Source organism: Azospira sp. MPR-E4 (assembly GCF_058809645.1).
The window spans coordinates 92,776-150,071 of sequence record NZ_JBXAST010000002.1; the positions used below are offsets into that span (position 1 = coordinate 92,776).

The 57,296-nt window shown below is 59.2% G+C and carries 50 protein-coding genes and 1 pseudogene (2 of these 51 only partly in view); 38 read left to right on the plus strand and 13 right to left on the minus strand.

Translation table 11 applies throughout. The features are described 5' to 3' along the window. The 7 genes from AC1RTA_RS01225 to AC1RTA_RS01255 all read left to right on the plus strand — a co-directional run. Positions 1–435 carry the 3' portion of a biotin--[acetyl-CoA-carboxylase] ligase gene (locus AC1RTA_RS01225; RefSeq protein WP_287874421.1) on the plus strand. Its footprint begins 369 nt before the window's first position, so the window shows 435 of its 804 coding nt (coding positions 370–804); its start codon lies beyond the left edge, outside the window; the stop codon is at positions 433–435. Continuing rightward, a complete protein-coding gene (locus tag AC1RTA_RS01230) occupies positions 432–1,190 on the plus strand; it encodes a type III pantothenate kinase (protein WP_492783765.1) in 759 nt (252 codons plus the stop codon). The genes AC1RTA_RS01225 and AC1RTA_RS01230 overlap by 4 nt, the downstream gene beginning before the upstream one ends. A 108-nt stretch (positions 1,191–1,298) precedes the next feature. Continuing rightward, a complete protein-coding gene (locus AC1RTA_RS01235) occupies positions 1,299–2,663 on the plus strand; it encodes a TrpB-like pyridoxal phosphate-dependent enzyme (RefSeq protein ID WP_492783766.1) in 1,365 nt (454 codons plus the stop codon). Positions 2,664–2,694: 31 nt separating this feature from the next. Further along, the gene (locus AC1RTA_RS01240) at positions 2,695–3,540 is read left to right on the plus strand and encodes an SPOR domain-containing protein (protein WP_492783767.1); all 846 of its coding nucleotides are present in this window, start codon (positions 2,695–2,697) and stop codon (positions 3,538–3,540) included. A 1-nt stretch (position 3,541) separates the two neighbouring features. Then, the gene (gene coaE / locus AC1RTA_RS01245; protein WP_492783768.1) at positions 3,542–4,159 is read left to right on the plus strand and encodes a dephospho-CoA kinase; all 618 of its coding nucleotides are present in this window, start codon (positions 3,542–3,544) and stop codon (positions 4,157–4,159) included. A gap of 146 nt (positions 4,160–4,305) precedes the next feature. Then, complete coding sequence (gene zapD / locus AC1RTA_RS01250) at positions 4,306–5,058, plus strand: cell division protein ZapD (protein WP_014236160.1); 753 nt, start codon at positions 4,306–4,308, stop codon at positions 5,056–5,058. Positions 5,059–5,273: 215 nt separating this feature from the next. Further along, positions 5,274–5,483: a DNA gyrase inhibitor YacG gene (locus tag AC1RTA_RS01255; protein WP_130459465.1), complete on the plus strand. Its 210-nt coding sequence runs from the start codon at positions 5,274–5,276 to the stop codon at positions 5,481–5,483. A 3-nt stretch (positions 5,484–5,486) separates the two neighbouring features. Here AC1RTA_RS01255 and AC1RTA_RS01260 read toward each other — a convergent pair whose 3' ends face one another. Together AC1RTA_RS01260 and AC1RTA_RS01265 are read right to left on the minus strand one after the other, a co-directional pair. After that, positions 5,487–6,434 (minus strand): Nudix family hydrolase, encoded by a 948-nt coding sequence (locus AC1RTA_RS01260; RefSeq protein ID WP_492783769.1) that lies wholly within the window; start codon positions 6,432–6,434, stop codon positions 5,487–5,489. Next, entirely contained in the window at positions 6,431–7,354 is a 924-nt protein-coding gene (locus tag AC1RTA_RS01265; protein WP_492783770.1) for an ATP-binding protein, read from the minus strand. Before AC1RTA_RS01265 ends, AC1RTA_RS01260 begins: the two co-directional genes overlap by 4 nt. Positions 7,355–7,399: 45 nt before the next feature. Between AC1RTA_RS01265 and mltA the strand changes: the two genes are divergently transcribed. Together mltA and AC1RTA_RS01275 are read left to right on the plus strand one after the other, a co-directional pair. Further along, positions 7,400–8,653 carry a murein transglycosylase A gene (gene mltA / locus AC1RTA_RS01270; protein WP_492783771.1) on the plus strand — a complete coding sequence of 418 codons (1,254 nt, stop codon included), beginning with the start codon at positions 7,400–7,402 and terminating at the stop codon, positions 8,651–8,653. A 182-nt stretch (positions 8,654–8,835) separates the two neighbouring features. Further along, on the plus strand, positions 8,836–10,041 hold the full coding sequence (locus AC1RTA_RS01275) for an ammonium transporter (RefSeq protein ID WP_492783772.1): 1,206 nt from the start codon (positions 8,836–8,838) through the stop codon (positions 10,039–10,041). 441 nt (positions 10,042–10,482) lie between these two features. Here AC1RTA_RS01275 and AC1RTA_RS01280 read toward each other — a convergent pair whose 3' ends face one another. The 3 genes from AC1RTA_RS01280 to AC1RTA_RS01290 all read right to left on the minus strand — a co-directional run bounded on the left by AC1RTA_RS01280 (position 10,483) and on the right by AC1RTA_RS01290 (position 14,549). Then, positions 10,483–11,739 carry a type II restriction enzyme NmeDI-related protein gene (locus AC1RTA_RS01280; protein WP_014236166.1) on the minus strand — a complete coding sequence of 419 codons (1,257 nt, stop codon included), beginning with the start codon at positions 11,737–11,739 and terminating at the stop codon, positions 10,483–10,485. Between the two features lie 142 nt (positions 11,740–11,881). Continuing rightward, positions 11,882–12,385 (minus strand): Cu(I)-responsive transcriptional regulator, encoded by a 504-nt coding sequence (cueR, locus tag AC1RTA_RS01285; RefSeq protein ID WP_492783773.1) that lies wholly within the window; start codon positions 12,383–12,385, stop codon positions 11,882–11,884. After that, positions 12,330–14,549: a heavy metal translocating P-type ATPase gene (locus AC1RTA_RS01290; protein WP_492783774.1), complete on the minus strand. Its 2,220-nt coding sequence runs from the start codon at positions 14,547–14,549 to the stop codon at positions 12,330–12,332. The genes cueR and AC1RTA_RS01290 overlap by 56 nt, the downstream gene beginning before the upstream one ends. Positions 14,550–14,726: 177 nt before the next feature. Between AC1RTA_RS01290 and AC1RTA_RS01295 the strand changes: the two genes are divergently transcribed. Next, entirely contained in the window at positions 14,727–14,936 is a 210-nt protein-coding gene (locus AC1RTA_RS01295) for a heavy-metal-associated domain-containing protein (protein WP_014236169.1), read from the plus strand. Between the two features lie 15 nt (positions 14,937–14,951). On the opposite strand, the gene AC1RTA_RS01300 is transcribed toward AC1RTA_RS01295, so the two are convergent. Beyond that, positions 14,952–16,319, minus strand: coding sequence for a heavy metal sensor histidine kinase (locus tag AC1RTA_RS01300; RefSeq protein ID WP_492783775.1), 1,368 nt, complete (start codon positions 16,317–16,319; stop codon positions 14,952–14,954). Beyond that, a complete protein-coding gene (locus tag AC1RTA_RS01305; protein WP_014236171.1) occupies positions 16,316–16,993 on the minus strand; it encodes a heavy metal response regulator transcription factor in 678 nt (225 codons plus the stop codon). The genes AC1RTA_RS01300 and AC1RTA_RS01305 overlap by 4 nt, the downstream gene beginning before the upstream one ends. 218 nt (positions 16,994–17,211) lie before the next feature. On the opposite strand from AC1RTA_RS01305, the gene AC1RTA_RS01310 reads away from it, so the two are divergent. The 13 genes from AC1RTA_RS01310 (at position 17,212) to flgB (ending at position 30,686) form a co-directional block, all read left to right on the plus strand. Further along, positions 17,212–17,766, plus strand: coding sequence for a c-type cytochrome (locus AC1RTA_RS01310; protein ID WP_235609702.1), 555 nt, complete (start codon positions 17,212–17,214; stop codon positions 17,764–17,766). An 84-nt stretch (positions 17,767–17,850) separates the two neighbouring features. Beyond that, positions 17,851–18,297: a DUF411 domain-containing protein gene (locus AC1RTA_RS01315; protein WP_109040444.1), complete on the plus strand. Its 447-nt coding sequence runs from the start codon at positions 17,851–17,853 to the stop codon at positions 18,295–18,297. 21 nt (positions 18,298–18,318) lie between these two features. Further along, the gene (locus tag AC1RTA_RS01320; protein WP_014236174.1) at positions 18,319–18,660 is read left to right on the plus strand and encodes a copper-binding protein; all 342 of its coding nucleotides are present in this window, start codon (positions 18,319–18,321) and stop codon (positions 18,658–18,660) included. Between the two features lie 52 nt (positions 18,661–18,712). Further along, complete coding sequence (locus tag AC1RTA_RS01325) at positions 18,713–19,984, plus strand: TolC family protein (protein WP_014236175.1); 1,272 nt, start codon at positions 18,713–18,715, stop codon at positions 19,982–19,984. After that, positions 19,981–21,567: an efflux RND transporter periplasmic adaptor subunit gene (locus tag AC1RTA_RS01330; RefSeq protein ID WP_014236176.1), complete on the plus strand. Its 1,587-nt coding sequence runs from the start codon at positions 19,981–19,983 to the stop codon at positions 21,565–21,567. The genes AC1RTA_RS01325 and AC1RTA_RS01330 overlap by 4 nt, the downstream gene beginning before the upstream one ends. A 24-nt stretch (positions 21,568–21,591) precedes the next feature. Further along, positions 21,592–24,726, plus strand: a complete 3,135-nt coding sequence (locus AC1RTA_RS01335; RefSeq protein ID WP_014236177.1) for an efflux RND transporter permease subunit — start codon at positions 21,592–21,594, stop codon at positions 24,724–24,726. A gap of 19 nt (positions 24,727–24,745) precedes the next feature. Further along, a complete protein-coding gene (locus AC1RTA_RS01340; protein WP_014236178.1) occupies positions 24,746–25,147 on the plus strand; it encodes a hypothetical protein in 402 nt (133 codons plus the stop codon). Positions 25,148–25,213: 66 nt separating this feature from the next. Beyond that, positions 25,214–27,496: a heavy metal translocating P-type ATPase gene (locus AC1RTA_RS01345; RefSeq protein ID WP_109040442.1), complete on the plus strand. Its 2,283-nt coding sequence runs from the start codon at positions 25,214–25,216 to the stop codon at positions 27,494–27,496. 104 nt (positions 27,497–27,600) lie between these two features. Beyond that, entirely contained in the window at positions 27,601–27,855 is a 255-nt protein-coding gene (locus tag AC1RTA_RS01350; protein WP_014236180.1) for a hypothetical protein, read from the plus strand. Between the two features lie 742 nt (positions 27,856–28,597). Further along, a complete protein-coding gene (locus AC1RTA_RS01355; protein WP_109040441.1) occupies positions 28,598–28,864 on the plus strand; it encodes a DUF2933 domain-containing protein in 267 nt (88 codons plus the stop codon). Then, positions 28,861–29,517: a methyltransferase family protein gene (locus tag AC1RTA_RS01360; RefSeq protein ID WP_152089871.1), complete on the plus strand. Its 657-nt coding sequence runs from the start codon at positions 28,861–28,863 to the stop codon at positions 29,515–29,517. The genes AC1RTA_RS01355 and AC1RTA_RS01360 overlap by 4 nt, the downstream gene beginning before the upstream one ends. A gap of 146 nt (positions 29,518–29,663) precedes the next feature. After that, positions 29,664–29,981 carry a hypothetical protein gene (locus tag AC1RTA_RS01365; protein WP_133247277.1) on the plus strand — a complete coding sequence of 106 codons (318 nt, stop codon included), beginning with the start codon at positions 29,664–29,666 and terminating at the stop codon, positions 29,979–29,981. Positions 29,982–30,170: 189 nt separating this feature from the next. Beyond that, on the plus strand, positions 30,171–30,686 hold the full coding sequence (flgB, locus tag AC1RTA_RS01370) for a flagellar basal body rod protein FlgB (protein ID WP_232058775.1): 516 nt from the start codon (positions 30,171–30,173) through the stop codon (positions 30,684–30,686). Between the two features lie 147 nt (positions 30,687–30,833). Here flgB and copK read toward each other — a convergent pair whose 3' ends face one another. Both copK and AC1RTA_RS01380 read right to left on the minus strand, forming a co-directional pair. Beyond that, positions 30,834–31,112: a periplasmic Cu(I)/Cu(II)-binding protein CopK gene (copK, locus tag AC1RTA_RS01375; RefSeq protein WP_014236184.1), complete on the minus strand. Its 279-nt coding sequence runs from the start codon at positions 31,110–31,112 to the stop codon at positions 30,834–30,836. Between the two features lie 104 nt (positions 31,113–31,216). Next, positions 31,217–31,609 (minus strand): CzcE family metal-binding protein, encoded by a 393-nt coding sequence (locus AC1RTA_RS01380; RefSeq protein WP_492783776.1) that lies wholly within the window; start codon positions 31,607–31,609, stop codon positions 31,217–31,219. A 284-nt stretch (positions 31,610–31,893) separates the two neighbouring features. Here AC1RTA_RS01380 and AC1RTA_RS01385 point away from each other — a divergent pair, with 284 nt between their 5' ends. After that, complete coding sequence (locus AC1RTA_RS01385) at positions 31,894–32,715, plus strand: three-Cys-motif partner protein TcmP (RefSeq protein WP_014236186.1); 822 nt, start codon at positions 31,894–31,896, stop codon at positions 32,713–32,715. On the opposite strand, the gene AC1RTA_RS01390 is transcribed toward AC1RTA_RS01385, so the two are convergent. Then, positions 32,712–33,461, minus strand: coding sequence for a phage Gp37/Gp68 family protein (locus tag AC1RTA_RS01390; RefSeq protein WP_014236187.1), 750 nt, complete (start codon positions 33,459–33,461; stop codon positions 32,712–32,714). The two genes, AC1RTA_RS01385 and AC1RTA_RS01390, sit on opposite strands and share 4 nt — an antisense overlap. A gap of 50 nt (positions 33,462–33,511) precedes the next feature. Beyond that, positions 33,512–33,805 (minus strand): helix-turn-helix domain-containing protein, encoded by a 294-nt coding sequence (locus tag AC1RTA_RS01395; protein WP_043797791.1) that lies wholly within the window; start codon positions 33,803–33,805, stop codon positions 33,512–33,514. Positions 33,806–34,073: 268 nt separating this feature from the next. On the opposite strand from AC1RTA_RS01395, the gene AC1RTA_RS01400 reads away from it, so the two are divergent. From AC1RTA_RS01400 to AC1RTA_RS01430, 7 genes and pseudogenes are all read left to right on the plus strand, one after another. After that, positions 34,074–35,123 (plus strand): TnsA endonuclease N-terminal domain-containing protein, encoded by a 1,050-nt coding sequence (locus AC1RTA_RS01400; RefSeq protein ID WP_014236188.1) that lies wholly within the window; start codon positions 34,074–34,076, stop codon positions 35,121–35,123. Positions 35,124–35,452: 329 nt separating this feature from the next. Then, on the plus strand, positions 35,453–37,492 hold the full coding sequence (locus AC1RTA_RS01405; protein ID WP_157870588.1) for a TnsB C-terminal domain-containing protein: 2,040 nt from the start codon (positions 35,453–35,455) through the stop codon (positions 37,490–37,492). Positions 37,493–37,495: 3 nt separating this feature from the next. Then, complete coding sequence (locus tag AC1RTA_RS01410; RefSeq protein WP_014236190.1) at positions 37,496–38,995, plus strand: ATP-binding protein; 1,500 nt, start codon at positions 37,496–37,498, stop codon at positions 38,993–38,995. A 25-nt stretch (positions 38,996–39,020) separates the two neighbouring features. Further along, a pseudogene (locus AC1RTA_RS01415) lies at positions 39,021–39,509 on the plus strand (TniQ family protein); the annotation flags it as partial. A gap of 204 nt (positions 39,510–39,713) precedes the next feature. Then, positions 39,714–40,793, plus strand: a complete 1,080-nt coding sequence (locus AC1RTA_RS01420) for a hypothetical protein (protein WP_416244311.1) — start codon at positions 39,714–39,716, stop codon at positions 40,791–40,793. A gap of 24 nt (positions 40,794–40,817) precedes the next feature. After that, complete coding sequence (locus AC1RTA_RS01425; RefSeq protein ID WP_492783777.1) at positions 40,818–42,299, plus strand: TnsD family Tn7-like transposition protein; 1,482 nt, start codon at positions 40,818–40,820, stop codon at positions 42,297–42,299. Between the two features lie 355 nt (positions 42,300–42,654). Next, on the plus strand, positions 42,655–44,796 hold the full coding sequence (locus AC1RTA_RS01430) for a methyl-accepting chemotaxis protein (protein WP_492783778.1): 2,142 nt from the start codon (positions 42,655–42,657) through the stop codon (positions 44,794–44,796). Positions 44,797–44,864: 68 nt separating this feature from the next. Here AC1RTA_RS01430 and AC1RTA_RS01435 read toward each other — a convergent pair whose 3' ends face one another. Both AC1RTA_RS01435 and AC1RTA_RS01440 read right to left on the minus strand, forming a co-directional pair. Beyond that, positions 44,865–45,578 (minus strand): DsbC family protein, encoded by a 714-nt coding sequence (locus AC1RTA_RS01435; protein WP_492783779.1) that lies wholly within the window; start codon positions 45,576–45,578, stop codon positions 44,865–44,867. 22 nt (positions 45,579–45,600) lie between these two features. Next, complete coding sequence (locus AC1RTA_RS01440; RefSeq protein ID WP_492783780.1) at positions 45,601–46,758, minus strand: UbiH/UbiF family hydroxylase; 1,158 nt, start codon at positions 46,756–46,758, stop codon at positions 45,601–45,603. 115 nt (positions 46,759–46,873) lie between these two features. Here AC1RTA_RS01440 and AC1RTA_RS01445 point away from each other — a divergent pair, with 115 nt between their 5' ends. The 7 genes from AC1RTA_RS01445 to glmU all read left to right on the plus strand — a co-directional run. After that, positions 46,874–47,218 (plus strand): hypothetical protein, encoded by a 345-nt coding sequence (locus AC1RTA_RS01445; RefSeq protein ID WP_492783781.1) that lies wholly within the window; start codon positions 46,874–46,876, stop codon positions 47,216–47,218. Continuing rightward, positions 47,215–47,787, plus strand: a complete 573-nt coding sequence (locus tag AC1RTA_RS01450; protein ID WP_014236197.1) for a shikimate kinase — start codon at positions 47,215–47,217, stop codon at positions 47,785–47,787. Before AC1RTA_RS01445 ends, AC1RTA_RS01450 begins: the two co-directional genes overlap by 4 nt. Next, positions 47,784–48,878 carry a 3-dehydroquinate synthase gene (gene aroB, locus AC1RTA_RS01455; RefSeq protein WP_492783782.1) on the plus strand — a complete coding sequence of 365 codons (1,095 nt, stop codon included), beginning with the start codon at positions 47,784–47,786 and terminating at the stop codon, positions 48,876–48,878. The genes AC1RTA_RS01450 and aroB overlap by 4 nt, the downstream gene beginning before the upstream one ends. Positions 48,879–49,143: 265 nt before the next feature. Continuing rightward, complete coding sequence (locus tag AC1RTA_RS01460; protein WP_492783783.1) at positions 49,144–53,841, plus strand: glutamate synthase-related protein; 4,698 nt, start codon at positions 49,144–49,146, stop codon at positions 53,839–53,841. Next, complete coding sequence (locus tag AC1RTA_RS01465) at positions 53,842–55,308, plus strand: glutamate synthase subunit beta (RefSeq protein WP_014236200.1); 1,467 nt, start codon at positions 53,842–53,844, stop codon at positions 55,306–55,308. Between the two features lie 132 nt (positions 55,309–55,440). Then, positions 55,441–56,130, plus strand: a complete 690-nt coding sequence (locus AC1RTA_RS01470; protein ID WP_492783784.1) for a YEATS-associated helix-containing protein — start codon at positions 55,441–55,443, stop codon at positions 56,128–56,130. Between the two features lie 57 nt (positions 56,131–56,187). After that, positions 56,188–57,296: the 5' portion of a bifunctional UDP-N-acetylglucosamine diphosphorylase/glucosamine-1-phosphate N-acetyltransferase GlmU gene (gene glmU, locus AC1RTA_RS01475; RefSeq protein WP_492783785.1), read on the plus strand. Its footprint extends 250 nt past the window's final position; only the first 1,109 of its 1,359 coding nucleotides appear in the window; the start codon lies at positions 56,188–56,190; its stop codon lies off the right edge, out of view.

A 57,296-nucleotide genomic window follows, 5' to 3' on the forward strand; every position in this document is an offset into this window, starting at 1 on the left:
CCGGTGCCGGGCGGCCTCGGCAAGCTGGCCGGCATCCTGGTGGAACTGTCGTCCAGCCGCAGCGGCACCGAGGCCATCATCGGCATCGGTATTAATTTGCGGGCACCGGCGGTGAGTGCGCCCGGCGGTCTGGCCCCGGCCGGTCTGGCGACGCTGATGGGCGCGGTGCCGGAGCGCCACGACCTGCTGGCGGCCCTGCTGCGGGAGCTGGTGGCGGTGCTGGACCGCTTCAGCCGCGGCGGCTTTGCCGCCCTCGCCGACGACTGGCAGCAGCGCCATGCCTGGCAGGACTGTCCGGTGCATTTGCTGGAAGAAGGCAAGGTGGTGGCTTCCGGCCTGTGCCGCGGTGCCGACGGCGACGGCGCCCTGCTGCTGGAGGGCCCGGACGGCGTGCTGCGCCACCTGGCCGGCGACCTTTCCCTGAGGCCCCTATGATCCTGCTGCTCGATGCCGGCAACACCCGTCTCAAGTGGGGCCTGCGCCAGGCCGGCGCCTGGCGTGCCCGGGGCGCCCTGGAACGGGAGCGCATCGGCGACCTGCCCCACGCCCTGCGCCAGGCCCTGCCGGCGGGGCAGGGCCTGCAGCGCATCCTCTTTTGCAACGTGGCCGGACCGGAAGTGGCGGCAGCCGTGGCCCAGGCCCTGGTGCCCCTGTCCCCCGGGCTGGAGAATTTTCTGGCGACGCCGGAAGCTGCCGGGGTGCGCAACGGCTACGCCCGCCCGGCCCAGCTGGGAGCGGATCGCTGGGCCGCCCTGGTGGGCGCCTGGAACCAGGAGCGACGGCCCTGCCTGGTGGTCAATGCGGGTACCGCCCTGACCATCGATGTGCTGCTGGAAGACCCGGAACGACCCGGTCACGGCTATTTCGCCGGCGGCTGCATCCTGCCCGGCTTCGACCTGATGCGGGGCGCCCTCAACCGCCACACGGCCCAGCTGCCCCTGGCCGAGGGGGATTTTGCCGAGCTGCCGCGCAGCACCGATGCGGCCATCGTCAGCGGCTGCCTGCATGCCCAGGCCGGCGCCGTGGAGCGGCTCTACCGGCAGCTGCCGCCCGACTCCCCCTGCCTGCTTTCCGGCGGCGGCGCCGCCCAGCTGGACGAATGCCTGGACCCGGCCCTGCCGGTGCGCCGGGTGGATTACCTGGTGCTGGAAGGACTGGCCCGGGTCGCCGATCTGCCGGCCGTCGCCTGACGGCCGCTGCGGCGGCCCCGCCCGGCCGGAAAGCCGGGGCGGGGCCGCGTTATACTTCGCCTGCCGGCCTTGCTGCCGGCCAGAACCGTTAAAAGACAAAGGGAGATCATGGAGAACACCCGCATCCTGCTCGAGCAGAACGAGATTCCGACCCACTGGTACAACATCGTGGCCGACCTGAAGACCCCGCCGGCCCCGCCCCTGGGTCCGGACGGCCAACCGGCGACGCCGGAGCAGATGGGCGTCATCTTCCCCGGCGCCATCCTCGAACAGGAAATGTCGGACCAGCGCTGGATTCCCATTCCCCAGGAAGTGCGCGAAATCTACCGCCTGTGGCGCCCCGCGCCCCTGGTCCGGGCCGTGCGCCTGGAGCAGGCCCTGGGCACCACCGCCAAGATCTACTACAAGTACGAAGGCGTCTCCCCGGCCGGCTCCCACAAGCCCAACTCCGCCGTGCCCCAGGCCTTCTACAACAAGCAGGCCGGCATCAAGCGCCTGACCACCGAAACCGGCGCCGGCCAGTGGGGTTCCTCCATCTCCTTCGCCGGCCAGATGTTCGGCCTGCCGGTGCGGGTGTACATGGTCAAGGTCAGCTACGACCAGAAGCCCTACCGCCGCCTGATGATGCAGACCTGGGGTGCCGAAGTCTTCGCCAGCCCCTCCGAGCTGACCCAGACCGGCCGTGTCGCCCTGGCGGAGAATCCTGACAACCAGGGCTCCCTGGGCCTGGCCATCTCCGAAGCGGTGGAAGAGGCCGCCTCCCGCCCCGACACCAACTACACCCTGGGCTCCGTGCTCAACCACGTGCTGCTGCACCAGACCATCGTCGGCCTGGAAGCGAAGAAGCAGTTCGACAAGATCGGCGAATACCCGGACGTGGTCATCGGGCCCTGTGGCGGCGGCTCCTCCTTCGGCGGCATCGCCTTCCCCTTCCTGGCCGACAAGGCCGCCGGCGACAAGCGGGCGGAAAACCTGCGCTGCCTGGCGGTGGAACCCACCTCCTGCCCGACCCTGACCAAGGGCGCCTACGCCTACGACTTCGGCGACGCCTCCGGCTTCACCCCCTTGATGAAGATGTACACCCTGGGTCACGACTTCATGCCCCCCGGCATCCACGCCGGCGGCCTGCGTTACCACGGCGCCTCGCCCCTGGTTTCCCAGGTGGTGCATGAGGGCCTGGTGGAGCCGGTGGCCGTCTCCCAGCTGGCCACTTTCGAGGCTGGTGTGCAGTTTGCCCGGGCCGAGGGCATCATCCCCGCCCCCGAATCCTGCCACGCCATCCGCGCCGCCATCGACGAGGCCCTGAAGGCCAAGGTGACCGGCGAGCCCAAGGTGATCCTGTTCAACCTCACCGGCCACGGCCACTTCGACATGTCCTCCTACGAGCGCTTCTTCAGCGGCAAGCTGGAGGACTACGACTACCCGGCCGAGGCGGTCGCCCGTTCCCTGGAACACCTGCCCAAGGTGGGCTGAGGCCAGCCGGCCTTTTCCGGAGATTTCCGTCATGCGCGTCCTGGTCTTCCTGTTGGTTCTGGCCAATCTGCTGTTCTTCGTCTTCGCCCGGGGCTACCTGGGCGGCGGCGACAACCCGGATGGGGAGCGGCTGCACCAGCAGCTGCAGCCGGAGCGCATCGTCATCGTCAGCAAGGGCGAGCCGGCGGCGGAGGCAGCTGAGAAGCCGGCCGCCGAGGCCCCTGCCCCCGTAGCCAAGGAGGACGCGCCTGCCAGCCAGGGGGTGGTGGAGACGCCCGTCCCTTCTGCCTCCCAGGCGACCGACAAGAAGGCGGACGAAAAGAAGGGCGACGAGAAAAAGCCGGAGGAAAAGAAGCCGGAAGAGAAAAAGGCCGAGGACAAGAAAGCCGAGGAGAAGAAGGCCCAGGCCTGCCTGGCCTGGCCCGACCTGCCGGCGGCCGAGGCCGACGCCCTGGTGGCCTTGGCCAAGAAGCGCTACCCGAGTCTGACTCTTTCCCGCAGCGTGGTCTCCGCCGAAGGCGGCAGCCACTGGGTGTATATCCCGCCCCTGGCGAGCAAGGCCGACGCCGAGCGCAAGGCCGGCGAACTGAAGAAGCTGGGGGTCACCGAGTTCTTCATCGTTACCGAAGCCGGCGCCAACCAGTACGCCATTTCCCTCGGCATCTTCTCCAGCGAGCAGGGTGCCAAGGACCAGCTGGACAGCCTCAAGGCCAAGGGCGTGCGTTCGGCCAAGGTGGGGCTGCGGGGCGGCAAGACCACCGCCGTGCATGTGGAAGCCCGGGGCGACCCGACCCAGATCCAGGGCCTCAAGGATTCGGGCACCGCCATCACCGCCACGCCCTCCGCCTGCGAGGCCAAGGCGGCGAAGAAGCCCTGAAATGCCCTACGTCGTTGGGCTGACCGGCGGAATCGGCAGCGGCAAGAGCACCGTGGCCGACCTCTTCGTCGCCCGGGGCGCCGCCCTGGTGGATACGGATGCCATCGCCCACGAACTGACCGGACCCCATGGCGCCGCCATGGCGGCTATCGCCGAGGCCTTCGGGCCGGCGGTGGTGGACGCCCGGGGCGCCCTGGACCGGGCCGCCATGCGCCGCCAGGTCTTTGCCGACGCCACGGCGCGCCAGCGCCTGGAAGCCATTCTCCATCCCCTGATCCGCGCCGAGAGCGATCACCGCTGCCAGGCGGCCCGGGCGCCCTACGTCATCCTGGCGGTGCCCCTGCTGGTGGAATCGGGCAGCTACCGCGAACGGGTGCAGCGGGTGCTGGTGGTGGATTGCCCCGAGGCGGTCCAGGTGGCCCGGGTGATGGCCCGCAACGGCCTGGGCGAGGCCGAGGTGCAGGCCATCCTGGCGGCCCAGGCCAGCCGCCAGCAGCGCCTGGCGGTGGCCGACGACGTGGTGGATAACGGCGGCGATGCGGCCGCCCTGGTCCCCCAGGTGGAGCGCCTGCACCGCCAGTATCTGGCGGCCGCTTCCGGAATTCATGCACCAACTTGATGCATATTATTCAAATTTATGCCCAAAGGCTTATTAGTGTTGAGGTTTATGGCTGAATGGTTCAGAATCCTCGCACTTTGACGACATAATGCCCGCCGTAAGCGCACTTACCGGACCCTGACTGGCAAACCCTGGCGAAACCTGGCGTGATCACCTACGAATATCCCTTCAATGAGCGCATCCGCACCCTGCTGCGGCTGGAGGATTTGTTCGACAAGGCCGCCTACTATCTCCAGGCCGAAGGCCACCTGGAACACCATGTCGTCCTGCTGACCCTGTTCGAAATCCTGGAAGTTTCCCGGGCCGACCTGAAAATGGACCTGATCCAGGAACTCGAGCGTCAGCGCCAGACCCTGCTGGCCTTCCGCAACAACCCCGACATTTCCGAAGAGGCCCTTTCCGGCGCCCTCTACGAGATCGAGCAGGCCTCCGCCGCCCTGCTGGCCATGACCGGCAAGATCGGTCAGCACCTGCGCGACAACGAGTGGCTGATGAGCATCAAGAGCCGGGCCGCCATTCCCGGCGGCGTCTGCGAATTCGACCTGCCCTCGTACCATTTCTGGCAGCACCACCCGGCCGAGCAGCGCCGGGCCGCCCTCATGGGCTGGCTCAAGCCTCTGCTGCCCCTGCGCGACGGCCTCACCATCGTGCTGCGCCTGCTGCGCTCCTCCGGCCGGCCCAAGGCCCAGGTGGCGCCCTCCGGCGGTTTCCAGCTCATGCTCGGCGGCAGCAATGCCCAGATGGTGCGGGTCACCCTGCGGGACGGCGACCCCGCCATTCCCGAAATCAGCGCCAACAAATACGCCCTGAACATCCGCTTCACCTGCCCGGACGGCGACCTCAAGCCCCGGGCCTGCGACCGCGAGGTCGCCTTCGACATGACCTTCTGCAACCTCTGAGCGTCATTGGGGCGGCCGCTCGCGCTGCTTCGCCTTCCATCCCGCAGCTGAATGTTCTTTTCCCGTTCCGGACTCGTGGCTTTCACGTCTGCGCCTGGGAAGACTGCGGCGGTCTGGAAATTCTGCTTTAATGCGGCCCGTGGCGCTGCGGGATTGCTCCTGCCGCCGCCGTACCTTTTCCCTTTCGCCCATTCCGTCCCTGGCTGCCATCGCCCATGAGCGCTCCCCGTAAAGTCCGTTGCCCCCAGTGCGGCGGCGACTCCCTCTGGTCCCCCGACAATCCCTATCGTCCCTTCTGCTCCAAGCGCTGCAAGCTGATCGACCTGGGCGCCTGGGCTTCCGAGTCCTACCGGGTGCCGGTGCAGGAAGAGGCCGGCCCGGGGGAAGACGGGGCCGTTGCCGACAGCCCCTTCCCCAAGGCCTGAGGCCTACCAGCCGCGCATCAGGGCGATGCCCTGGGCGCCGTGGCGGCGGGCCGTTTCCAGTTCGGTCGTGGTCATGCCTCCCAGGGCGTAGACCGGCTGGGCGCAGTCGAACACCCACTCGGCGAAAACGTCCCAGCCCAGCCCGGCCTGCTCCGGATGGCTGGGGGTGGGCCGGACCGGGCCGAGGACGCTGAAATCCAATTCCAGACGGTCGGCCAGGGCCAGTTCCTGGGGGGAGTGGCAGGAGGCGGCCACCAGGGGGAAATCGGGGCGGGACGTGAGGGTCTGCAGGCGGACGGCGGGCAGGTGGAGGCCGTCGGCGCCGAGGCGGCGGGCGAGAAGGTCGCTGGCCTCGTCCGGCGCGTTGAGCAGGACCCGGGCACCGTGGGCGTGGGCCAGGGCCACCACCCGGGCGACGAAATCGGCGCGTACGGCAGGGGGTAGCTGCTTGTCCCGGACCTGCACCAGCTTCAGCCCCCCGGCCAGGGCCCGCTCCAGACGTGCCATTTCAGCCTCCACTCCCCGCTCCTCGGCCTGGGTCAAGGCGTACAGGGGGGGCAGGGCCAGGGCTCGCAGAATGGGGCCGTTGGCCGGCAGGATGGGCTCAACGCCAGCATCCATGCCGATCCTGGCCCAGGCAAAGGCGGAGTGCTCGATCGGGGCGATCTCCCCCTCCCAGGCGGTGACGCGGAAGAACTTGAGGCGCACCGTGGCGTGGGGATAGACGAAGCGGCGGGAAATCCAGGGCGTGGCGTCGGTGACGGTGATGCCCAGCTCCTCCTGCAGTTCCCGGTCCAGGGCCTGGCGGTGGCTCTCGCCGGCTTCCACCTTGCCGCCGGGAAACTCCCAGTAGCCGGCGTAGACCTTGCCCTCGGGGCGGCAGGCGAGGAGAAATTCCTGGCCGCCATTGCGTTCAATGACGGCCGCCGATACTTCCACCTCCTTGCTCATTTGCCACCCTTCGGCGCATGGCTGCCGGCGTAGTCCCGGGCGAACTGCCAGGCCACCCGGCCGCTGCGGGAGCCGCGCTGCAGGGCCCAGTTGAGGGCATCCCGCTCCCAGCTCTCGCGCGCCGCCGCGGCGCAGCCGAAGTGGGCCAGCCAGTGGGCGGTGATGTTGAGGTAGTCGTCCTGGCTGAAGGGGTAGAAGGAAATCCACAGGCCGAAGCGTTCGGAGAGGGAGATCTTTTCCTCGATGGCCTCCCCCGGGTGGATTTCGTCGCCCACCTTGCTCGTCTCCAGGTTCTCCGCGTGGTACTCGGGCATCAGGTGGCGGCGGTTGGAGGTGGCGTAGATCAGCACGTTGTCCGGGACGCTGGTGACGGAGCCGTCCAGCACCGACTTCAGGGCCTTGTAGCCGTCCTCGCCGGCCTCGAAGGAGAGGTCGTCGCTGAAGATGATGAAATGCTCGGGGCGGCCTGCCACCAGGTCCACGATGTCCGGCAGGTCCACCAGGTCCGACTTGTCCACCTCGATCAGGCGCAGGCCCTTCTTGGCGTATTCGTTGAGCAGGGCCTTCACCAGGGAGGACTTGCCGCAGCCCCGGGTGCCGGTCAGCAGCACGTTGTTGGCCGGGCGGCCGGCGAGGAACTGGCGGGTGTTGGCGACGATGCGCTGCTTCTGGTCGTCGATGTCCTGCAGGTCCTTGAGGCGGATCGGATGGGGCTGGGCCACGGCCTGCAGGAAGCCGCGGCCGTTCTTGCGCCGCCAGCGGTAGGCCGGGGCTTTCCAGTCGGGCTGGGGCAGGGCTTCGGGCAGCAGGGGCTCGAGGCGGGCGAGCAGGGCTTCGGCCGTGTCGAGGAAGCGCACCAGGCGTTCCAGGGGATCGGCCACGGCGGCTGCCGTACGGGGCGTCTTGGCAGGTGAGGGCATGGGGCTACCGGTATACTGGGGAAAAGTCCGGACCTTAGCCCAATCATGCCCATAAGCCAAATGCCCCGCCGCCTGCTCCTGCTTGCCGCCAGCCTGGCCCTCCTGGCCGGCTGCGCCACGGCGCCCCGGCCGGCGGCCACCACCGCCGGTGCCTGCCCGGCCTGTCCCGTCTGCCCGGCACCCGGCGCTGCCCCGGTGTGTCCGCCCGCCGGCGCCCAGTTGCCGCCGCCCCCCGCCGCCAAGCCCCTGCAGCCGGCCCGCTGGGAAGACCTGCCCGGCTGGGGCGAGGACGACCTGGGCGCTGCCTGGCCGGCCTTCCTGCAGTCCTGCAAGGGCCTAGTGGGCAAGAAGGAATGGCCCCTGTGGCGTCCCGCCTGCGATGAAGCCCAGACCCTGGGGAGCAAGCCGGACAACGGCAGCCTGCGGCGCTTCTTCGAATCCCGCTTCCAGCCCTATCTGCTGACCAATCCGGAAGGCACCGTCGAAGGCATGATCACCGGCTATTACGAGCCCCTGCTCAAAGGCAGCCGCAAGCCCACCGGTCCCGGCCGCTATGCCGTGCTGGGGGTGCCGGACGACCTGCTCACCATCGACCTCTCCGAGTTGTATCCGGACCTCAAGAACTACCGCCTGCGGGGCCGCCTGCTGGGCAACAAGGTGGTGCCCTACTGGTCCCGGGCCGAGCTGATGGCCAGGGAGGACAGCCTCAAGGCCCGCACCCTGCTGTGGGTGGACGATCCCATCGAGCTGTTCTTCCTGCAGATCCAGGGCTCCGGTCGGGTCCGGCTGCCCGACGGCAGCATCGTCCGCCTCGGTTACGCCGACCAGAACGGCCACCCCTACCAGTCCATCGGCCGGGTGCTGATCGAGCGAGGCGAGCTGAAGCCGGAGCAGGCTTCCATGCAGGGCATCCAGGCCTGGGCCCGGGCCAATCCGGCGAAGGTCAACGACCTGCTCAACGCCAATCCCAGCTACGTCTTCTTCCGGGAGCTGGACCTGCCCGCCAGCGAAGGCCCCATCGGCGCCCTGGGCGTACCCCTGACGCCGGAGCGCAGCATCGCCATCGATCCCCGCAGCACGCCCCTGGGGGCACCGGTGTTCCTGGCGGCGAGCCATCCCAACAGCAGCAAGCCCCTGCGCCGCCTGGTGCTGGCCCAGGACACGGGCGGCGCCATCAAGGGTGTGGTGCGGGCCGACTACTTCTGGGGCTACGGCGCCGAGGCCGGTGCCCTGGCCGGGCGGATGAAGCAGACGGGGCAGATGTGGGTGCTGCTGCCACCCGGTCTGGGACCCCGCTAAGGGGCCGGACGGCGGGCGCCCCGGCACGGTGCAAAATGCACCAATAGGCAGCATGTCCGGTGCAATACGCACAATGCCGGTGCGTGCCTGCTGGGCGCCTATGGCTAAGGTAATGATTTAACAGTGCTAAGCCCCTGGAACGGGGCTTGCTTTTGTGGTGCCAACTTTTTGCTGGAGGCACCATGGAAGCTTACAAGTCCGCCTCGGACACCCTTTTCGTTCTCTTGGGCGCCATTATGGTGCTCGCCATGCACGCCGGTTTTGCCTTCCTCGAACTGGGCACCGTGCGCCGCAAGAATCAGGTCAATGCCCTGGTGAAGATCCTTTCCGACTTCGCCGTGTCCACCCTGGCCTACTTCTTCGTCGGCTACGGCATCGCCTACGGCGTGCATTTCTTCCAGGGCGCCCAGGCGCTGATGCAGAACAGCGGCCACGACCTGACCAAGTTCTTCTTCCTGCTCACTTTCGCCGCCGCCATCCCGGCCATCATCTCCGGCGGCATCGCCGAGCGGGCCCGCTTCAATCCCCAGCTGGCCGCCACCTTCTGCCTGGTGGGCTTCGTCTATCCCTTCTTCGAGGGCATCGCCTGGAACCACGCCTACGGCATCCAGGAATGGCTGCTGGCCACCTTCGGCGCCGAGTTCCACGATTTTGCCGGCTCCGTGGTGGTGCATGCCATGGGCGGCTGGATCGCCCTGCCCGCCGTGCTCCTGCTCGGTGCCCGCCGTGGCCGCTACCACAAGGATGGCGGCATCGCCGGCGCCCATCCGCCGTCCTCCATTCCCTTCCTGGCCCTGGGCGCCTGGATCCTTATCGTCGGCTGGTTCGGCTTCAACGTCATGAGCGCCCAGAGCCTGGACAAGATTTCCGGCCTGGTGGCCCTCAACTCCCTCATGGCCATGGTGGGCGGCACCCTGGCGGCCCTGGTGCTGGGCAAGAACGACCCGGGCTTCGTGCATAACGGCCCCCTGGCCGGCCTGGTGGCTGTCTGCGCCGGCTCCGACCTGATGCACCCCCTTGGTGCCCTGGTCACCGGCGGCGTTGCCGGTGCTCTTTTCGTGGTCATGTTCACCCTGACCCAGAACCGCTGGAAGATCGACGACGTGCTCGGCGTCTGGCCCCTGCACGGCCTGTGCGGCGCCTGGGGCGGCATCGCTGCCGGCATCTTCGGGCTGGAGGCCCTGGGCGGCGCCGGTGGCGTTTCCTTCCTGTCCCAGCTGCTCATGACCGGCCTGGCCATCGTTATTGCCCTGGTGGGCGGCGGCCTGGTCTATGGCGTCATCAAGCAGCTGGTGGGCATCCGCCTGGACCAGGAGGATGAATACAACGGCGCCGACCTTTCCATCCACAAGATCACCGCCTCCGCCGAGCGGGAAACCCTCTGGTAATTCACGCTTTCTGTTTCCGGACAATAGTTTCTTGAAATGAAATGGAGAATCTTGAAACTAAATAAAAACAAGGAGATAGCCGTTTTGCTGCAAAAATGAGCTGATGGTAGTAAATAAAGTCGGCCGGACAACAATGGAAAAGAGGCCCCGCAATTGCGTGGCCTCTTTTTCATTTGGTTGCCATAGCTCAATCGATATCGCCCCGAGTGAAAGGCTTCAATGTGGCTACTATGGTTGCGTTACTTCACTAGCTCCGGCTGCTTTATGTGTGATGAGTGCATTATTGCTTCGATGATGTGGCTACAAAGCCGGAAGGGGTCATGTGGCAGTTATGTCGAGAGATCGTTCGCTTACTGGCACGTATGCCCGATGACCACGATGTGGAATGTTGGGGGCTAGACTGCACTTGGTCAGGCGTATCCGGATTCCCCACTGGACGGCTCAAACGCAACAGCGGCAGGCCAACTTGTCTAGGATATGATGGTTATCGCCAAGTTTGCAGAGGGACTCAAAATGCCGATCGAGCTCTTCAAAAAGGATGTATCCCAAGGAAAACTCATCAGGTCGCTGGAACATCGGGCGTTTCAGTTGATCAACAATCTCCCGCTCGCGGGCCGCTGGCGCCACTAGATAAAGATGTTCCTCCTTTCCCGGAATGGAAAGGGCCATATCGGTGAGGCGCAATATTCCGGAATAGATGGAGGTACTTTTTTCAACCTCAAAGGCGGCGGCAATCTGCGCCTTCCCCTTGTACAGCCAAAGGACATCGATCAGTTCCGCCGTAGCGTGCACCTCCGGAGACAATCCCAAGTCTGGAAGGTGCTCTAGGCAGTGGAATCCCAGCGGGCGGCCTTGGTATTGCGCACTACGGTCATTGCGTGCGACCAAGACGTCATATCCCAGGGTACGCCCTAGTTCAGAAAGTTGGTGCTGAACCTTGGTGTGCAGCCGTTCCTCCACAACATCCTGTTCAACCTGTGCGTGCCGTTTGCGGCGACTTTTCTCCAGTTTTTCCTGCTCCGCAGCCAAAGTCTGCTGGCCATTAGAATCGGGGGCCAAGCGTCCTACCCCGATCTCAAACAACATGCCACTGAACGCGCCAAGATCCTTGGAAAGTGTTCCAAGCGTCGAATTGGCTTCGATGATCGTCTCGCGCATTTCCAGGTAGCTGTCCCAAGACCCTAACTTCTTCTTGGCCTGAAAGAGGGCATTGAAACCGTTGAGCATCGCCGTATTAAATGGCGGAAACAGTGTGGGATGAAGAAAGTAGAGGATATTGGCGACCGCTGGCCCCAGGCCCTTGATGCTGCGGCCGGCAAGCTTCAAAACTTCCCTTTCCAGAATCCGGATGTCGGCGGTTTCCAGGCAGGCGAAGAGAAATTCCCCGAACGCCCCCTTATTTTCATCGTTCTCGTAGATATCCGGGATGCGAAGCTTAGGCTTCCAATAGAAGGGATGGGCCGCCCCTTCAAACACCTGCTTTTGCTCAGCAATACAGCTCAGCACAAATTCCAGCGATGATCCTTTGAAGTCGTTGGGGAAACGCTTCTGCTTGATGTCTTCGACAACCGTACCAACACCGCGCCGGATGCTTCGAAACGCTTTGAGGCGATCTTCACTACTAACAAACCAAGTGTTGTAAACAGACTCGGGGTCAGCCTTATAGGCTTGCGCTATGGGCAGGAGAAGTTGCTTCATGACGAAGCATTATGAAAGGGCGGAATTACTTTTGCTAGTACAAAAGGCAATCAGAACGCCTCATTCCCCTAATTACCTAGGCGTAGTTCCATGCATTTGACCAATTCCTTGGCTCAGCGCATTTCCCTCAATCGTTCTGAAGCTACGGCGATAGACTAAGACCCGTCATGGAAAGATGGTTACTATCGCCAGCCAGTTCTTCCAGGATGGGGCAATCGGGCCGGTGATTTCCTTGGCAACAACTGACTAGATGCTGGAGCGCCTTTTTCATTGCAAGAAGCTCTTGGAGCTTATTTTCGAGCTCGTCTAGATGCTCCTTGGCCAGGGCTTTTACCTCGCGGCTGGTACGGTCTCGGTTCTGCCAAAGACTTAGCAAATTCCGAATTTCATCAATGGAGAATCCGAGATCTCGAGATCGACGAATAAACTGCAGGGTCCGGATGTCAGCTAATCCGTATTGGCGGTAGCCCGCCGCAGTCCTACTGGCCGGTGGCAACAACCCTACACTCTCATAATGACGAATCATCTTGGTCGAGATGCCGGTGGCCTTTGCTACCTCTCCAATATTCATTTTAGCTCCCTGGCTAGATTCAATCAGGATGTCTGATATCACTGGCGCTACGCCAGCGGCGAAGTAATAGCGCATTCATTACTACGCTAACACTACTGAATGCCATCGCTGCCCCTGCAACAACAGGACTTAGCATTCCGGCAGCTGCGAGGGGAATACCGAGGATGTTGTAAGCAAAAGCCCAAAAAAGACCCTGTTTGATTTTTCCGTAAGTGCGGCGAGAAACATCGAGAGAATCGGCAACCAGGCGGGGGTCTCCTCGCATTAAGGTGATTCCGGCTGCCAGCATCGCCACATCGGTCCCAGTGGACATGCTGAGCCCAACATCAGCGGCGACCAAACTGGGAGCATCGTTCAGTCCATCTCCAACCATTGCCACAACGTATCCACGGTCACGGAGGTCCTGAATGATTGAGGCCTTATCCTCTGGCAACAATCCAGCCCAGACTTCATCAATACCCAGATTCTCGGCAACGGCGTTGGCGCTTCCCTGATTATCCCCAGTCAACATCACTGTTTTGATGCCTAGCTTATGCAAGTTGGCCACCGCTTGGTAAGAAGCACCTTTCACAGCATCACCAAAAGCTAGAAGGCCCAATGTCTCTGTTTCATTTCCGCGGCTACGAAGTAGCCAGGAGATAGTTCGCCCTTGCTTTTCAAGGGCAGCCGCACGTTCCAGTAGTCGAGCGGGGGCTGTTCCAGACTCCAACATTAGTCGGGTGCTACCCAGCATCAGGATTTCCCCACCAACTACTCCTTGCACTCCACGTCCAGGAAGGGCTTTGGCATTCACCGTGTCGGGTACTGCTAGTCGTTGTGATTTGGCCATTTCCAGGACAGCATGGGCCAAGGGGTGGTCACTGGTCTTTTGCAGCGCAGCCGACAACTGAAGGATGTTGTTCTTGTCCATGCCTTCAACAGCCTCGACAGCGACCAGCATTGGCTTTCCCTCCGTCAATGTTCCCGTCTTATCAAAAGCAACGGCTGTCACCGAGTGGGCAATTTCGAGTGCTTCAGCGTCTTTGATCAGGATGCCATGTCGGGCCGCCACACCGGTACCCGCCATTATTGAGGTAGGGGTGGCAAGGCCAAGGGCGCATGGACAGGCAATCACTAAGACTGTTACCGCATTGATCAATGCGACCTCCCAGTCCGCCAGGAGTAGCACCCAAACGATAAATGTCAGTATGGCGATGGAAAGGACTACTGGTACGAAGACAGCGCTGATTCGATCAACGATACGCTGAATCGGAGCTTTGGCTGCTTGCGCAGATTCCACCATCCGGATGATGCGGGCTAGAGTGGTTTCTGTACCGATGGCGATGGTTCGCAGAACCATTAATCCTTCACCATTCACCGATCCGCCTGTCACCTGATCACCAGGAGCCTTCGCGATAGGGAGGCTTTCTCCGGTAATCAGAGCTTCATCGACGTGGCTTTGTCCATTGATGACAGTCCCATCCACTGGGATCCGCTCTCCTGGCCGTACCACCACCTTGTCTCCGATTGCAACTTGCTGGACAGGAATAGAGACTTCCTGCCCTTCTATCAGGACGCGCGCCACCGTTGGGCGAAGTGCGTTAAGGGACCTTATAGCGTCGGTAGTTTGTCGCTTGGCTCGTGCTTCCAGCCATTTCCCCAGAAGCACCAAAGTGATGACAGCCGCAGATGCCTCAAAATAAAGATGGGGCATTCTGGTATCTGCATTTCTCCAAAGCAGATACACCGATAAGCCATAGGCAGCAGAAGTTCCCAGGGCCACCAATAGGTCCATATTGCCGGCACGGGCCCGAACTGCCTTCCACCCGGCCCGGTAAAACCGTAAGCCCAGCCAGAACTGAACGGGGGTTGCCAAGGCAAGTTGCCACCAGCCATCCAACATCCATTCCTTCCCCAGGAGCTCAAGCAGCATCGGTGCAAGTAGCGGAAGTGTAAGGACGATACTAACTGCGACCGGCCACCATTCCGGAAAACGTCGCTTCACAGCGGGAACTTCTCCAGCTGTCTCGGGGCTGGCGGCATACCCGGCTTTCCCAATGGCTGCGGCAAGCGTGGCAAACGATACGTCGGGCAACGTGATCACCGTCGCCTTTTCAGAGGCCAAATTTATTGAAGCCTCTTGCACTCCAGGCACCTTTAAAAGGGCTTTCTCCACCCGGGCGACACAGGAGGCACAACTCATCCCGTCGACTAAAAGGGTGTGGTTCGTAGTGCGAATAGTTGAAGTAAAGGCAGACATGGAACTCTCCAGAAGCGTTATAGCGCCTATGCTGAAGATTCCCATGGTGGGAAGGTCAACGGTTCAAACTAAAAAAATCGACTTCATCCAAATAGCGACATCACGGAGTTGACCTTCCCCCTGTAGGAAGGAAGAAAGTGGTCAGGGTAACTTCCCAAAAAATGAAAGGAGAAAACCGTGATTACCTTCAAAGTTGATGACATGACCTGTGGCCATTGCGTCAGCAAGCTCACCCAGGCGCTTCGGGATCTGGACAAACATGCCAAGATCACAATCACTCTGGAACAGCATCTGATATCTATTGAATCAGTAAGCGTTAGTGTTGAAGAGGTGGAAGGTGCAATTTCTGAAGCTGGCTATATGCCCCTCAGGGTCGAGAATGCTTAAGTAGTGGCAGGCTGCTTACTGCTGAATAGATGGCAGCCGTAGTTCAAAGGTTGTCAATCCATCCTCAGAGCGCACCGTCGCATTGCCTCCGTGGGCGCGCAGGATAGATCGCGTAATAGCGAGGCCTAAGCCCGCTCCTTCGGAGTCCCGTTGCCTTGACGGATCGGCCCGATAAAAGCGGTCAAATAATCGAGGAAGATGCTCCGGAGAGATAGTTTGGCCTGTATTGCTAATGCTGATAGTTGCCATTCCATCGACGTTTGTTAGCAACACGGCAATGACGCCACTCCTAGGGGTGTGTCGGAAAGCATTGGATAGCAAGTTGCCAATAGCTCGCCGGAGCATCAACCTATCACCTGCTACGGAAGCCTCTCCTTTGATGGATAGGGTTACGCCCCTTTCATCCGCCAGAGCTTCATAAAACTCCAGTAAGTCATCGGTTTCCTCACGCAAGTTCAGCGGCCCAAGTTCCGGCACAACTAGATCGTTTTCAGCTTTAGCCAGAAACAACATATCTGCGATGGTTCGGGAAAGCCGCTCGAATTCTTCGGAGTTCGATACCAATACCTCTCGATATTCCTCGGCAGTGCGAGTTTTCGATAGTGTGACTTGTGTCTGGGTAAGGAGGTTACTAACTGGTGTGCGCAACTCGTGTGCAAGGTCAGAGGAAAATTCGGAGAGTCGACGGAAGGACGCCTCAAGGCGACCGAGCATTTCATTTAGCGTCCTAGCTACTTCCGCAAGTTCGATGGGGAAGTCTTCTGCAGTCAGCCGGCGGTCTAAGTGGTCGGCCGTAATCCCCGCAGTATCGCGGCATATTTCCCGTAAGGGGGAAAGCCCCCCTCTGGCAGCCAGCCAGCCGAATAGACCACTAGCTATCGCGGCCAAGGCGACTAAGCCCCAGAACGTCTTATTGAAAGAGTGCATGAAATGTTCATGGACTTGCAATTCAGTGGAGACTGCAACGACGGCACCTCCGGTAACAGTGTTGGATATGCCTCGGAAAAGCAGCCCATCTTCATTTCGCCAGAGCTTAGGGTGAGTTCTAAGGTCAGTGCCTGGCACCTTCATGATCGATGGGAAATCAACACTGCCATGGGAATAAATCGGCTTGCCGGAAGCATCCCAAATAGCTACTGCCAGTCCGTGATGCCCAACCAGTGCTGCGTCCAGTCGGTCACTCAAGGCACTCTGACTGTGTTCCGATAGAGCATGGCTGACGAGCTCGAACTTCCCCACCAAAAGTTCTGTGTCCATTTCTTCAAAGTGGCGCTCAACCAGAGCACCTACCGCTAGCCCAAGTGTTGTCAGCACCAGGGCGGAAACAACAGTAAAAAGCAGTGTTAGCCGAAGCGTTATAGACTTCTTGCCTAAGGGCTTCATTCCCCATCCTCCAGCACATACCCCATGCCTCGTGCTGTCCGGATCAGCTTTAGCTCGAATCCGTCGTCCACTTTGGACCGCAAGCGACGAATGGCGACCTCAATAATATTGGTGTCGCTGTCGAAATTCATATCCCAGACCTGGGATGCGATGAGGGATCGGGGCAGCACCTCGCCACGTCGGCGTAGCAAAAGTTCCAGTAAGGAAAATTCCTTGGATGTCAGGTCGATCTTTCTCCCTCCACGAGTGACCCGACGCCGGCGAAGATCCAGTTCCAGATCTGCAATTCGCAAAACATCATCCTCGCGGGCCTTTGTACCACGGCGCAAAAGCGTTCTAACTCTTGCGAGCAGTTCTGCAAAAGCGAAGGGTTTTACGAGGTAATCATCCGCCCCCAGTTCTAGGCCTTTGACCCGGTCATCCACCGAGTCGCGAGCAGTAAGGAAAAGTACGGGGATTTCCTTGCCGGCCTTACGGATTCCTTGCAATACCTGCCATCCATCAATACCGGGAAGCATTACGTCGAGAATGGCCAAGTCATAGGCTTCAGTTAGGGCCAGATGTAGTCCATCGAACCCATCCCGAGCTAGGTCCACTACAAACCCGGCTTCTGAGAGCCCCTTATGCAGATAGTCACCTGTTTTGGGTTCGTCTTCTACGACCAGTATCTTCACATCACTCTCCTGAAGGTCGAATAGGTGCATTGTGAGGCTGAAATCACCCAGAAAGCATCCGCATTACATAAATGTAATGTTGATGTCAGTCCCTCGTTATGCGGCATCTACCAGAATCCTGGTTACTCCTAAATAACCGCATTCCAATGCAAAAGCCCTTTCTTACCGTCGTAGGCGTAGCTGCAGTATTTGTAAGCGTGGTCGGAGCATCCATCAGCATGGGGTTTCCCTCCTTTGCCGCGGATGAGCCCCATTCTGAGTTAGTGACATCTCTCATCACTTATGCAAGAGAGCGTTCCATAAGCCGAGAGGTTAAAGGAGTAGATGTTCCTGCGGATCTAGGCTCTCCTGAACGAGTCCGCCGTGGTGCGGGGAATTACGAGGCCATGTGCGTCGACTGCCATCTATCCCCCAGTGCTGGAAATAGCGAAATCCGCCAAGGGCTATATCCCACTCCGCCCAATCTATCGGTAGTGCGAGAAAACGCCCATGACCCGAGTTCTGACGCCCGGGACTTCTGGATCATCAAACATGGCATCAAGGCCTCCGGCATGCCTGCCTGGGCAAAAGGAGGGATGGATGATGCAGCTATTTGGGATTTGGTTGCTTTCCTGAATGTCCTCCCCACGCAATCTACCGATAGTTACCAGCAACTGGTGAGTGCCAGCAACGGCCATTCTCATTCTGGAATTCCGGATGCCCATGGTGCCAGTGGTGGTCCCAGCCACCATTCGGTAGATGAACACAGTCCAGGCCACGTACATAGCCATTGATTACAAAAATGTAATCCGCGAGTCAGCCAACTGTAGGGGACGAGTCCTCAAACTGGGGACTTACAACGCAGGAGCTAGACAGTTATGACCCTACAAATGACATTTCGGCAGTTGCTAATGGTCGCCGCTGTGGCGGCTTCCGGTGCTGCTTACGCGCAAACCTCTACTCATGTCGAAGTCTTCAAGAGTCCTTACTGCGGTTGCTGCAAGGAGTGGGTTGAACACATGCGTAAGGCAGGATTCGATGTAACAACCCAGAATGTGACCGACGTTCCTGCTGCACGCAAGGCAACCGGAATGCCCGAAAAGTTTGGGTCCTGTCATACCGCCAAAGTTGGCGGCTATGCCATTGAGGGCCATGTTCCTGCTGCAGATGTTCAGCGCCTTCTTAAAGAAAAGCCCAAAGCCATCGGCCTTGCTGTCCCCGGGATGCCCCAAGGCTCTCCGGGTATGGAGACTAATCACCCGCAGCCGTATGACACCCTACTCGTCATGCCTGACGGTAGCTACAAGGTTTTTGCCAAGCACTGAGTTCATAATTAGGAGATTGACATGAAAAAGATGATTGTTCCGTTTGTTGCCGTTGCTCTGCTGGGGCCCGCTATTGGTATGGCAGCATCTGGCCATGATGATCATGGCAGCCACGGTGGAATGCACATGGAAGCCACTCAATCTGCCCTGATTGATGGCATCGTCAAAAAGGTGGATAAGGCAGGTGGAAAACTGACGGTATCGCATGGTGCTTTGCCGAATGGAATGCCTCCTATGACTATGGCGTTCCTGGTCAAAGATGCATCTTGGCTTGGCAAGGTGAAGGAAGGGCAGAAAATCCGCTTTGCCTCAGAAAACATTGATGGTGCGATGACCATCGTTCGCCTGGAGCCTCAAAACTAGGTGACTCTAGTTTGAGCGCGGTGTAATCGGAAACTTCCACGAGGGTCCAAACATGAAATCAATAAAAACCTCGCGCAACATCCTGTGCGCCGCGCTTATTGCAGCCTGGAGCATAAGTGCCGGAGCCCAGGTTCAACCGGGCAGCACGGTGGAGAGCCTTCTCTCGATTGCTCGGGAGAACAATCCTGAATTTGCCAGCATGCGCTACGAAGCCGATGCCGCAGCAGAGCGGATAGTTCCGGCAGGCGCCTTGCCCGACCCCCGGCTGCGTACCGAGTTGATGGATATCACAAAGGGGGGGGCTCAGAGCCCAACGCTTGCCCCCAACCGTGTTGGTACGGCTCGTTATACCCTGATGCAGGATGTTCCGTGGTTCGGCAAACGCGATCTCAAACGTGAAATTGCAGAACTAGAGGCTGCTGGGGCCAAAGGGCGTGCTTACGGGGTCTGGAGCGAGGTTTCTGCCAAAATCAAGACGACCTATGCCCAACTGTACTATCTAGCTCGCAATGAAACCCTGACCCAAGAAATATTGGATCTTATGGTTCGCTTGGAGCGCATAGCTCGAGTTCGCTACGCAAACGGATTGGCTGCCCAGCAGGATGTTATTCGTGCTCAGGTTGAGCAAACTGCAATGCGCAATGAACTCATTGCCCTGGAAACTGAGCATCACCACCTTACTACCCGGATGAATGCTCTGCTCGGACGGCCGGCATCGGCGTCCCTGGCATCTCCCGAAATCCTGCGCCCTTTGCCTCCGCCGGCCAAATTGGATTACGCCAGTCTAGTAGAGCGGGCCGAGGCCAAGAACCCGATGCTCTCGGCTGAAGGGCATCGCATCAAAGCCGCCGAGAAGAGCCGAGATCTGGCTTACAAAAATCGATATCCCGATTTCACCCTGGGTCTTGTTCCCAACCAGATGGGAAATGATGTGAAGCAATGGGATTTGATGTTCGAAATCAATATCCCATTACAACAAGCCAGCCGCCGTGCCCAGGAGCGTGAGGCAGAAGCAATGGTTTCGGCTAGTCGTGCCCGACGCGAAGCAACTGCTAACCAACTGCTCTCGGATCTTTCTGAGAGTTTGGCAGCGCTGGAGGCTGCGGTACGGACGGAGCGTTTGTCGACAGACAACCTACTGCCACAGGCTGAATTGACATTTAAGGCCGCCCTCGCTGGTTATGAGACTGGCAAGGTGGATTTCACCACGTTGCTGGATGCCCAGCGCCAAATCAGACAGGCCAAACTCAACCAGATTAAGTCCCGTGCCGAGGCTCAAGTACGTCTGGCTGAGGTAGAACGTATTCTCGGAGAAGAACTATGAACAAGGGAGTCATTTCAGTTGCCGTAGTTGCTGTTCTGGCTGCAGGTGGTGGGTATTGGGCAGGACAGAATAGTGGAAATGCTCCCCATGCCCACGACACCGTGGCTAGCCCCACTGACTCTGGGAAGGCAGAGCGGAAGATTCTCTATTACCGCAATCCGATGGGTTTGCCGGATACCTCCCAGGTACCAAAAAAGGATCCCATGGGGATGGACTACATCCCGGTATATGAGGGGGAGCAGGACGACGAGCCGGCTTCAGCAAACCAGATCAAGATCAGCACGGAAAAGATTCAGAAGCTGGGTGTTCGAACCGAAGCGGCGACCCTTGAGAGTCTTGATAAGGTGGTTCGGGCTGCTGGCAGAATCGAACCCGATGAACGCCGCACTTACGCTATTTCTCCAAAATATGAAGGCTATGTCGAACGCCTCTATGTGAATGCGACCGGACAGGCGGTTGGCAAGGGACAACCACTGTTTGAGGTCTATAGCCCTGAACTGGTCTCGGCACAGCGGGAGTACGCAATTGCTTCCCAAGGGCTAGAGAGCATGAAATCTGCTGATGACGCTGCCCAGTCTGGCATGCGTCAGTTAGCCGACTCCAGTCTGACTCGCTTGCGAAATTGGGATATTTCTGAGGAACAAGTCAAATCCTTGACCAAATCTGGCGATGCCAAACGTACGCTGATTTTTCGTTCTCCTGTTAATGGCATTGTGGCTGAAAAGAAGGCGGTTCAGGGAATGCGCTTTGCTCCAGGGGATGTGCTCTACCAAATTACTGATTTGGGCACCGTCTGGGTGATTGCTGATGTCTTTGAGCAAGATATTGGATGGGTGAAGTCCGGTGCCAAAGCGAAAGTAAAAATCAACGCTTACCCTGAAAAGACCTTCGAAGGGACCGTTTCCTATGTGTATCCGACCTTGAAGGCAGATACACGGACCATTCCGGTTCGGCTCGAACTCCCCAACCCTGGCAATCTGCTGAAGCCCGGCATGTTTGCCCAGGTAGAACTCCCCACTATTGCCAAGGGTGCTGTAGTCACTATCCCGAACTCGGCCGTAATTGATAGTGGTACCCGGCAAATTGTTCTGATCCAGGCGAAGGAAGGTCGATTTGAGCCGCGTGACGTAAAGCTTGGTGCCCGGAGTGAGAACCGGGTGGAGGTAATCGAAGGAGTTCGGGAGGGTGAGCAGGTTGTTGTTGCAGCCAACTTCCTCATTGATGCGGAAAGTAACCTCAAGGCTGTAGTCGGTGGATTCGGTCATTCCGGCCATGGCAGCTCCTCTCCTGGTGCAGGCCAAGATAAGCCTGTAGGCGTTGGCTACAAGGCAGAGGGCAAGGTTGAAGACCTTGATGCTAAAGCAGGGACCGTGATGCTTGCCCACGGGGCAATCCCGAGCCTGAAGTGGCCTGCCATGACGATGGAGTTCAAGGTGGCCAATCAATCTCTGCTCAAAGACCTCAAACCTGGGACCCCCATCAAATTTGAGTTTGTGGAGCGCAGTCCGGGAGAATGGGTTGTAACCACCATTAGCCCCGTTGCCGCTGTCCCAGTCCAGGCCAATCCTCACGCTGGTCACTGAGAAAAATAAAAGGAGCCCAGCGCGATGTTGGCAAAAATCATTGAATGGTCAGGGCGGAATCGCTTCCTGGTCTTGTTAGCCACGCTATTCATCATTGTTGCCGGTGTCGTTGCTGTCGTACGGACACCGCTTGATGCCCTGCCTGACCTGTCGGATGTACAGGTTATTGTCTATACCGAGTATCCCGGGCAGGCTCCCCAGGTGGTGGAGGATCAGGTTACCTATCCGCTAACTTCGGCAATGCTCTCTGTACCGAAGTCCAAGGTGGTTAGAGGCTTCTCGTTCTTTGGCGCCTCCTTTGTTTACATCATCTTTGAGGACGGAACGGATATCTACTGGGCCCGGTCCAGGGTCCTGGAATATCTCAACTTTGCCGCCGGCCGGATGCCCAAGGGTGTTACGCCCCAAATTGGTCCGGATGCCACCGGTGTTGGTTGGGTTTATCAGTATGCCGTCTTGGCAAAGAACAAGACCCTGGCAGAACTCCGTACCCTGCAGGACTGGTACCTGCGCTACCAGCTGACCAAAGCGCATGGTGTGGCTGAGGTTGCCTCCATCGGAGGCTTTGTCCAGACCTACCAAGTTACCGTAGATCCGGTAAAGCTACGGTCTTACGGCATCCCCCTGTCCAAAGTCTCCCAGGTTATTCGGGATTCCAATCGCGATGTGGGGGGGCGTGTCGTTGAGATGGCTGAAACCGAATACATGGTCCGCGGCAAAGGATATCTCCGTGGCACCGCAGACATTGAGAATCTGGTTGTTAAGGCCCAAGGCGGAACCCCCGTCATGATTCGGGACATTGCCCGAGTCGAATTGGCGCCCGATGAGCGTCGCGGGTTGACCGAGCTGAATGGAGAGGGAGAGGTTGTCTCCGGCATTGCAATGGCTCGTTATGGCCAGAATGCCCTAGAGGTCATCCATAACCTCAAGGAGAAGATCGGCGAGATTTCCTCCGGTCTTCCTGAGGGGGTAACCATTGAGACGGTCTATGACCGCTCCGAACTCATTCATCGGGCGATTGACACGCTAAAGCATACCCTGGCGGAAGAAAGCGTCATCGTGGCTCTGGTGTGTGTTGTGTTTCTACTGCACCTACGTAGCGCCCTGGTGGCAATTCTGATGCTGCCTGTAGGCGTCCTGATTTCCTTCATCTCCATGCGTTTGTTAGGGATGAACTCCAACCTCATGAGTCTTGGGGGGATTGCCATCGCCATTGGGGCGATGATTGATGCCGCCATCGTCATGATTGAGAACGCTCATAAGCACATTGAGCGGCTGCCCGAAAATCACAGCCATTCTGAGCGGGTGGAAGCAATGATTGCCGCTTGCAAGGAGGTGGGGCCGGCGTTGTTCTTCTCGCTGTTGATCATCACTGTCTCCTTCCTCCCTGTATTCACGCTGGAGGCCCAGGAAGGACGGCTGTTTTCCCCGCTTGCCTATACCAAAACCTTCTCCATGGCCGGTGCTGCTCTCCTGTCGGTCACGTTAGTTCCGGTCCTGATGATGCTGTTTATCCGCGGCAAGATCATGCCGGAAGCTAAAAACCCGGTGAATCGATTCCTCATCTGGGGATACCGGCCGATTATTGCGTGGGTGATGCGTCGGAAGACTGCCACCATCATCGCTGCGATTGTGGCGATGCTGATCTCAATCTATCCCGCTTCCAAATTGGGCTCAGAGTTCATGCCCACACTGAACGAAGGGACCTTGCTCTACATGCCGGCTTCCCTGCCAGGGATGTCCATTACTAAGGCGGCAGAGCTTCTCCAAACCCAGAACAAAATCATTAAGAGTTTCCCGGAAGTTGCCTCGGTCTACGGCAAGGCTGGTCGCGCCAATACCGCGACTGATCCGGCGCCGACAGAGATGTTTGAGACCGTAATCAACCTTAAGCCGGAGTCTGAATGGCGCCAGGGCATGACAACTGACAAGCTCATAGCCGAAATGGACAAGGCTCTGCAGTTCCCTGGTGTATCTAATGCCTGGACGATGCCGATCAAGGCTCGGATCGACATGCTCTCTACGGGGATCCGTACGCCCATCGGCATCAAGGTCTTTGGTAAAGATTTGAGTGAGATGGAGAGCCTTGCCCGAGAAATCGAAACTGTTGTGAAAGAAGTTCCCGGGACAACCTCGGCCTTTGCGGAACGAATCACTGGCGGCTATTACCTAAACATCGAGCCCGACCGTACCCAGCTTGCCCGGTATGGGCTGGCTGTTGGGGAATTGCAGGATGTGATTGGCCAAGCCTTGGGCGGTGAAATGGTCACCACTACCGTTGAAGGACGGGAGCGCTTCGGTGTGACTGTTCGCTATCCCCGGGAGTTGCGTTCCGATCCGCAGCAAATTGCCCAGCAGGTACTCGTGCCAACTGCGGATGGAGCCATGATTCCGCTTGGGCAACTGGCCAAGGTCCAAGTAGCCAAGGGAACGCCAGGTATCCGAACAGAAAACGCACTGCTTTCCGCTTACATATTTGTGGATATCCGTGATCGGGACATCGGTGGTTATGTTGCAGATGCCAAGAAGGCCGTTGCTGAAAAGGTGAAGTTCCCTCCCGGCTATTACGCCACCTGGAGCGGCCAATTTGAATCCATGGAACGGGCTATCGAGAAGATGAAGGTTGTGGTGCCTGTCACCCTGCTCATCATCTTCCTGTTGCTCTACCTCAATTTCAAACGTCTGACCGAAACGCTCATTGTGATGCTGTCAGTCCCGTTTGCCCTGGTGGGAGGGGTCTGGCTCATGTGGCTGCTGGGCTACAACCTGTCGGTTGCAGTGGCGGTTGGCTTTATCGCACTGGCCGGCGTGGCTGCGGAGACCGGGGTAGTCATGTTGATCTACCTCGACCATGCCTGGGAAGAACTCAAGACCAAGCGTCGGGCATCTGGCCAGGAGCCCAGCCTGGGCGACTTGTACGAAGCGATTATGGAGGGTGCAGTAGAGCGAGTCCGTCCGAAGATGATGACCGTGGTGGCCATCATGGCGGGCCTCCTGCCCATCATGTGGGGTACCGGTACCGGCTCGGAAGTCATGAGCCGTATTGCAGCCCCCATGGTTGGTGGAATGATTTCCTCGACAATCCTCACTCTGGCAGTGATTCCCGCGATCTACGCCCTGATTAAGCAGTGGCGGTTGAAGAATGGGAAAGAGAGTTAAGCGCATTAGGAGAAATATCATGAGAACCAGGATATCCCTTCCGATCCTCTGTCTGTGTCTGGGATTGTCGTCTGCAGCCTTTGCCAATGACGAACATCATCCGGAAAAGCCTCAAACCCCAGCTTCAGCTCCGGCGCCCCTCCAGCAAAGTGGGGGAATCAATACGCTTAAGTCTGATGTCATCAGACTCCGCTTGCAGGTCCAGAAAATCGCAAAGGCCAAAGACGACCAGGAGCGTAAGCGACTGCTGACTGAATACATGCATACCCTCCACGAGAGCATGCAGACGGCAGAAGGTATGGTTGGAGGAATGGAGGGCTGTCCGATGATGGACGAAATGTCGGGAGGCCTGCCTGCGGGCGGTAACCATGAGCATCATATGGAAATGATGAAGCGCATGATGGCGCCAGATAAGCACTGATCTTTATCTGCAGAGGAACTGTTTAGGTTGCGCATACCCGACTAGCAGCCGTGGGGAGGAGCTGAAATGAGTGACATTGATCCCGTATGTGGAATGACCGTAAAGCCGGATTCCCCCCATGCGTCTGATTTTGGGGGGACGCACTACCGGTTCTGTAGCGGCAAGTGCAAGGCAAAATTCGATGCTGATCCGCGGCAGTATCTGCATCCCCGCCAGGAGGAAAAGGCGCCCACCGGTGCTGAGTACACCTGCCCAATGCATCCGGAGGTTCGTCAGCTGGGGCCTGGAACCTGTCCCAAGTGCGGTATGGCTTTGGAGCCGATCATTCCGGAACTGGAGGCAGAGGAAGGCAATTCGGAGTATCGGGATTTCCGGTTTCGCTTCTGGGGCAGCCTACCGCTAACGCTCTTGGTAGTAATGCTGGCGATGGCGGGGCATCAACTCGAATTCCTGGCACCACAGCTACGGACCTGGGCGGAAATGGTGTTGTCCGTTCCCATCGTTTTCTGGGCGGGAGCCCCTTTCTTCATCCGTTGCTGGCAGTCCCTGGTCCACCGGACCCCCAACATGTGGACGCTTATCGGAATCGGTACCGGCGCCGCCTTTTCCTACAGCGTGGTGGCAGCCTTGGCCCCGGGACTGTTCCCGGCCTCGTTTGAAGCTCACGGCCGGATCGGGGTGTATTTCGAGGCGGCGGCGGTGATTATTTCCCTGACGCTGTTGGGGCAAATGCTGGAATTACGGGCCCGCTCCCAAACCTCTGCAGCGATCAAGTCCTTGCTGGGGCTGGCGCCCAAAACGGCGCGTCGGATCAATGCTGACGGGACTGAAGAGGACATCCCCCTTAATTATGTCCACGTGGGGGATACTCTGCGAGTTCGCCCGGGAGAAAAAGTCCCGGTGGATGGTGAGGTTACCGAGGGCTCCAGTGCGGTGGATGAATCCATGCTGACGGGTGAGCCGATCCCGGTGACCAAGCGGCCTGGGGACAAGGTGATTGGTGCCACAATGAATACCTCTGGCAGCCTCATTATTCGCTCCGAAAAGATCGGCTCCGAAACAATGCTGGCCCAGATTGTCCAGATGGTTGCCCAGGCCCAGCGTTCCAAGGCCCCAATGCAGCGCATGGCCGATGTGGTGGCTGGCTATTTCGTAATTGTTGTTGTCGCTATTGCCCTTCTGAGCTTCTTTGGGTGGGGCTTCTTCGGCGGAGAGAAGGGTTGGCTCTTTGGGCTAATCAATGGTGTCTCCGTGCTGATTATTGCCTGCCCCTGTGCCCTGGGGCTGGCGACACCCATGTCCATCATGGTGGCAACGGGTAAGGCCGCTACCCAGGGGGTATTGTTTCGAGATGCCGCGGCTATTGAGCGGCTCCGGGAGATCGATACGCTGATCGTGGACAAGACCGGCACTCTCACAGAAGGCAAGCCTACGTTTGAGTGTGCCATTGGTGCCCCCGGTGTCGATCAACAGGAGGTATTACGTTTAGCTGCCAGTCTTGACCAGGGGAGCGAACATCCCTTGGCTGTTGCGATTGTTCAAGCAGCCCGGGATCAGAGTCTCAACCTGGAAAAGGTTGAGGGTTTCGAGTCCGCCAGCGGCATTGGCGTGAGAGGTATGCTCGCCGGCAAGCAGCTGGCTTTGGGCAATACGGTCCTGATGTCCCAGGATGGTGTGGAGGTAGCCCCCATGGCAGGGCAAGCAGAGACGCTACGCCAAGGAGGGGCCAGTGTCATGTACCTGGCAGCTGACGGCCGCTTGCTCGGAGTCCTTGCGGTATCTGACCCGGTCAAGGCCAGCACTCCGGAAGCATTAGCGGTCTTAAGGGAAGCGGGCCTCCGGGTGGTAATGGCAACCGGTGACGGTGACACCACTGCCCGGGCTGTTGGGCAACGATTGGGGATCAGTGAAGTCCATGGAGAAGTGAAGCCAGCAGACAAGTTGGCCTTGGTTGAACGCCTGCAGAGGGAAGGAAGGGTAGTCGCCATGGCCGGAGACGGCATAAACGATGCGCCTGCACTGGCCAAGGCTGATGTTGGGATTGCCATGGGAACCGGTACGGACGTGGCAATGAACAGCGCCCAGGTGACTCTTGTAAAAGGTGATTTGCGTGGTATCGCCCGTGCCCGCCTGCTATCGGCTGCTACGGTGGGTAATATGCGGCAAAACCTTGCCTTTGCCTTCTTGTACAACGCTTTGGGGGTGCCGGTAGCGGCAGGGATTCTCTATCCAGCATTCGGCTTGGTCTTGTCCCCGATTATCGCTGCGGCGGCCATGAGTCTTTCATCTCTCAGCGTGGTGAGTAATGCCTTACGACTACGTGGCATTAAGGCGGCAAACCTTACATAAAAGTAATGATGCGGTAATGGTTTTGACGGTTTTTCCGGTGCAAGATGGAAATCGTCCGGGGGCAACCGGACGTGATCCCAACTCAACTGTTCAAGGAGATTGTCATGAAAACCAAAATTACTCTTGCTGCGACCCTGGTTGCTGCTGTTGCTCTGTTTTCTAATGGCGCTTTTGCTGCTGCGGACTCCGACAAGGTAACGGCTCCCGAAGCAACGGCTACCAAGACCAAGCCCCATTCCCACATGGAGGAGAAGACTGGCGTTACCGCTCCTGCAAAGGATCAAAAGGAAGCCACTCCTGCTGAAGGTCAGAAGAAGGTTGCCAAGAAGCAGCACTTTCATCCGCGTGACGGCAAGTAAGTCACTAAGGTATGGGCCGGGTATCCCGGCTCGTCATCCCTATGTCGCCATATGAAAACCCTGGACACGGTAATCTCTGTTCATGCCGTCTTTTGGCTGATGCAGTTGGTAGTGATCCCAAGGAAATACGCTTTGGCTTCTGTCGGAATGTTTTGATGCGACGCTGGCAGATCCAATGCAACCACGGCTGTACGAGGGTGCAACCGCCGGCAGATCCTAAGAGTTCCCATTGGAAGAATTTTGGAGAAATGGATTCCATCAAGGCCATCCTCATTCATAACGAGTAAGTGATTGGTTGAGGAACGCCATAAGGAGTACCTCGATGAGAACTGCATCCCAGTCTTCCTCTGACAGGGCGTATGGTGAATGTACTGCCAACAGCCGCCTCGGCTTGGCACCTGTCTTCAAGAAACGCCGACTGCATTTCATATCTCCTGTTCCGGAGGCAATTCGTATGGTTTGCGGCTTTCTTCTTGGGATGGAAGGGGTGAGGTCAGCCATTCCGGAGGGAGATGCTCTGTTGGTCGAATATGACCTGTTCCGGGTCACCTTGGCCCAGCTGGAGAAAACCTGCGCTGGTACTGGGCTCGTTCTGTGCAGCGGATTTCATGGTTGGATGCGAGCAATATGGCGCTTTACTGAAGACAATGAAATTCAGAATGCGGCCCATCCAATTAGTAGAGGATGTTGTAACCATCCTCCGGCCCATACCCGCTAAGGCGCCAGGATAAGGAGCCGCGAAATGCGAACTGAAAGCAAGACAAAGGACGACTCTGCTCATGCACGACATGGGCGAAAAATATGGTGGGGATGGTGGTTCTTTGCTGCAGCTGGATTGTTCTATCTGCTGTCTGAACACCAAGCCCATTTATTCGGCGTTCTACCCTACCTGCTGTTGCTGGCTTGTCCCTTTATGCATCTGTTCATGCACCATGGCCATCACGAACGCCATGCGCAGGAGGACGGGCACAACAACGAGCAAGATGAAAAGAAGGAGACTGGGCTATGAACCATGGTGAATCCGGTTACGGACTTTGGACTCTCGTACTCCTGAACTCCGCCTTCTTCATTTTTTTTGCTGCCAGCTTTTTTAAGCCTCAAACGAAACAGGATTGGCGGACGCTTGGGATGTTTTCAGCCTTTCTGGTTGCGCTCTTTACCGAGATGTATGGATTTCCGCTGACCATTTATCTGCTGTCTGGATGGTTGACGAAGTATTTCCCTGGGATCGACTGGCTATCTCATGATGCAGGTCATTTACCGGAAATGCTGTTCGGTTGGAAAAGTAACCCGCACTTTGGCCCCTTCCATTTGCTATCGACCGTATTCATTCTTGGGGGCTTCCTACTGCTAGCGAATGCCTGGCCAGTTCTCTACAAAGCACAAAGGAGCAGTACGCTGGCGACGGAGGGACCATATCGGCGGATTCGGCACCCACAATACCTAGCCTTTATTCTGATCATGTTTGGGTTTCTGTTGCAGTGGCCAACAATTATTACCCTTCTATTGTTCCCTCTTCTCGTGACGACCTACGTCAAACTAGCTCATCGGGAAGAGCAAGTTGGCCAAGCTATGTTTGGTGAGGCATGGCGCGATTATGCTGAGCACACTCCAAGGTGGATTCCCATAATCCGGGTTGAAGAGACTGGTGACTCCGCATAGAGGGGGGGCTTCTCCCGTCTAGGCAACTGCTATGGAATCTGACCGAAACGTGACCGGTTTGTAATTTCCCCGTTATGGGGGAGACAGGTTACCCCAGGCAAACTCTCCCTATGAGGCAATGAGCCTTTATGTTAGAGGGAGAAATCATGTCTGAGGTGACCCCATTCAGTAGCGCTAGAGCCCAGGTTGAGTCTCATCTGGATTTTGCCGGTCAACTGGCTATTTTAAATCTAGAGTACGCAGCCAAAGCACTCTCAAATCATCTCTCTACGGCCAAAGAATTTCTGCGCCAGCCAGCAGAGCTGGCTATTCTTGACTATGACCGGCCTGGGAAATGGCTAGTGGGTTTTAGTTGTTCTGCGATTGATTATTGGAAGACGCATTCCATCGATTGCTTTGAATATCAGTATCGGATTTCCCAGGTTCTAACCGCATATTCGGCGAAGGAAGATTCTGGAAGATAGATAACCCCCTGATACCGACAAACTATCACTCTCATGGCTGGGGCATCGTCAATTCCTCCTGTGGCCAATGCCTCTATGTCTTCGGCTCAAGGCGGACATGAGGGGCATGGGAATGGGGGGGGGAATGCTGAAGGCGGAGCCTTTTCTGGGGCTTTGAGCCAGGCGATTGCGCAACAGGCAGGTAGTCCCATGAGCACCCATGCTGCTCATGGTGGAGTTGGGTCCAGTGGTAATAGCCAAGGAATTGGGCACTCATCTGGAATGCTATCCAATAATGCTGCGGGGCACTCCGCGCATTTCCCGATCGGACAAGGGGGGCATGGCAGTCACGATTTTCAGCAAAAAATGCTAGGGGTGCGTGCTTACCGGCAGCAACTCATTGCGTCGAACATCGCGAATGCTGACACCCCTGGCTATAAGGCCGTTGATATTGATATTGAGCAGGCTGCTGAGATCGTCCGAGGAGCTTCAGCATCTCTCCCGTTGGCAAATACTGTGCAAGGTCACTTATCTGGAAGCAAGCAGCCCCCTCCTTTTCCCCTCAAATATCATGTTCCCTATCAACCAGCAGCTGATGGGAATACAGTAGAGATGGATGTTGAGCGAGCAAAGTTTGCAGAGAATTCGACGATGTATGAATTCTCCTTGGATCGGGTCAGCGGCCATTTCAAGCACATGATGGAGATGCTGCAAAATTTGAAATGAAGCGTTCGGCTTTTTATCCCTAAATACGCCGGGATATATCCGATAAAGACCTAAGTTGCCGAGCAACTATGTTAGGCAGAATTTATAGGAATGTATGAAGCGAAAACGGCTCCCAAAGGGAGCCGTTCAGATGGACATCAAAATTGATTAACCGCGATGCCCGCTGTGCAACAGATTATCAAGGCGCATGACCTCGTCACCATGCATCATGATCTTCTGGCCGTCTTTGGTTTCCATTACGGTGTCCTTCTTCATGCGCGTGGCACGACCGAACTTGTCTTCCATGCTCATTTTCCCATCTTTGAAGATGTAGAGAGTAGAGCCATCTTTCAACTCGATCGATTTCTCAACTTGAGAGGCGTCGACGGCGAAGGCGGATACACATGCGGTACTCAGGGCGGCAATGATTAGTGCTTTCTTCAGCATTTTTATCTCCTTATTTAGGTGTACTGCAGTTCCGATATTAGGGGTTTCATCCTGACAAAATGCCGTCACCAAGGTGACAATTGTGTCATCCCGGTGTCAGTGCATTAGCCCCCCTGATAGCTCGGATTTTCAGCTACATAGACCGTAATGCCATCTGCGCCAGGCATGATTTTCGAAAGAGGAAACGCGGCAGTTCCCAACGTATCAAAGGTCCAGACAACAGTCTTGCCTCCGACATTGATCTTGACGGTTTCCAGGCGAGTGACATTTACGTGCTTGGTACCGCTATCCACAGTGATTTCTCGATCGGCACTTTTGGTGGCGGCGTATCCAAATGCTGCTTGCTGATTTGCCGTCGGGCTTCCCTTGCTTTCTGCAACATGGCTAAGCCAATGAATGGCACCTGCCTCGGAGTAGTCTTCGTGGGCATAAGTCGTACCGACAGCCGCTAGACTCATAGCAGCGATTGCCATCAGTTGGGAAATCTTCGTCTTCATGGTTTTCTCCTTGTGACATCTAGTTAATTGAGGCGGACTATCGCGTCCAACCGTGATGCCATCTTAGGAGTCGTAAACCAACAGAACGCTGACCCAGGCGTTACGTTTATGAAAGCATTTTGATAAGAATTGTCAGGAATGCTTCCATAAACATTAAAGGCTATAGAAGTAGTAGCCAGGCCTTCTTATATGCGTGTAAGTTTTATTCATGGTCTATTGCCCTATTAAAGTCATTGGCGCTATCGTTTCCAATAATGATATTTGGATGAATTGAGGCGCGCCTTATGGGGCTGATTGTTGGGGATGATGGACTCCCTGCTGACGAAGTGGGGATCTGGGCCAAAGACAAGCACAAGTACCTTACTCGATACTTGGATATTTCCCGAGCCACTCGTCGGAAGTACATAGGCGAACGAAAGGGAGGTGCTGTTTATTTCGACCTTTTCTGCGGGACGGGCCGCTCGAAAGTTCGAGATACCGGTGAATGGATTGATGGCGGTGTCGTGGCTGCCTGGAAGACCAGTGTCGAGGGAGGCGCCCCCTTCACTGCCCTCCATATCTCGGATTTAGACGAAGAACGGCTGAAGGCCTGCACCAGTCGCCTAAAAGCACTCGGAGCTCCAGTGCATCCGATACACGCTAGTGCTGCACAAGCAGCAGACCTAATGGTCAAGGCGGTTAGCGGATATGCACTCCACTTTGCATTTATCGACCCCTACAATCTGGAGGCATTAGATTTTCGGGTAATCCAGGCCCTGTCGAGGCTCAAACGGATTGATCTTCTGATCCACTTAAGTGCGATGGATCTTCAACGCAACCTGGCGATCAATCTATCTGCAGAACACTCTGCCTTTGATGCATTCGCACCCGGCTGGCGCCAAGGAGTGTGTACTACCACCACCCAACTTGAGGTTCGCCGACAAGTGGTGGATTACTGGAGAGAATTGGTGGCCAATCTTGGTGTATGGCCTTCAACGGAGATGAAACTGATTACCGGAACGAAAAACCAGCCGCTTTACTGGCTCCTCATGGCCGCCAAGCACGAACTGCCGCACAAATTCTGGGAGACGGCAGCAAATGTGGAGGGCCAAGGACGACTTTTCTAGTAGGCCACTTGCTGGGCCGAAGGGTAAGCATCCCAGGTACGGCCCTTGAAGACTCGTCCATTTGCTTTCTTGTGGCGCTTAACGCCATCTGCGCCCCATCCTCCCCACTGTTTAAAGAAGAAGGCAGAACCGGCGGCATCTGCCTGTTCCTGGACGTTGGTTACCCAGTCCTCTTGCATGGGCCGGGCATGATGCCCCGATTCACCGCCAACAATGACCCAGTGAATCCCTGTCAGGTCGATCTCGCCGATATCTTCCAGCAAAGGCTCCACCGACAAAAAGCGGATACTTGCCTCTACCTGCCGCAGGTAATCGATACGGGGAACACCATATTTCCGGTCTTCCACCGAAACCCCAAGCCACACATTACTCGGGCATCCCCGCTCCCTGAAGTACTGAGGTAGGCGCTCAGCCCGCTTGGTCAGAATCTGGTAAGTGTGCTGAGGGGTATTGCGGATGACGTCAAAGACTTGGTCTAGGAACGTATCCGGAATGTCCTCGTGGAAGAGGTCGCTCATGGAATTGACGAAGTAGACGGTCGGCTTTTTCCGTTGCAGCGGTTGCTTCAGCCGTTCCGGCAGGATGGCCAACTTGAAGCCATTTTCATAGCCTGGCGCCCCCATGGCATGCAACCGACGAGCCATAACTTCAGCGTAGCAATGCTTGCATCCGGGAGATATTTTGGTGCACCCGGTTGTGGGATTCCAGGTTTGTTCAGTCCACTCGATACTGGTTTGAGTTGTCATAGCAGCTCCTTCCTACAAGCAGTAGTCCTTAATCTCACTAGGCCAGTTAATCAGACTGCAAGGCCGTCGATCAGTTTGGAGAGGGCCGTCCGTAAAGGCGCCTGATCCGCTCGCCCTAACCGTCCCCGGACCTTGGCCACGAGTTCTTCAATGGAGGATCCCTGGTCATCGTCGTTTCCATGCACCAGGTGCATACATTGCTCAATGACTTCGGCTCTGGGATTGACCTCTCCGCTTTCGTAGCGACAGAGCGTCGATTGAGAAACGCCAAGAAACTTGGCGAATTCAGCCTGACTCCTGCGATCACGGGCTTTTCGGATTAACTCGGGAATGTTGGTGATCATTGAGGCGTGTGACGAATAATGTATGTTTTGCATTATATATGCATTTGGCGCATATTAATGCCCTAAGTGGAGTTGCCTGCATGTGCTTGCTAAGACCTCGGGGGGAATGTGTGATGCCCCATGAGGGGGCGGTGCCGAAGTCGGAGCGCTATTTCGTTCTCAGACTCGTTTGACGCTAGTTGTTTGGCTAAGTAAAGACCTAGTTACGCCCGAACTTAGACGTTGAACAAAGTCTGGGCAGACGAACCGGATGTTCGGAGGTGTGCGAATGGAACTTGCTGAGCAGATCCAGCGGGATATCGGTGAGTTGGTCGATAAGCATCGGCATGTTGAACTCGACAGTCCTGCGAGGAATGAAAAGCTACAGCGGTGGCTGGCCAGCATCAATTCGCCAACCGGGACGCAAAAAAAGCGTCGCCGCGTAATGACATGGGACAAGCTCAATGAGCGCGTCCAGCAGGGATACGGGATGGGACACGGCGCTGACTATCAGCCATGGCTTACCCTCCGGCGGAAGAACTCATCTCGTGAGTCCAATCAAGTCGCAGCACACTTACATCCGCTGCATCGAGTTGGGTATTTCTTTTCCCGCGGCGAGTACCAGATCGCACTTTTGCTTCTATGGCTGCAGATTCATGATCTGCGGGAGCAGTACCCCCTTTGGCCAATTGCGCATCCTCATCCCCTGTATGGAACTCCGGGAACTGATGGGCTGCAGCTAGGCTACTGTACTGGCCTCTTTGACATTGCAGCGGAAGCTGGGATCGACCACGGCTACTTTCCTGGTACTGATATTCCCTATGTTGCCACCATCGACTTTCTCGTCACCGTACGGAACGGTAACGAGTTCGAACTGGTAGCAATCTCCTGTAAGCCGATTGAGGATCCGGATCAGGAGGTGAAGTGGCGAACGCTAGAACGCCTGGAACTTGAGCGACGCTACGCAGAACGCATGGGAATCCGGTATCTCATCATGAGTTCGCGGTTCGTCCCAATTTTGATGGCCGGTCAGCTGGAATGGTGTATGGAGCGTGCCAGTCTGAGCGATGTGCCGCACCTCGCCGAATGCGTTGATGAGTTCTCATACGAATTTGCAGCGCTGCCACATCTGTCCGTCTCCGATGCGGTGGCCCGTGCGTCCGAGAGCCAGAAGATGTCTCTCGAGGAAGGCTGGATGGTCTTTCGTCACTGTGCCTGGACTCAGGCGATTGACATCGATCTTTCTGTCCCGCTTCTAACCTCCTATCCTGCGCGTAGGAATGGTCGCGTCCTTAGGGAGAAATTACGGGGCTCCCTATTTGAAGGGAGTGCGAAATGACGAACGTCGGGGTTGGCTTCATTTTCAGAGTGCAGGAGGACAACTGTACCGTCTGCCGCGGTCTCTATCGTGTCGTGGATGAATTGGGGGCGAATGATGGACTAGACAATCCTCTCGTCGTAATACAAATTCCGGAGCCCCCGCCACCTAGGGAGACTGGTAAGAGGCAGCCAAGCTACTACGCTAAGGGGTTCAGATACGTACGCCTTGATACGCTGCATGAGTTGCTAGATGAACGGAAAGCCCTCCAGTCCGAGACATTGCCCATTCCTCCCTGGTGGGGAAAGTCAGATGCGGAACTACTCGCTGCATGTCCACGAAAGCGGTGGGTGCAAATTGGTGAAGAATGGGCCACTCCCGAGGTAGTTGCGCGGGAGGCGAAATGGCGGTTGATCGAACCGTTGATCGTTATGGCAGAAGCCAAGTTGGTGTCCAGTATCGCGGAATTAGATGCGTTGGTTCCTGCTCGAGCAAAGGCAGCCAAGATTGGCGCCAACCAGATTTATGACGCACTGCATCGCTACTATGCCTTCGGTCAGAACAAGGATGCATTGCTGCCAAATACGCCCAATAGAGGGGGGAAGGGGAGCGTTCGCTTTGGACGGAACGGCATTCGATTAGGCGCTCCCAATCAGGCGAAAAAAGTGGGCAATAAGGAGCTGGAAGGGAAGATCTGTGATGAGCAGGATCGTCAAAACATACGTGACGGCTTTTTCATGTTCGCCCGGCCTGGAGTGTCACAAAAGGAACAGTTCATTGCCTTCAGTTCGACCTTCTACAGCGATGGTTACAAGAACGAGAATGGCCGCCAGCTTCCGCTACTCCTGCCGGCGAATCAGCGTCCCACCGAGCGTGAGTTCTTCTTCCATGGACCGAACAGTTCAGACCGTGAGACGGCTTTGGTTCGGATTATGGGGGAGGGAGAGTGGGCAAAGAACTACCGCCCGCTTGTTGGATCGGCCCGGGACGGAATTCATGCAATCGGGCAGGTCGGATCGATCGATGCCTCGCCGATCGATGTGAACCTGGTGGCATGCTTCGACAGTACCAGTCCAATCGGTGTGCCGCGTGGTCTCTTCGTCAGAGAAGCCCTTCTGGGGCTTTGGTGTGGAGCACATAACGTGATTGGTGGGCCTAGTACTGCAGATGCCAATCTCACGATCCTACGGGCAGCCCTTGGCAAGGAGAAGGTACTGGCTCGTCTTGGTCTGTCTGACATTTCCCCCGATGATTTTTCGAGTTTTCTATTTACTCGCCTGTTATCTGACAACGGTGAGCTTCGCGCCATCGCTGGTATGGAAGCATGCGCGAAGAAGGTCCGAGTCTCAATCGAGTTTGTCGAAAGCGGGCGAGCCGACAGAAACTCACCGTCAGAAGGCGGGCATCACGCACGGCACGCGGGAATCGATCATAAACTTCCCGGAACAACCTACGGGAGGAAGCCGAAGCGCGGAGAGGTGTTGCCAATCCGCAATGCGCTCTTATCTTTGTTTGGGTACGAACGCTTGTTGTGGCAATGGATGCATTGGGCAAACACCAAACAACGAGTACCGCATCTAGTACCTACCGAGATGAAGCGTGCGATGGCCGGGCGGTCTTACAACCCCACCCGGATTGAAATCTATCGATGGGCAGAGAGAGAGGGGTACGTCAGCAAGCGACCGGTGGACGAACTATATCTGCGTTCGAATCTACTACCCACCTACACGGCGAGTGTGCAGAGGAACGGGCTGGTACTTCACCGGCCTGACACCGGGAACCGCGTTGAACTGCTCAAAGATGCGCTTTTCAATAGTGAGTACATTGAGCAGTCATGTCTGTATCACAACTTTGCGCACAACGAGCTACGGCATGTAGAGGTGAAGGTCGATCCAGATGATCTTTCCGAGATTCTTCTGGTTGATGCTCAGGGGATTCATCCCATTTCGAATATCTCCCGAGACGTGATCGTCGTACGTGAGTATTACGTCGCCGACTTGATCGCGAGCAACGAAGCGAATCGTTTGAATCGGGTTGAAACCCAGTCTGAGGACCATCAAGCAGTATCTGATCAACGGATGTCCAGGCTTGCCGAGGTCGATGACGCCCGCGAAAACCGAAAAAGCGCCGAAGCTGAAGGCCGTCGCACTGAGGCCAAGGTTAAGCGGGAACGTGTGCGGGAAAACCAGCGGCAGGAAAAGGCTGCTCAGCTCGATCAAGCAACAAGGCGGGTTGCTAACCAGAATACTTCCCCAGCCACGGAATGGCGCAAGGGTCATTCCGATCCCGTTGGGCCGGCAGCCAGTAACGTTGTTTCAATCAGTTCATCATCGAAACTAAAAAGTGCGCTCACCGAGCGACTGACTAAGTTTCAGGATACGGGGCGCTGACCTATGTCGATAGAACTCGGACAACTTACTGATGAGAGCCATCCGTTCTTGTCTCCCTTGGCTACTGCTTTACAGGTCGACGATATCTTGCCCCGCATCCGGTATTCGCCGCTAGATGGAGTTGATGTAGCAAGCCTGAGCAATAGTGAGCGTCACGTCTTGCTTGATCTGATGCAGGAGCGGCTGTTTGAGCCGACGACGACTACCTTGGAGCTGGCGACGCGGCTATTCCGCATGATTCGTCGGGGGTACCTATCGAGAGATCCAAGGCAGTTAAGCATACGAAAGGAAACGATGGCGTTGGCAGCATGTAGCGGCAAGAAGCTTTCTGAGCTCCCATCATCTTCAGCCTACGCCCAATGTATCCGTGTATCCGGAGAAACCGGAACAGGAAAAAGCTACGAGATTAAGAATGCATTACGACTGCTGCCCCAGTGCATCGTGCACTCAGAAAACAAGGCGGCTGGCTGGTCACACCAGGTCCAACTAGTGTGGCTATATGTACCCATGTCGCATGATGGAACCCTCGGTGGGCTCTTACTAAATATCCTTTGCGCTATCGACGAAGCAGTCGGGACAAGCTATTCGACGCAACCGTCTCTCATCCGTTTGAGCAACGAGAAGCTCGCTGTCCATGTCGGCATTATTCTTAGAATCCATGCAGTCGGTGTCCTGGTAATTGATGAAATTCAGCAGCGCAATTTTTCTGGAAAGGCGCATGGCGGTCTGGCTGCGCTGTTCTTTCTCCGTCTGCTGAACTTCGGGATACCGATGGTCCTCATGGGCAATCCGTTCGGTCTAGGAGCGTTGGATCGCTATTCTCAAGATGTTAGACGCACGAGTTCGGCTGGATCGTTCGATTTTGAGCCCATCAGTTTAGATGACTTCGACTGGCACAAATGCATTGCGCCAGGCGTTTGGCGCTACTACGTGCTTCCTGAACCTATGACATTCAGCGATCCGGGAGGAAAAATCCTATTCCAATATAGCGGCGGATTTCGCGACTACGCATGCCGGATATGTCATTCAGCCCAACGACTGGCGCTTGATTTGAATGAACGAGCACTCACTGTGGAGCATCTTCAGCAGGCTTATGAGGGGGTCGATTTCTCGCAGAAGGATCGGGACCTCATCGAAGGATTCGTCCATCGCGACCCTATTCGCCTCCTGGATTTTGAAGACGTTCGCTGCGAGCACTATGCCAACAAATGGGGCTTGCTGAGCCAGACGAAAGACAATTCCAAAGAGCCAATGGCCGAGCAATACGGGAGCAAATCGCCTCTGACCACCGAGTCGGAGATGGCACCACCGGAATCCGCTGGCCGGAAGAAGAGTCCCCATGAGCGAGAGATGACCGCCGCAAAGCAGACAGCTGCTAAACGAGCTAACGCCGAGAAGAAGCGAGCTGAGGGAAAAGCCCAGTGTGACGGCGATGACCTCCGCAATGAGGGGTTGAAAAAATTTCTCATCAAGGGCTTTGATGCATTCCGAGACGTCGCCTGAGTCACCCACATAGAAGGGACTTTGTATGCAGTCAGCCTGCAGTGCTAATCAATCAGCGTCTGCTGCCACGGTAATTCTGGAGAGGAGTCAGATTCTGCCGTTTTTCCCTGCATCACTACCTGATGAGTCGTTGGCATCTCGTGTCAGTCGCTTTCACATTGAGCGCGGAAATACCAAAACTCTTGAGACGTATCGGGAGCTATTCGGCTCATCACCATTTGCTATGTCCAACTTGTTCATGCCGCGAATTGAAGCCCTGGCAAAAAGAATGCCCGGTGACCTCAATGTGAACGTGGAGAAGCTAATTCATGAAGGCACCTTACTCCCGATAACTCGGCTCTTTACCACCAGCACAGCGACTTGGGCATCGGCTGATTATGTCCGCAGAAGCGTTGGCGAATCTGGCGCAACGCGAATTTGCCTCGAATGCATTAAGGAAGACGTGGCTCAGTTCGATACTGCGTATCTTCACAGGTCACATCAAATCCCGACTGTCACAGCCTGTTGGAGGCACGGGTGGAGGTTGCTGGACAATTGCCCAGAATGCGGCTGCCCTATCGAATCACCAAAAGACCTGACTCTCGCCCCCTGGCAGGGGTGTTGTTGCGGATATCAGTTTGAGCTGGCGGAGGTAGAGTCGTCCGCCTACGTGGCATCCAGTATAGAGAAGGACATTGCAAGGTTTGCAAACCTTGTATTGGCCCATGTGCCGAAAAGAATGCTGGCCGAGAACCTGCCCAGGGTTCTCCGCGAAAGGGCGCTCGAGCGAGGATTTCGCTGGGGCGCTGAGAAAGTCGACCGGTTGAGTCTTCAAGCTGCGATGGAATCCTACTACTCGCCGGAGCTCCTTGCCCGACTGGATCGAGCGTATGCGAAGGGGAAGACGGAGAATTGGTTTCACTTTCTCGGCTTAACGAAGGGGGCAATTGAAGGGCCATTAAATAGGAACCTATTGCTCGCAAACTATCTGTTTCAGGACGCTGAGACATTTCTGGAGAGGCTGGCCGATATTGAGGCTCAAGGCCCCTATGTAGTCGCACATGAGGTACCTCCCGATAACGCATACGCTCCCACTCCGGTTAATCGTACCGCCGATGGAGTGAGTCTTCTCGTTGATCGACTGGCAAAAATTGCAATAGACCAAAATCTCGATATTAGCGATTTATGGCGTGATCACTATGGAGCCATGAAGCGAATCGCTATCGCCGGGTCGAAAGCGGGAATTGAAGCCTTGAAGAAGGTGATAGAGAGGCGAAGTTCTAAGCCGGCTAAGAAGCTGGTGCGATCATCGGCCAAGGTGCATCCGAGAGATGCTGATTGGGCTGAGGAAATCAAAAAAACTGCCGTTCGCCTTCTTAATGATTCTGACCGGCCGATGCGAGTTTCAATGGGGTCGTTAGTTAGAAACACCGAGTTCAAGCCAGCTGCCTGGCCGGATGCGATCTGCTTCCCCCTAACTCGTGCAGCGTGTATTGAATTCCAGGAGTCTCAATGGCATTTCTATGCGCGGCGCGTACTGTGGGCGATGGCTCGCCACCATGGAAAGGTCGTCGCTCGAAGTCTCATCACCGAAGATGCCGGGCTTGAACATCACCGCGCTAGCGATGTTTATCATTACCTTGTTTCGTTGGCAGTCATTCCCGTTGCTCCGTTTAAGAAACAGCTTGAGGCTAAAGGAATCCATCTTGATTGGTCAGGTCCCTGCCCGGGAAAAGAGTATCGAAAGGCGGGGCGCGGCTATCAAAAGACCGGCGCAATAACCGCTTATGTACCACCGGAATTCGCTGGGCAGACATGAGCGGAAGCCTTGGTGGAAAAGTCCATGAGTACCGATATCGGTCTATTCGACGGATATCCAATCAACCTGCCATCGCTGGTCGACGGTGAGACCTTGTACTCCTGGTGCGCGCGGTATCACCGATTAAGTGGCAATGTAAATGCTAGCTATTCCTGTGTTCAGCTATTCGGGACCTCTCGTCTCTTGCTAAAGCATGATTTCCCGAAGAATCTGTCGGAGTTTAGCAAGAGAACGGGCAACTGCTTAGGCACCTCGGAAACCTTGGCGTTGGAAAGGACACTGCTGGGGTACTACGCTAATTTCATCTCACCACCACGCTACCAACAGGCATTGGCAGCGGTTTGTAATCAGCGAGCGGCAGAGCCAAAACACCTGCTTGGGTTGATGGCCAGTCGGGTGGGCGCTTCGCATCCTTTGAAGGCTTGCCCTGAGTGCATACAGCACGACCTAGGTGAATTAGGGTTTTCGCGCTGGATTCTTGAGCATCAGTGGCCGTCCGTCTGGGTATGTCGCCATCACGGTATTCTGCTTCGTCGCTTGAAAAGCAGCGCTCAGCGACGGGGACTTCGGGATTGGACTTTGCCAGAGGATCACTCCTGCAACGATTGGGAAAGTCTGCCGCACCTTAATGGAGCGTCAATCACCAAGTTGGTGCGCATTGCTGACATAAGCGCAAGTATTGCCCAAATGTCGGTGATATTTGATGACGACCGCCTGAGAATTGTGTATCGGCAGGGAGCGCGAGACCGCGGATGGGTCTCATTTGATGGGTCGCTTCGTACATTGCTGATCAGACAGCACTTAAAGGTCGAGTTCGGTGATCTCGAAAACGTGCCTGGATTCGGCTTTCTTGCCGATACCGACCTCGATCCGAGTGGCACAGGAGTCGTCGGCTTGTTGACCAGGCGCTTCCCCGGACTGCACCACCCTTTAAAGCATGCTGTGTTGATTGCATTCCTATTTGACTCAGGGGAACACTTTTTCGACGCGTATCGAAGCGCTATGTCAGCCGAGATATCTAATGAGCTTGACGCCATGGTGGGCGACTGGCGTGAAGGATTGCGGCAGCTGGTCGAGTTTGACAAGTGGTCAGTGACCCGTGCTGCAAAAGCAATGAGGATACCATTGTGCCAGGCATGTCGGTGGCTGGATTCGGTTGGTGTGCCGTTCGAACATCGGCCTCGTGTGCTAAACGACCAGATGAAGGTGCAACTTAGAAGTCTGCTGGAAGCAGGTAACGATTACGGGCAGATTGCTGAAATAACTGGGTTGAAAAAGAGTCTTGTCCGGGCATTCGCAGGCTCAGAACCTTCTTTACGGAACTCCTGGAGAGCGCAGCGATTTGAGCGCCGTCGTGCTAGCCATCGAGCTCGTGCCATGGAGTTGTTTAATTCCCAGCACGGGGTTTCCATCAAGGCATTGAAGTCGATAGAGGGAAATGGATTGGCGTGGTTGGAGCGTCATGATCGGGAATGGCTCGCAGAAGTCGCTCCTTCTCTTTGGTAACTTGAAACGAGATTGTCGCGCGGGCCTCCGCAGCCATCCTCAAAACAATAGTTGTTTGAAAGGCTAACAAATTAGGCACTTACATCTTTTTGTCGAGCCGAGTAATCTAGGGGCTGTGAGTCAATTGCTTGAAACCATGACTCAACCATATGAATTTTCGCGATTTCAAGAAAATATTGTGCGGTGACACTTTCGGTGCAGCAGGGGAGCCTCGGGCTCCCCTTTTCATTTGGGGCCTTTTCCCCTATGGGGACCGGCGGACGCGGCTGCAGGAATTTTCCCGTTCCGCCGTACGGGGTTGGCATCGCCCTTGCTAAAGAATGTGAACTAATACACAAAAATGCGGAGAGAACAGATGCTGCAGAGTCCTTCCATGTCCCTGTCCAGCCGCGAGAAAGGCTGGCTGCCCCTGGGTGGCAAGACCGGCAAGATCGCCATGGGCTGGGCCACCTACCTCAACCGGGACCGCTACCCCGTGCTGGAACAGGCCTTCGAGGGCTTCGCCTCGACCCGGGTGCGCATCCTGCAAAGCTGGGCCGAGCAGTGCTGGCACCACCTGGAAACCCTGGCCGGGGACCTTCAGGCCCTGCATCCCCAGCGGCCCCGCAGCCTGTTCCAGGAGAAGAAGAGCTTCGCCCGGGACTTCTCCGAACTGTTCCTCATCGACAGCAACGGGGTGGTGCTGGAATCCACCCAGGGCAGCCGGGTCGGCGCCCGGGACCTGCCCGCCCGGGCCGTCGCCGCCGGCCTCCAGGGACGCTTCCTGCACGGCCCCTATGTGGACCCGGTGACCAAGGTCCTGGGTCCGTCCTCTTCCCGTTTCCACGACGCGGTGACCCTGATGTTCTACCTGCCCATCAACGTGGCCGGGGAATTCGCCGGGGCGGTCTGCGGCCGGGTGCCCAACGACGTGGTGGGAGACCTGATCCAGCGGGAGGCGGGGCACATCTTCCGGGATTCGGGGGACAACTACCTGTTCATGGTCAAGGCCGAGTTCGACCCGTCCATCCAGCCGGGCACGGCCCTCTCCCGTTCCCGTTTCGAGGACGCCACCTTCTCCCTGGGGGACAACCTGAAGCAGGGGGTGCGCACCGACTACGGCACCGTGCGGGTGCGGGAGCACACGGAACTGGAACTGGTGTTCAACGACCCGGCCACGGGCCAGCTGCACCCCGGCGTGCGGGAAACCATCCGCAAGGGGCAGAACCTGTTCGTCACCTATCCGGGCTATTCCGACTACCGTCACGTGCCGGTGATCGGCAAGGGCGTCACCTTCAGCCTGCCCGGCTCGCCGGACCGCTGGGGCATGATGTGCGAGGCCGATCTGGAAGAGGTCTATCGCTACCGCAGCATCGCCTACAAGCTGCAGAAGCTGTACTGGCTGGTGGTGATCCTGGCCTGGGGCCTGGGCGTCGGGGTGCAGGAGCTGTTGGGCCTGTCCGGCCTGCCGGCCCGCCTGCTGGAGCTGGGCCTGGTCATCGGCGGCGGCTTCTTCTTCAACCTGTTCGGCATGAAGCCACTGAGCCAGCGCCTGCGCAAGAGCAGCAGCGTGCTGCGCTCCATCGCCGAGGGCGGCGGCGACCTCAGCCAGCGTCTGCCCACCAGCGAGGGAGGCAGCGACGAAACCACGGTCATGTCCCAGTGGATCAACAGCTTCATCGACAACCTGGAACAGATCATCCGCCGGGTGATCCAGACCTCCGGCGAGATCGACGGCACCAACGGCACCCTGCAGGAAAAGAGCCGGGCCACGGCCCTGGCCTCGGCCCAGATGGCGGCGGAGATGCGGGAAACCGAGGAATCCATCCGGGGCCAGGTGGAGGACATCAACGCCGCCAGCCAGAAGGTGGAGGCCATGCGCGAGGCGGTGGCCCAGGTGACGGCCGAGGCCCGGCGCCAGATGGAACTGGTGCAGTCCCGCAGCGCCGGCATCCTGGAGTCCGTGGGCGGCGCCACCCGCACCATCCGGGACCTGGAAAGCAGCACGGCGGAGATCGGCCGCATCGGCACGGTGATCCACGAGATCGCCAGCCAGACCAACCTGCTGGCCCTCAATGCCGCCATCGAGCCGGCCCGGGCCGGCGAGGCGGGCCGGGGCTTCGCCGTGGTGGCCGACGAGGTGCGCAAGCTGGCCGAGCGCACCGCCGACGCCACCAAGGAGATTGCCGCCATGATCGGCGGCGTTCAGTCCCGGGCCGAGGATGCGGTGGTGAGCATGGACACCGGCATGAGCGAACTGGAAGAGGGGCTGCGCCTGGCGGCGGATGCGGCCTCGGAAAAGCAGGAGGTGCAGGACATCCTGGAGCACCTTTTCGCCACCATCGACGAACTGGAGGCGGCCACCCGCGCCACCGGCGGCCGCATCGAGACCATCGCCGTGGCGGCCGAGGCGGTGCGCCAGTCGGTGGATGAATCCAGCCGCAGCACCGCCCTCACCAGCGGTGCGGTACGCACCCTGGATCAGCTGGTGGGCCAGTTCAAGGTCTCGGCCGCCTGAAGGCGGCGGCTGCAAACGACAAGGGCCGCATCAGCGGCCCTTGTGCTTTCCGGCGTTGGCCGGGGGGCTCAGTGGCCCAGGCTGCTCAGCTTTTTCTCGATGACGTCCAGGGGCACGGCGCCGGGGATGCGTTCGCCGTCGGCGAAGAACAGGGTCGGGGTGCCGGTGATGTTGAGGCGGCGACCCAGTTCAAAGGACTTCTGCACCGGGCCGGTGTCGCAGTCGGTGCGGCCGGTGAAGGGCTTGGCGGAAGTCATCATGGTGCTCCAGGCGGCAGCCCGGTCGCTGGCGCACCACACCTGCTTGGACTTCTCCAGGGAGTCGGCCGAGAGGATGGGATAGAGGAAGGTGTAGATGGTGATGTTGTCCAGCTTCTGCAGATCCTTGATGAGGCGCTTGCAGTAGCCGCAGTTGGGGTCCTCGAAGGTCACCAGGATGCGCTTGCCGTTGCCCTTGACCTGCTTCACCGCCAGCTCCAGGGGCAGTTCGGAGAACTTCACGGCGGTCAGTTTCTTCAGGCGTTCGGCGGTGACGTTCTGCATGGTCTTGCCGTCCACCAGGGTGCCGATCAGCAGCACGCTGACCTTCTCGTCGGTGTACAGCACCTGGCCGTCGGCGAAGACCTCGTAGAGGCCCAGATAGCCGGACTTGGTGACGCTCTGCACCTTGCCGTTGATTTTGTCTTCCACGGCCTTTTTCACCGAGGCTTCGTCGGCGGCGGCCGGCAGGGAGAGGAGGGCGCCGGCGCAGAACAGGGCGGCCAGGAATTTGAGTTGTCGCATGGAGGACTCCAGTGGGGAAACTTCAGGATTCGAGGGCGTAACGCACCAGGGCGCTTTTCAAGGGGCCGAGGCGGTTCACCAGGTTGAGGCCCAGATTGCGCAGGGGCTTCAAGCCGGGCAGGTCTTCGCGGAAGAGGCGGCGCAGGCCGTCGGTGGTGGTCTGCAGCAGCATCACCTCCTCCTTGCGGGCGCGGCGGTAGCGGGCCAGCAGGCGGGCGTCGCCGATGTCCTGCCAGGGCGCGGCAGCGGCAATGATCTCGGCCAGGGTCTTGGCGTCCCGGTAGCCCAGGTTGATGCCGTGGCCGGAAAGGGGGTGGATGCCGTGGGCCGCGTCGCCGATCAGGGCCAGGCGCGGTGCCGTCGGCTCGGGCACCCGCATCAGCTTGAGGGCGAAGGCGGCGGCCGGCGTCAGCAGTTCCAGCTGGCCCAGGGTGTGGTTGCCGGCGGCGGCCACCCGGGCGCACAGCTCTTCGGCAGGCAGGGCAGCGAGGGCGTCGGCGTGGGCGTCCGGGGTGGACCAGACGATGGAGATGCGGTTGCCCGGCAGGGGCAGGTAGGCCAGCACGCCGTCGTCGCGGAACCACTGATAGGCGATGTCGCCGTGGGGCTTTTCGGTGCTGAAGTTGGCCACCAGGCCCTTTTCGCCGTAGGGGCTGTAGTGGGCGGCGAGGCCGGCCCGGTTGCGCACCCAGGATTCGCGGCCGTCGGCGCCCACCAGCAGACGGGCGGAGAGGCTGCTGCCGTCTTCCAGGTGCAGCAGGGTGGCGTCGGCGCGGAATTCCAGTTCCCGGGGCGTGGCCGGGCAGAGGATGTCCACATTGCCCTGGCGCTTGACGTTTTCCCACAGCTCCTGGGCCATCAGGGAGGACTCGAGAATCCAGGCCAGTTCGGGCACGCCGCTCTGGTAGGCGGAGAAGTCGAGGCGGCTGTCGCCGTCGCCATAAACTTCCATGGCCCGTACCGGCGCCATGCGGCCGGCGTCCAGGTGCTTCCACACGCCGATGTCGGCGAGGAAGCGGGCATTGGCCGGGCTGATGGCGTAGATGCGCGCATCCCAGCCTTCGGGCCGGCTCGGCGCGCGGCCTTCCACCAGGGCGATCTTCAGGCGGGATTCCTTGAGGGCGCAGGCGAAGGCCAGGCCGGCCAGGCCGCCGCCGACGATAACGATGTCGTATTTCATGGGACGAGACTCCAGAAGCCCCGGATTGTGCCTGCCCCACCGGGGCAGCACAAGAACGGCTGCCCTTACGGTCCTCTCGTTGCCACGGGCGACGGGCCCATGTTAGAAGCGGCCCATGGATAGCGAACTGCAGTATTTCCCCGCCGTGCTCCGTTCCGAGCACGATTCCCCCATCGATGCCCTGGTGGCCCTGGGCCTGCCCCGGGAGGAGTGCATGGAACTGGTGGCCGCCTCCTGGGACCGTCCGGAACTCAGTCTCCTGGCCTGGGTGGACGGCGGCCGGGCGGTGGCGGTGCTTCCCCTGGCGGAGGGGCGCTGGGCTGCCTGCAATGCCTTTGTCGAGCAATCCTGCCGGGAGCCGAAGGAGGCCCTGCGCCGGGCCGGCAAGTTGGCCAAGCGCGGCCGGCGGGCCCTGGTGGGCGTTTGGGCCGGGGCGCCTGCTGGTACAATGGCCGGGTGAAAACCAAGCAAGACAACATAATTCTGGTGGGCCTCATGGGGGCCGGCAAGACCACCATCGGACGTCTCCTGGCCAAGCGCCTGGGGAAGCGTTTTGTCGACTCCGACCATGAGGTGGAAAGCCGTACCGGCGTTTCCATTCCGGTGATTTTCGAGATCGAGGGCGAGGCGGGCTTCCGCAAGCGGGAGTCCATGGTGATCGAGGACCTGTCCCGGGAAAGCGGCCTGGTCATGGCCACCGGCGGCGGCGTCGTGCTCAGCCCCGAGAACCGGGAGGCCATCAAGGCCGGCGGCTTCGTCGTCTATCTCTGCGCCCCCCCCGAGCTGCTCTACGCCCGCACCCGCAACGACCGCAACCGTCCCCTGCTGCAGGTGGCCGATCCCCTGGGGCGGCTGCGCCAGCTCTATGTGCAACGGGACCCCCTCTACCGGGAGGTGGCGGACATGGTCATCGACGCCTCTTCCCACTCCGCCAACGCCTCGGTGCAGCTCCTGCTGCGCGTCACCCAGTCGGCGCCCCTGGTGGGCGTCGAGCCGGCTCCCGCACCGCCAACGCCTTCTACGCCATGACTCAGCAAACCCTGCAGGTCGCCCTGGGCGACCGCTCCTATCCCATCCACATCGGCAGCGGCCTGCTGCAGCGCGCCGACCTGATCCTGCCCCACCTGGGGCGCAAGAAGGCGGTCATCGTCAGCAACGAGACCGTGGCCCCCCTTTATCTGGAGCCCCTGGCGGCCCTGCTGCGGGCCAATGGCGTGGCCGTTTCCCAGGTGGTGTTGCCCGATGGGGAGGAGTTCAAGGACTGGCCGACCCTCAACCGGATTTTCGACGCCCTGCTGGAAAGCCGAGCCGAGCGTTCCACCACCCTTATTGCCCTGGGAGGCGGGGTCATCGGCGACACCACCGGTTTTGCCGCCGCCTGCTACCAGCGCGGCATGCCCTTCATCCAGGTGCCCACCACCCTGTTGTCCCAGGTGGACTCGTCGGTGGGCGGCAAGACGGCCATCAATCATCCCCTGGGCAAGAACATGATCGGCGCCTTCTACCAGCCCAAGCTGGTGCTGGCCGACATCGATACCCTGGACACCCTGCCGGAACGGGAGCTGAAGGCCGGCCTGGCCGAGGTGATCAAGTACGGCCTGATCCGGGATTCCCAGTTCCTGGGCTGGATCGAGTCCAGCCTGCCCGGCCTGCTGGCCCGGGACAAGGCCCTGCTGGCCGAGGCCGTGTATCGCTCCTGCGCCCACAAGGCCGAGGTGGTGGCACGGGACGAGCGGGAAACGGGTGAGCGGGCCCTGCTCAACCTGGGGCACACCTTCGGCCATGCCATCGAGACCGGCCTGGGTTACGGCGTCTGGCTCCATGGCGAGGCCGTAGCGGCCGGTACGGTGATGGCGGCGGAACTGTCGGCCCGTCTCGGCTGGATCGGTCCGGCCGAGGTGGCCCGGGTGGAATCCGTCTTTCGTCTGGCCGGCTTGCCCGTCAGCGGTCCGGACCTGGGGGTGGAGCGTTACCTGGAATTGATGCGCCACGACAAGAAGGTGGAAGCGGGGAAGCTGCGCCTGGTGCTGTTCCGCGGCATCGGCGATGCGGTGGTGAGCGATGCGGCCAGCGACGAGCAGATAGCCGCCGCCATTGCCGCCCGGGTGTCTGCCGCCTGAAAACCGGTGCACCAAATAGGGCTTGGTGCGTTGGTCAAAAGCTGGCTATCACTTTAGTGTGACTTCCCAGGAGTGCAGGTCGGGTTTGAGCACTGGCGGGCGATCGGGGCATTGTTGGGCAAAGCCTTGATGGCTCACGGTTTTCGGGCTACACTATAGTGTTGCTTTTTGCACAGAAAAGGCCGGTGCCGTCCGCACCGGCTTTTTTGACGCCGTTCGGTTTATCCAGGCGGCAGTCTTAATTCATAAAAAGGACTCTAGCGTGATGGATAGTGTTGTCCCTGGTGGGGCCGTTCCCGGGCGGCAGGGCCTGTACGACCCGGCCAACGAAAAGGATGCCTGCGGCGTCGGTTTCGTTGCCCATATCAAGAACAAGAAGAGCCACGGTATCGTTGAACAGGGTCTGTTGATCCTGAAAAACCTCGACCACCGCGGCGCTACCGGTTATGACCCGCTGCTGGGTGATGGCGCCGGCATCCTGATTCAGATGCCCGATGCCTTCCTGCGTGCCGAAGCCGCCAAACTGGGCATCAACCTGCCCAAGGAAGGCGAGTACGCCTGCGGTATCGTGTTCCTGCCCCAGTCCTCCAACGGTCGTGCCGCCGCCGAATCCGCCGTGGCCCGCATCGTGCACGAAGAAGGCCAGACCTTCCTCGGCTGGCGCGACGTGCCCCGGGACAATGCCGGCCTGGCTGCCGCTGCCCGCGAGATCGAGCCGGTCATGCGCCAGGTGTTCATCGCCAAGGGCGAGAACGTCGGCGACCAGGACGCCTTCGAACGCAAGCTGTTTGTCATCCGCAAGCGGGTCGAGCATGCCGTGCGCAAGCTGAAGCTGGACGACGGCAAGCAGTTCTACATTCCGTCCCTGTCCTCCCGCACCATCAACTACAAGGGCATGCTGCTGGCCCATCAGGTGGGCGAGTACTACCTGGACCTGCAGGACGAGCGTCTCGTCTCCGCCCTGGCCCTGGTGCACCAGCGCTTCTCCACCAACACCTTCCCCACCTGGGATCTGGCCCACCCCTTCCGCATGATTGCCCACAACGGTGAAATCAACACCGTGCGCGGCAACGTGAACTGGATGAAGGCCCGCCAGAAGGCCATGTCCTCCAAGTGGCTGAAGGAAGACCTGGACAAGCTGTGGCCCCTGATCGTGGACGGCCAGTCCGACTCCGCCTGTTTCGACAACGCGCTGGAACTGCTGGTCATGGGCGGTTACTCCATGGCCCAGGCCATGATGATGCTGATCCCCGAAGCCTGGGCCGGCAATCCCCTCATGGACGAAGAGCGTCGCGCCTTCTACGAGTACCACGCCGCCCTGATGGAACCGTGGGACGGCCCCGCCGCCGTGGCCTTCACCGACGGCCGCCAGATCGGCGCCACCCTGGATCGCAACGGCCTGCGTCCCGCCCGCTATCTGGTGACCGAGGACGACCTGGTGCTGATGGCCTCCGAAATGGGCGTGCTGACCTTCCCGCAGGAGAAGATCGTCAAGAAGTGGCGCCTGCAGCCCGGCAAGATGTTCCTGATCGACATGGAACAGGGCCGCATCATCGACGACTCCGAGCTGAAGAAGTCCCTTTCCGGCGCCAAGCCCTACCGCAAGTGGATTGAAGAATCCCGCTACTTCCTCGGCGACCTGCCGGAAGCCGGCAGCGAGGCGCCCAAGGCCGACGTGCCCCTGCTCGACCAGCAGCAGGCCTTCGGCTTTACCCAGGAAGACGTGAAGTTCATCCTGCAGCCCATGGCTGCCCAGGGTGAGGAAGCCACCGGCTCCATGGGTAACGACAGCCCCCTGACCGTGCTTTCCAACAAGGAAAAGCCGCTCTACAACTACTTCAAGCAGCTGTTCGCCCAGGTGACCAACCCGCCGATCGACCCCATCCGGGAAGAGATCGTCATGTCCCTGACCAGCTTCATCGGTCCCAAGCCGAACCTGCTGGGCGTGGATGAAACCAATCCGCCCCTGCGTCTGGAAGTGCACCAGCCGGTGCTGACCAACGCCGACCTGGCCAAGCTGCGCGCCATCGACCGTTCCACCTCGGGCCGTTACAAGTCCCTGGTGCTGGACATCACCTGGCCCGCCGCCGAAGGCGCTGCCGGTTGCGAGAAGGCCCTGGAGGCCGTCTGTGCCGCCGCCGAGAAGAGCGTGGCCGACGGCTACAACGTGCTGATCCTGTCCGATCGCAGCGTCTGTGCCGAGAAGGCGCCGATCCCCGCCCTGCTGGCCACTTCCGCCGTGCATCACCACCTGGTGAAGACGGGTCTGCGCACTTCCACCGGCCTGGTGGTGGATACCGGTTCCGCCCGGGAAACCCACCACTTCGCCCTGCTCGCCGGTTATGGCGCCGAAGCCGTCTGTCCCTGGCTGACCATGGACACCCTGGCCGAGATCGCCGGCAACCTGCCGGGCAACGTCACCGCCTACGACGCCCAGAAGCGCTTCATCAAGGCCGTCAACAAGGGGCTGAACAAGGTCATGTCCAAGATGGGCATTTCCACCTACCAGTCCTACTGTGGCGCCCAGATCTTCGAAGCCATCGGCCTTTCCTCCGAACTGGTGAAGAAGTACTTCGCCGGCACCGCCACCCAGGTGGAAGGTATCGGCATCCTGCAGGTGGCCGAAGAGGCCCTGCGCGTGCACCGCGCCGCTTTCAGCAGCGACCCCGTGCTGGCCGAGAGCCTGGAGACCGGCGGCGAATACGCCTTCCGTATCCGCGGCGAAGACCACATGTGGACCCCGGATGCCATCGCCAAGCTGCAGCACTCCACCCGCTCCGGCAAGATGGACACCTACAAGGAGTACGCCAAGATCATCAACGACCAGTCCAAGCGTCACCTGACGCTGCGCGGTCTGTTCGAGATCAAGTCGGCCGGCGCTCCGGTGCCCCTGGAAGAAGTGGAACCCGCCAAGGAAATCGTCAAGCGCTTCGCGACTGGCGCCATGTCCCTGGGCTCCATCTCCACCGAGGCCCACACCACCCTTTCCGTGGCCATGAACCGCATCGGCGGCAAGTCCAACACCGGTGAAGGTGGCGAGGATGCCAACCGCTTCAAGCCGGTGAAGGCTGGCCAGAAGCTGTCCGAGATCATCGGTGCCGGCCGTATCGCCCGCGATCTGGAGCTGAAGGAAGGCGACTCCCTGCGTTCCGCCATCAAGCAGGTGGCTTCCGGCCGCTTCGGCGTTACCGCCGAGTACCTGGCCAATGCGGACCAGATCCAGATCAAGATGGCCCAGGGCGCCAAGCCCGGTGAAGGCGGCCAGCTGCCCGGCCACAAGGTCTCCGAGTACATCGGTGCCCTGCGTCACTCCGTGCCCGGCGTCGGCCTGATTTCCCCCCCGCCGCACCACGACATCTACTCCATCGAAGACTTGGCCCAGCTGATCCACGATCTGAAGAACGTGAATCCGGTGTCCTCCATCTCGGTGAAGCTGGTGTCCGAAGTGGGCGTGGGTACCGTGGCTGCCGGCGTCTCCAAGGCCAAGGCCGATCACCTGGTGATCGCCGGCCATGACGGCGGTACCGGTGCATCCCCCCTGTCCTCCATCAAGCACGCCGGCACTCCCTGGGAACTCGGCCTGGCCGAAACCCAGCAGACCCTGGTGCTGAACCGTCTGCGTGGCCGCATCCGCGTCCAGGTGGACGGCCAGATGAAGACCGGCCGCGACGTGGTCATCGGCGCCCTGCTGGGTGCCGACGAGTTCGGCTTCGCCACCGCGCCGCTGGTGGTGGAAGGCTGCATCATGATGCGCAAGTGCCACCTCAACACCTGCCCGGTGGGCGTGGCCACCCAGGACCCGACCCTGCGCGCCAAGTTCTCCGGCCAGCCGGAGCACGTGGTGAACTACTTCTTCTTCGTTGCCGAAGAAGTGCGCGAGATCATGGCCTCCATGGGCATCCGCAAGCTGGACGACCTGATCGGCCGTGCCGACCTGCTCGACATGCGCGCCGGTGTGGAGCACTGGAAGGCCCGTGGCCTGGACTACTCCAAGATCTTCTACATGCCGCCCGTGGGTGCCGACGTGGCCCGTCTGCACTGCGAGACCCAGGACCACAACCTGGGCAAGGCCCTCGATCACAAGCTGATCGAGCAGGCCAAGCCCGCCCTGGAAAAGGGCGAGAAGGTGGTGATCAACACCCAGATCATCAACGTGAACCGCACCGCCGGCGCCATGCTGGCCGGTGAGGTAGCCAAGCGTTACGGTCACGCCGGTCTGCCGGATGACACCATCCACGTGAACCTGACCGGTACCGCCGGCCAGAGCTTTGGCGCCTTCCTGGCCAAGGGCGTGACCTTCGAGCTGACTGGCGAAGGCAACGACTACGTGGGCAAGGGCCTCTCCGGTGGCCGCATCGTCATCAAGGCCCCCAAGGCCTTCCGCGGCAACACCGCCGAGAACATCATCGTCGGCAACACCGTTCTGTACGGTGCCATCGAAGGTGAAGTGTTCTTCAACGGTGTCGGCGGCGAACGCTTCTGCGTGCGCAACTCCGGCGCCACCGCGGTGGTGGAAGGCGTGGGTGACCACGGTTGCGAATACATGACCGGCGGCACCGTCGTGGTGCTGGGCCAGACCGGCCGCAACTTCGCTGCCGGCATGTCCGGCGGCGTGGCCTACGTCCTGGACGAGGACGGCACTTTCGAATCCCGCTGCAACCTGGCCCAGGTCGCCCTGGAGCCGGTGCCGGAAGAAGAAGCTGCCTCCGAGAAACTGGGCGAGTTCGGCGACGTCACCAGCCACGGCAAGGTGGACATCCGCCATCTGGCCATGGCCGACGAAGCCCTGCTCAAGGGTCTGGTCGAACGCCACCTGGAAATGACCGGTTCCACCCGGGCCAAGCAGATCCTGGACGGCTGGAGCACCTACCGCGCCAAGTTCGTCAAGGTCATGCCGAACGAGTACCGCCGCGCTCTGGCGGAACTCGCCGCCAAGAACAGCAAGCAGAAGGAGGCCGCATAAATGGGCAAGCCTACTGGTTTCATGGAGTTCCAGCGTCTGTCCGAGGCTTACGAGCCTGTCGAGGCGCGGCTCAAGCACTACAAGGAATTCGTCGGTCACCTGTCCGACGCCGATGCCAAGACCCAGGGGGCGCGCTGCATGGATTGCGGCATTCCCTTCTGCAACAACGGCTGCCCGGTGAACAACATCATTCCCGACTGGAATGACCTGGTTTACCGCGGCAACTGGGAAGAGGCCATCGCCGTCCTGCACTCGACCAACAACTTCCCCGAGTTCACCGGCCGCATCTGCCCGGCGCCCTGCGAAGCTGCCTGCACCCTGGGCATCAACGAGGCGCCCGTGGGCATCAAGTCCATCGAGCACGCCATCATCGACAAGGCCTGGGAAAACGGTTGGGTCAAGCCCCAGCCCGCCAAGGTCAAGACCGGCAAGAAGGTTGCCATCGTCGGCGGCGGTCCCGCCGGCCTGGCTGCAGCCCAGCAGCTGGCCCGTGCCGGTCACGACGTGACCGTGTTCGAGAAGAACGACCGGGTCGGCGGCCTGCTGCGTTACGGCATCCCCGACTTCAAGCTGGAGAAGGGCCTGATCGACCGCCGCATGGAACAGATGCAGGCCGAGGGTGTGACCTTCCGCACCAAGACCATCGTCGGCACCAAGACCCTGCCGGCCGGCATCGTCAATGACGCCACCACCGTGGTTTCTGCCGAGCAGCTGAGCAAGGAATTCGACGCCGTGGTGCTGACCGGCGGTTCCGAAGTCCCGCGCGACCTGCCCGTGCCGGGCCGGGAACTGAAGGGCGTGCATTACGCCCTGGAGTTCCTCATCCCGCAGAACAAGGAAGTGGCCGGCGACGGCAAGAACCCCATCCGCGCCGACGGCAAGCACGTCGTCGTCATCGGTGGTGGCGACACCGGCTCCGACTGCGTCGGTACCTCCAACCGCCACGGTGCGGCTTCCATCACCCAGTTCGAAGTGATGCCCAAGCCCCCGGTGGAAGAGAACAAGGCCCTGACCTGGCCCTACTGGCCGCTCAAGCTGCGTACCTCCTCCTCCCACGACGAAGGCTGCACCCGGGACTTCGCCGTGTCCACCAAGGAACTGATTGGTGACGGCAACGGCAACGTCAAGGCCCTGAAGGCCGTGCGTGTGGAATGGAAGGACGGCAAGATGGTGGAAGTGGCCGGTTCCGAGTTCGAGATTCCCGCCGACCTGGTGCTGCTGGCCATGGGCTTCACCAATCCGGTGGCCGGCCTGCTGGAAGCCTTCGGTGTAGACAAGGATGCCCGCGGCAACGCCAAGGCGACCACCGACGGTGCCGGCTGCTACGCCACCAACGTGCCCAAGGTCTTCGCTGCCGGCGACGTGCGCCGCGGCCAGTCCCTGGTGGTGTGGGCCATCCGCGAAGGCCGTCAGGCCGCGCGGGAGGTCGATGCCTTCCTGACCGGCGCTTCCGAACTGCCCCGCTGAGGCATCCGGAAAACGGCTCGACAAAAAACCCCGCCCCCGTGGCGGGGTTTTGTTTTGCAGGGGTATTCCCCTGTGGCATATTACGGTCTGCGCGGGACGGGAGGCCCCATGGACATGGAACTGCAAAAAGCGATGCAAGTAAGCCAAACTTTCGGTGCCCTCGACGGGCATCTCCTGATCATCCTCGGCATCCTCGTCGTCGCCGGCATTCTCGGTGGCATCGCCAACTTTTTCCTGCGTGACCGGCTGGTCGAGTCCGAGGTGCGCGAGTGGCTGAAGTATCCGGTGCTGGGCATGGTGGCTGCCCTGACCGTGCCTCTTTTCCTCAACATGATTTCCAGCAATCTGCTCGAGGGGGCCCGCACCCGTCCGGTGGATTTCTTCGTCCTGGCCGGCTTCTGCCTGCTCTATGTGGTGGCTTCCCGCCGTCTGTTCGAAAACATGGCCAACAAGCTGCTGTCCCAGCTCGACCTGGTCAAGGACGACGTGCGCCAGTTGCAGGAGCGCAAGCCGGGGGCGGTCCCGGAAGCCCAGGAAGCCGTGGTCAAGGAACTGCCGAAGGAAGCCCTGTCCTACAACGACGTCGAACTGGTGCGCGCCATTGCCGAAGAGAACTACGTGTACGGCAATCTGGCCGGCCTGGCCGAGAAGACCGGTCTGGGCCGGGAACTGATCAGCCAGCGTCTGACCGTGCTGAAAAACCTCGGCATCATCGAAACCCGCATCAACGAAAAGAACGTGCTGCACTGGTTTGTTTCCAACAAGGGCAAACAGCTCCTCGGCGACATCCTCTCCGGCCAGGAAGAGAAGAAGAGCGCCTGATCCCCTCCCCATGGCCGCCCCGGCGGCCGTGTCGCTTCTGTATCGCGGAAAAGTCCCATGAATATCGTCATCCTCGCCGCCGGCCAGGGAAAGCGCATGCATTCCCATCTGCCCAAGGTGCTTCATCCCATTGCCGGCAAGGCCCTGGCTGCCCACGTCCTGGATACCGCCCGCCATCTGGGCCAGTCCCGTATCTGCCTGGTAGTGGGCCACGGCGGCGAAGTGGTGCGCAGCGCCCTGGCTGCAGCCGATGTGGCCTGTGCCGTGCAGGAACCCCAACTGGGCACCGGCCACGCGGTGATGCAGGCCCTGCCCCTGCTGGATGGCGAGGGCATGACCCTGGTGCTTTACGGCGATGTGCCCCTGATCCAGGCCGCCACCCTGCAGCGGCTGGTGCAGGCCGCCGGCGACGGCCTGGCGGTATTGACGGTGGATCTGGAAAATCCCAAGGGCTACGGGCGCATCATCCGCGACAGCGCCGGCCGGGTGCAGCGCATCGTCGAGGAAAAGGACGCCACTCCGGCCGAGCGCCAGGTAAGGGAAACCAACACGGGCATCATGGCTTTGCCCACGGCCCGCCTGCAGGACTGGCTGTCCCGCCTCTCCAACGACAATGCCCAGGGCGAGTACTACCTGACCGACGTGGTGGCCCTGGCGGTGGCGGACGGGGTGCCGGTGCATACAGCCCAGCCGGAAGGCGAATGGGAGGTGGCCGGGGTCAATAGCAAGGTGCAGCTGGCCGAGCTGGAGCGGGTCTATCAGTTGCGCCTGGCCCACGGCCTGCTGGAGCAGGGCGTGCGCCTGGCCGACCCGGCCCGGCTCGACGTGCGCGGCCAGCTCCGCTGCGGCCGCGACGTGACCATCGACGTGGGCTGCGTCTTCGAAGGCGAGGTGGTGCTGGAGGAAGCCGTGGATATCGGCCCCTACTGCGTCCTGAAGAACGTCACGGTCAAGGCCGGCGCCCGCATTGCCGCCTTCAGCCACCTGGAAGGGGCTGTCGTCGGACCCGATGCCATCGTCGGTCCCTACGCCCGCCTGCGGCCGGGTACCGAGCTGGGGGCCGAGGCCCATGTGGGCAATTTCGTCGAACTGAAGAACAGCATTCTCGGCCCCGGTTCCAAGGCCAACCACCTGGCCTACGTGGGCGATGCCACCGTGGGCCAGCG

Excerpts from the sequence above, each read along its gene's own strand:
- copK (WP_014236184.1), bottom strand. The coding sequence starts at position 31,112 with ATGCTGAAGAAAGCACTAATCATTGCCGCCCTGAGTACCGCATGTGTA.
- AC1RTA_RS01300 (WP_492783775.1), bottom strand. The coding sequence starts at position 16,319 with ATGAAGCCCTTAGGCAAGAAGTCTATAACGCTTCGGCTAACACTGCTT.
- AC1RTA_RS01280 (WP_014236166.1), bottom strand. The coding sequence starts at position 11,739 with ATGAAGCAACTTCTCCTGCCCATAGCGCAAGCCTATAAGGCTGACCCC.
- AC1RTA_RS01325 (WP_014236175.1), top strand. The coding sequence starts at position 18,713 with ATGAAATCAATAAAAACCTCGCGCAACATCCTGTGCGCCGCGCTTATT.
- AC1RTA_RS01385 (WP_014236186.1), top strand. The coding sequence starts at position 31,894 with ATGGGGCTGATTGTTGGGGATGATGGACTCCCTGCTGACGAAGTGGGG.
- AC1RTA_RS01380 (WP_492783776.1), bottom strand. The coding sequence starts at position 31,609 with ATGAAGACGAAGATTTCCCAACTGATGGCAATCGCTGCTATGAGTCTA.
- aroB (WP_492783782.1), top strand. The coding sequence starts at position 47,784 with ATGACTCAGCAAACCCTGCAGGTCGCCCTGGGCGACCGCTCCTATCCC.
- AC1RTA_RS01340 (WP_014236178.1), top strand. The coding sequence starts at position 24,746 with ATGAGAACCAGGATATCCCTTCCGATCCTCTGTCTGTGTCTGGGATTG.
- AC1RTA_RS01290 (WP_492783774.1), bottom strand. The coding sequence starts at position 14,549 with ATGTCTGCCTTTACTTCAACTATTCGCACTACGAACCACACCCTTTTA.
- AC1RTA_RS01330 (WP_014236176.1), top strand. The coding sequence starts at position 19,981 with ATGAACAAGGGAGTCATTTCAGTTGCCGTAGTTGCTGTTCTGGCTGCA.
- AC1RTA_RS01390 (WP_014236187.1), bottom strand. The coding sequence starts at position 33,461 with ATGACAACTCAAACCAGTATCGAGTGGACTGAACAAACCTGGAATCCC.
- AC1RTA_RS01460 (WP_492783783.1), top strand. The coding sequence starts at position 49,144 with ATGGATAGTGTTGTCCCTGGTGGGGCCGTTCCCGGGCGGCAGGGCCTG.
- AC1RTA_RS01365 (WP_133247277.1), top strand. The coding sequence starts at position 29,664 with ATGTCTGAGGTGACCCCATTCAGTAGCGCTAGAGCCCAGGTTGAGTCT.
- AC1RTA_RS01315 (WP_109040444.1), top strand. The coding sequence starts at position 17,851 with ATGACCCTACAAATGACATTTCGGCAGTTGCTAATGGTCGCCGCTGTG.
- flgB (WP_232058775.1), top strand. The coding sequence starts at position 30,171 with ATGAGCACCCATGCTGCTCATGGTGGAGTTGGGTCCAGTGGTAATAGC.
- AC1RTA_RS01445 (WP_492783781.1), top strand. The coding sequence starts at position 46,874 with ATGGATAGCGAACTGCAGTATTTCCCCGCCGTGCTCCGTTCCGAGCAC.
- AC1RTA_RS01470 (WP_492783784.1), top strand. The coding sequence starts at position 55,441 with ATGCAAGTAAGCCAAACTTTCGGTGCCCTCGACGGGCATCTCCTGATC.
- AC1RTA_RS01355 (WP_109040441.1), top strand. The coding sequence starts at position 28,598 with ATGCGAACTGAAAGCAAGACAAAGGACGACTCTGCTCATGCACGACAT.
- AC1RTA_RS01395 (WP_043797791.1), bottom strand. The coding sequence starts at position 33,805 with ATGATCACCAACATTCCCGAGTTAATCCGAAAAGCCCGTGATCGCAGG.
- AC1RTA_RS01260 (WP_492783769.1), bottom strand. The coding sequence starts at position 6,434 with ATGAGCAAGGAGGTGGAAGTATCGGCGGCCGTCATTGAACGCAATGGC.
- AC1RTA_RS01435 (WP_492783779.1), bottom strand. The coding sequence starts at position 45,578 with ATGCGACAACTCAAATTCCTGGCCGCCCTGTTCTGCGCCGGCGCCCTC.
- AC1RTA_RS01345 (WP_109040442.1), top strand. The coding sequence starts at position 25,214 with ATGAGTGACATTGATCCCGTATGTGGAATGACCGTAAAGCCGGATTCC.
- AC1RTA_RS01410 (WP_014236190.1), top strand. The coding sequence starts at position 37,496 with ATGTCGATAGAACTCGGACAACTTACTGATGAGAGCCATCCGTTCTTG.
- AC1RTA_RS01360 (WP_152089871.1), top strand. The coding sequence starts at position 28,861 with ATGAACCATGGTGAATCCGGTTACGGACTTTGGACTCTCGTACTCCTG.
- cueR (WP_492783773.1), bottom strand. The coding sequence starts at position 12,385 with ATGCGCTATTACTTCGCCGCTGGCGTAGCGCCAGTGATATCAGACATC.
- AC1RTA_RS01425 (WP_492783777.1), top strand. The coding sequence starts at position 40,818 with ATGAGTACCGATATCGGTCTATTCGACGGATATCCAATCAACCTGCCA.
- AC1RTA_RS01335 (WP_014236177.1), top strand. The coding sequence starts at position 21,592 with ATGTTGGCAAAAATCATTGAATGGTCAGGGCGGAATCGCTTCCTGGTC.
- AC1RTA_RS01320 (WP_014236174.1), top strand. The coding sequence starts at position 18,319 with ATGAAAAAGATGATTGTTCCGTTTGTTGCCGTTGCTCTGCTGGGGCCC.
- AC1RTA_RS01255 (WP_130459465.1), top strand. The coding sequence starts at position 5,274 with ATGAGCGCTCCCCGTAAAGTCCGTTGCCCCCAGTGCGGCGGCGACTCC.
- AC1RTA_RS01310 (WP_235609702.1), top strand. The coding sequence starts at position 17,212 with ATGGGGTTTCCCTCCTTTGCCGCGGATGAGCCCCATTCTGAGTTAGTG.
- coaE (WP_492783768.1), top strand. The coding sequence starts at position 3,542 with ATGCCCTACGTCGTTGGGCTGACCGGCGGAATCGGCAGCGGCAAGAGC.
- mltA (WP_492783771.1), top strand. The coding sequence starts at position 7,400 with ATGCCCATAAGCCAAATGCCCCGCCGCCTGCTCCTGCTTGCCGCCAGC.
- AC1RTA_RS01400 (WP_014236188.1), top strand. The coding sequence starts at position 34,074 with ATGGAACTTGCTGAGCAGATCCAGCGGGATATCGGTGAGTTGGTCGAT.
- AC1RTA_RS01420 (WP_416244311.1), top strand. The coding sequence starts at position 39,714 with ATGCTGGCCGAGAACCTGCCCAGGGTTCTCCGCGAAAGGGCGCTCGAG.
- AC1RTA_RS01265 (WP_492783770.1), bottom strand. The coding sequence starts at position 7,354 with ATGCCCTCACCTGCCAAGACGCCCCGTACGGCAGCCGCCGTGGCCGAT.
- AC1RTA_RS01235 (WP_492783766.1), top strand. The coding sequence starts at position 1,299 with ATGGAGAACACCCGCATCCTGCTCGAGCAGAACGAGATTCCGACCCAC.
- AC1RTA_RS01350 (WP_014236180.1), top strand. The coding sequence starts at position 27,601 with ATGAAAACCAAAATTACTCTTGCTGCGACCCTGGTTGCTGCTGTTGCT.
- AC1RTA_RS01430 (WP_492783778.1), top strand. The coding sequence starts at position 42,655 with ATGCTGCAGAGTCCTTCCATGTCCCTGTCCAGCCGCGAGAAAGGCTGG.
- AC1RTA_RS01465 (WP_014236200.1), top strand. The coding sequence starts at position 53,842 with ATGGGCAAGCCTACTGGTTTCATGGAGTTCCAGCGTCTGTCCGAGGCT.
- AC1RTA_RS01440 (WP_492783780.1), bottom strand. The coding sequence starts at position 46,758 with ATGAAATACGACATCGTTATCGTCGGCGGCGGCCTGGCCGGCCTGGCC.
- AC1RTA_RS01275 (WP_492783772.1), top strand. The coding sequence starts at position 8,836 with ATGGAAGCTTACAAGTCCGCCTCGGACACCCTTTTCGTTCTCTTGGGC.
- AC1RTA_RS01240 (WP_492783767.1), top strand. The coding sequence starts at position 2,695 with ATGCGCGTCCTGGTCTTCCTGTTGGTTCTGGCCAATCTGCTGTTCTTC.
- AC1RTA_RS01230 (WP_492783765.1), top strand. The coding sequence starts at position 432 with ATGATCCTGCTGCTCGATGCCGGCAACACCCGTCTCAAGTGGGGCCTG.